Annotated in this window: 51 protein-coding genes, 2 pseudogenes and 1 riboswitch (2 of these 54 running past the window's edge); of the genes and pseudogenes, 22 read left to right on the plus strand and 31 right to left on the minus strand. The window is 58.3% G+C overall.

Annotated elements, in window-relative coordinates:
* The 5 genes from N8E88_RS15460 to N8E88_RS15480 form a co-directional block, all read right to left on the minus strand.
* A protein-coding gene (locus N8E88_RS15460; RefSeq protein WP_262294440.1) for an L-idonate 5-dehydrogenase crosses the window boundary here: on the minus strand, positions 1-576 show its 5' portion. Its footprint begins 471 nt before the window's first position; the window shows 576 of its 1,047 coding nt (coding positions 1-576); it begins with the start codon at positions 574-576; the stop codon falls past the left edge of the window.
* Positions 573-1,979 (minus strand): TRAP transporter large permease, encoded by a 1,407-nt coding sequence (locus N8E88_RS15465; RefSeq protein WP_262294441.1) that lies wholly within the window; start codon positions 1,977-1,979, stop codon positions 573-575. The genes N8E88_RS15460 and N8E88_RS15465 overlap by 4 nt, the downstream gene beginning before the upstream one ends.
* Before the next feature lie 3 nt (positions 1,980-1,982).
* Positions 1,983-2,555, minus strand: a complete 573-nt coding sequence (locus N8E88_RS15470; RefSeq protein WP_262294442.1) for a TRAP transporter small permease — start codon at positions 2,553-2,555, stop codon at positions 1,983-1,985.
* A gap of 186 nt (positions 2,556-2,741) precedes the next feature.
* Positions 2,742-3,716, minus strand: a complete 975-nt coding sequence (locus N8E88_RS15475; protein ID WP_262294443.1) for a sialic acid TRAP transporter substrate-binding protein SiaP — start codon at positions 3,714-3,716, stop codon at positions 2,742-2,744.
* 23 nt (positions 3,717-3,739) lie between these two features.
* Positions 3,740-4,492, minus strand: coding sequence for a FadR/GntR family transcriptional regulator (locus N8E88_RS15480; protein WP_262294444.1), 753 nt, complete (start codon positions 4,490-4,492; stop codon positions 3,740-3,742).
* A gap of 242 nt (positions 4,493-4,734) precedes the next feature.
* Between N8E88_RS15480 and N8E88_RS31850 the strand changes: the two genes are divergently transcribed.
* Complete coding sequence (locus N8E88_RS31850) at positions 4,735-5,508, plus strand: transglycosylase SLT domain-containing protein (protein WP_410010651.1); 774 nt, start codon at positions 4,735-4,737, stop codon at positions 5,506-5,508.
* On the opposite strand, the gene thiD is transcribed toward N8E88_RS31850, so the two are convergent.
* From thiD to N8E88_RS15540, 11 genes are all read right to left on the minus strand, one after another.
* Positions 5,450-6,265, minus strand: coding sequence for a bifunctional hydroxymethylpyrimidine kinase/phosphomethylpyrimidine kinase (thiD, locus tag N8E88_RS15490; protein ID WP_262294445.1), 816 nt, complete (start codon positions 6,263-6,265; stop codon positions 5,450-5,452). The genes N8E88_RS31850 and thiD overlap by 59 nt on opposite strands.
* Positions 6,262-6,921 carry a thiamine phosphate synthase gene (gene thiE / locus N8E88_RS15495; RefSeq protein WP_262294446.1) on the minus strand — a complete coding sequence of 220 codons (660 nt, stop codon included), beginning with the start codon at positions 6,919-6,921 and terminating at the stop codon, positions 6,262-6,264. Before thiE ends, thiD begins: the two co-directional genes overlap by 4 nt.
* Before the next feature lie 23 nt (positions 6,922-6,944).
* Positions 6,945-7,871, minus strand: a complete 927-nt coding sequence (locus tag N8E88_RS15500; RefSeq protein WP_262295491.1) for an ABC transporter substrate-binding protein — start codon at positions 7,869-7,871, stop codon at positions 6,945-6,947.
* Between the two features lie 65 nt (positions 7,872-7,936).
* On the minus strand, positions 7,937-8,680 hold the full coding sequence (locus N8E88_RS15505) for an ABC transporter permease (protein WP_262294447.1): 744 nt from the start codon (positions 8,678-8,680) through the stop codon (positions 7,937-7,939).
* Positions 8,681-8,798: 118 nt separating this feature from the next.
* Positions 8,799-8,901: riboswitch (TPP riboswitch) on the minus strand.
* A 53-nt stretch (positions 8,902-8,954) separates the two neighbouring features.
* Positions 8,955-9,926 (minus strand): TadE/TadG family type IV pilus assembly protein, encoded by a 972-nt coding sequence (locus N8E88_RS15510; protein WP_262294448.1) that lies wholly within the window; start codon positions 9,924-9,926, stop codon positions 8,955-8,957.
* Positions 9,927-10,076: 150 nt separating this feature from the next.
* Positions 10,077-10,847 carry an ABC transporter ATP-binding protein gene (locus tag N8E88_RS15515; protein ID WP_262294449.1) on the minus strand — a complete coding sequence of 257 codons (771 nt, stop codon included), beginning with the start codon at positions 10,845-10,847 and terminating at the stop codon, positions 10,077-10,079.
* Entirely contained in the window at positions 10,844-11,677 is an 834-nt protein-coding gene (locus tag N8E88_RS15520) for an ABC transporter ATP-binding protein (RefSeq protein ID WP_262294450.1), read from the minus strand. Before N8E88_RS15520 ends, N8E88_RS15515 begins: the two co-directional genes overlap by 4 nt.
* Positions 11,674-12,603, minus strand: a complete 930-nt coding sequence (gene nikC, locus N8E88_RS15525) for a nickel transporter permease (protein ID WP_262294451.1) — start codon at positions 12,601-12,603, stop codon at positions 11,674-11,676. The genes N8E88_RS15520 and nikC overlap by 4 nt, the downstream gene beginning before the upstream one ends.
* 120 nt (positions 12,604-12,723) lie before the next feature.
* Complete coding sequence (locus N8E88_RS15530; RefSeq protein WP_262295492.1) at positions 12,724-13,776, minus strand: ABC transporter permease; 1,053 nt, start codon at positions 13,774-13,776, stop codon at positions 12,724-12,726.
* Positions 13,777-13,807: 31 nt separating this feature from the next.
* Entirely contained in the window at positions 13,808-15,418 is a 1,611-nt protein-coding gene (locus tag N8E88_RS15535; protein ID WP_262294452.1) for an ABC transporter substrate-binding protein, read from the minus strand.
* Between the two features lie 36 nt (positions 15,419-15,454).
* Positions 15,455-16,510 carry a dipeptidase gene (locus tag N8E88_RS15540; protein ID WP_262294453.1) on the minus strand — a complete coding sequence of 352 codons (1,056 nt, stop codon included), beginning with the start codon at positions 16,508-16,510 and terminating at the stop codon, positions 15,455-15,457.
* Between the two features lie 334 nt (positions 16,511-16,844).
* Between N8E88_RS15540 and N8E88_RS15545 the strand changes: the two genes are divergently transcribed.
* Complete coding sequence (locus tag N8E88_RS15545; protein WP_262294454.1) at positions 16,845-17,093, plus strand: plasmid stabilization protein; 249 nt, start codon at positions 16,845-16,847, stop codon at positions 17,091-17,093.
* Positions 17,090-17,503, plus strand: a complete 414-nt coding sequence (locus N8E88_RS15550) for a type II toxin-antitoxin system VapC family toxin (protein WP_262294455.1) — start codon at positions 17,090-17,092, stop codon at positions 17,501-17,503. The genes N8E88_RS15545 and N8E88_RS15550 overlap by 4 nt, the downstream gene beginning before the upstream one ends.
* Before the next feature lie 41 nt (positions 17,504-17,544).
* Here N8E88_RS15550 and gyrB read toward each other — a convergent pair whose 3' ends face one another.
* From gyrB to N8E88_RS15565, 3 genes are all read right to left on the minus strand, one after another.
* Entirely contained in the window at positions 17,545-19,986 is a 2,442-nt protein-coding gene (gyrB, locus tag N8E88_RS15555) for a DNA topoisomerase (ATP-hydrolyzing) subunit B (RefSeq protein WP_262294456.1), read from the minus strand.
* A gap of 266 nt (positions 19,987-20,252) precedes the next feature.
* Positions 20,253-20,699 (minus strand): hypothetical protein, encoded by a 447-nt coding sequence (locus tag N8E88_RS15560; protein ID WP_262294457.1) that lies wholly within the window; start codon positions 20,697-20,699, stop codon positions 20,253-20,255.
* Positions 20,696-21,649 carry a hypothetical protein gene (locus tag N8E88_RS15565; protein WP_262294458.1) on the minus strand — a complete coding sequence of 318 codons (954 nt, stop codon included), beginning with the start codon at positions 21,647-21,649 and terminating at the stop codon, positions 20,696-20,698. The genes N8E88_RS15560 and N8E88_RS15565 overlap by 4 nt, the downstream gene beginning before the upstream one ends.
* A gap of 224 nt (positions 21,650-21,873) precedes the next feature.
* On the opposite strand from N8E88_RS15565, the gene N8E88_RS15570 reads away from it, so the two are divergent.
* On the plus strand, positions 21,874-22,827 hold the full coding sequence (locus tag N8E88_RS15570) for an IS481 family transposase (protein WP_262291788.1): 954 nt from the start codon (positions 21,874-21,876) through the stop codon (positions 22,825-22,827).
* Here N8E88_RS15570 and N8E88_RS15575 read toward each other — a convergent pair.
* Positions 22,778-23,512, minus strand: coding sequence for a S10 family serine carboxypeptidase-like protein (locus N8E88_RS15575; protein ID WP_262294459.1), 735 nt, complete (start codon positions 23,510-23,512; stop codon positions 22,778-22,780). The two genes, N8E88_RS15570 and N8E88_RS15575, sit on opposite strands and share 50 nt — an antisense overlap.
* Before the next feature lie 223 nt (positions 23,513-23,735).
* On the opposite strand from N8E88_RS15575, the gene N8E88_RS15580 reads away from it, so the two are divergent.
* The 5 genes from N8E88_RS15580 (at position 23,736) to N8E88_RS15600 (ending at position 27,333) form a co-directional block, all read left to right on the plus strand.
* Entirely contained in the window at positions 23,736-25,115 is a 1,380-nt protein-coding gene (locus tag N8E88_RS15580) for a cytochrome P450 (protein ID WP_262294460.1), read from the plus strand.
* A 269-nt stretch (positions 25,116-25,384) separates the two neighbouring features.
* The gene (locus N8E88_RS15585) at positions 25,385-25,771 is read left to right on the plus strand and encodes an MbcA/ParS/Xre antitoxin family protein (protein WP_262294461.1); all 387 of its coding nucleotides are present in this window, start codon (positions 25,385-25,387) and stop codon (positions 25,769-25,771) included.
* Entirely contained in the window at positions 25,731-26,492 is a 762-nt protein-coding gene (locus N8E88_RS15590; RefSeq protein ID WP_262294462.1) for an RES family NAD+ phosphorylase, read from the plus strand. Before N8E88_RS15585 ends, N8E88_RS15590 begins: the two co-directional genes overlap by 41 nt.
* 71 nt (positions 26,493-26,563) lie before the next feature.
* Positions 26,564-26,887: an ArsR/SmtB family transcription factor gene (locus tag N8E88_RS15595; RefSeq protein WP_262294463.1), complete on the plus strand. Its 324-nt coding sequence runs from the start codon at positions 26,564-26,566 to the stop codon at positions 26,885-26,887.
* Positions 26,884-27,333, plus strand: a complete 450-nt coding sequence (locus N8E88_RS15600; RefSeq protein WP_262294464.1) for an SRPBCC family protein — start codon at positions 26,884-26,886, stop codon at positions 27,331-27,333. Before N8E88_RS15595 ends, N8E88_RS15600 begins: the two co-directional genes overlap by 4 nt.
* A 57-nt stretch (positions 27,334-27,390) precedes the next feature.
* Here N8E88_RS15600 and fghA read toward each other — a convergent pair whose 3' ends face one another.
* The 6 genes from fghA to N8E88_RS15630 form a co-directional block, all read right to left on the minus strand.
* The gene (fghA, locus tag N8E88_RS15605; RefSeq protein WP_262294465.1) at positions 27,391-28,224 is read right to left on the minus strand and encodes an S-formylglutathione hydrolase; all 834 of its coding nucleotides are present in this window, start codon (positions 28,222-28,224) and stop codon (positions 27,391-27,393) included.
* Positions 28,225-28,245: 21 nt separating this feature from the next.
* Positions 28,246-28,896 carry a DUF1345 domain-containing protein gene (locus N8E88_RS15610; RefSeq protein ID WP_262294466.1) on the minus strand — a complete coding sequence of 217 codons (651 nt, stop codon included), beginning with the start codon at positions 28,894-28,896 and terminating at the stop codon, positions 28,246-28,248.
* A 6-nt stretch (positions 28,897-28,902) separates the two neighbouring features.
* A complete protein-coding gene (locus tag N8E88_RS15615) occupies positions 28,903-29,373 on the minus strand; it encodes a GNAT family N-acetyltransferase (protein WP_262294467.1) in 471 nt (156 codons plus the stop codon).
* Positions 29,373-30,485, minus strand: coding sequence for an S-(hydroxymethyl)glutathione dehydrogenase/class III alcohol dehydrogenase (locus N8E88_RS15620; protein WP_262294468.1), 1,113 nt, complete (start codon positions 30,483-30,485; stop codon positions 29,373-29,375). Before N8E88_RS15620 ends, N8E88_RS15615 begins: the two co-directional genes overlap by 1 nt.
* Positions 30,486-30,640: 155 nt before the next feature.
* Positions 30,641-31,012 (minus strand): hypothetical protein, encoded by a 372-nt coding sequence (locus N8E88_RS15625; RefSeq protein WP_262294469.1) that lies wholly within the window; start codon positions 31,010-31,012, stop codon positions 30,641-30,643.
* Positions 31,013-31,023: 11 nt separating this feature from the next.
* Positions 31,024-32,940, minus strand: coding sequence for a S10 family serine carboxypeptidase-like protein (locus tag N8E88_RS15630; protein ID WP_262294470.1), 1,917 nt, complete (start codon positions 32,938-32,940; stop codon positions 31,024-31,026).
* 213 nt (positions 32,941-33,153) lie between these two features.
* Between N8E88_RS15630 and hrpB the strand changes: the two genes are divergently transcribed.
* From hrpB to N8E88_RS15645, 3 genes are all read left to right on the plus strand, one after another.
* Positions 33,154-35,598, plus strand: coding sequence for an ATP-dependent helicase HrpB (gene hrpB, locus N8E88_RS15635; RefSeq protein ID WP_262294471.1), 2,445 nt, complete (start codon positions 33,154-33,156; stop codon positions 35,596-35,598).
* Between the two features lie 234 nt (positions 35,599-35,832).
* Positions 35,833-37,131 (plus strand): ActS/PrrB/RegB family redox-sensitive histidine kinase, encoded by a 1,299-nt coding sequence (locus N8E88_RS15640; RefSeq protein ID WP_262294472.1) that lies wholly within the window; start codon positions 35,833-35,835, stop codon positions 37,129-37,131.
* A gap of 71 nt (positions 37,132-37,202) precedes the next feature.
* The gene (locus tag N8E88_RS15645; RefSeq protein ID WP_112525471.1) at positions 37,203-37,766 is read left to right on the plus strand and encodes an ActR/PrrA/RegA family redox response regulator transcription factor; all 564 of its coding nucleotides are present in this window, start codon (positions 37,203-37,205) and stop codon (positions 37,764-37,766) included.
* Between the two features lie 224 nt (positions 37,767-37,990).
* Here N8E88_RS15645 and N8E88_RS15650 read toward each other — a convergent pair whose 3' ends face one another.
* The gene (locus N8E88_RS15650; protein ID WP_262294473.1) at positions 37,991-38,485 is read right to left on the minus strand and encodes an MmcB family DNA repair protein; all 495 of its coding nucleotides are present in this window, start codon (positions 38,483-38,485) and stop codon (positions 37,991-37,993) included.
* Between the two features lie 176 nt (positions 38,486-38,661).
* Between N8E88_RS15650 and N8E88_RS15655 the strand changes: the two genes are divergently transcribed.
* The gene (locus N8E88_RS15655) at positions 38,662-39,279 is read left to right on the plus strand and encodes a L,D-transpeptidase (protein ID WP_112525747.1); all 618 of its coding nucleotides are present in this window, start codon (positions 38,662-38,664) and stop codon (positions 39,277-39,279) included.
* Between the two features lie 181 nt (positions 39,280-39,460).
* Positions 39,461-41,089 (plus strand): alpha-D-glucose phosphate-specific phosphoglucomutase, encoded by a 1,629-nt coding sequence (locus N8E88_RS15660; protein WP_262294474.1) that lies wholly within the window; start codon positions 39,461-39,463, stop codon positions 41,087-41,089.
* A 98-nt stretch (positions 41,090-41,187) separates the two neighbouring features.
* Here the strand turns inward: N8E88_RS15660 and N8E88_RS15665 are convergent, their stop codons facing one another.
* Together N8E88_RS15665 and N8E88_RS15670 are read right to left on the minus strand one after the other, a co-directional pair.
* On the minus strand, positions 41,188-44,136 hold the full coding sequence (locus N8E88_RS15665; RefSeq protein WP_262294475.1) for a GH92 family glycosyl hydrolase: 2,949 nt from the start codon (positions 44,134-44,136) through the stop codon (positions 41,188-41,190).
* Positions 44,019-44,516, minus strand: coding sequence for a hypothetical protein (locus N8E88_RS15670; protein ID WP_262294476.1), 498 nt, complete (start codon positions 44,514-44,516; stop codon positions 44,019-44,021). Before N8E88_RS15670 ends, N8E88_RS15665 begins: the two co-directional genes overlap by 118 nt.
* A gap of 359 nt (positions 44,517-44,875) precedes the next feature.
* Here N8E88_RS15670 and N8E88_RS15675 point away from each other — a divergent pair.
* From N8E88_RS15675 to N8E88_RS15685, 3 genes and pseudogenes are all read left to right on the plus strand, one after another.
* Positions 44,876-45,234, plus strand: a pseudogene (locus N8E88_RS15675) (alpha-D-glucose phosphate-specific phosphoglucomutase); the annotation flags it as partial.
* A gap of 398 nt (positions 45,235-45,632) precedes the next feature.
* Positions 45,633-46,712 carry a phosphate ABC transporter substrate-binding protein PstS gene (pstS, locus tag N8E88_RS15680; protein ID WP_262294477.1) on the plus strand — a complete coding sequence of 360 codons (1,080 nt, stop codon included), beginning with the start codon at positions 45,633-45,635 and terminating at the stop codon, positions 46,710-46,712.
* A 90-nt stretch (positions 46,713-46,802) separates the two neighbouring features.
* A complete protein-coding gene (locus N8E88_RS15685) occupies positions 46,803-48,530 on the plus strand; it encodes a Na/Pi cotransporter family protein (protein ID WP_262294478.1) in 1,728 nt (575 codons plus the stop codon).
* Positions 48,531-48,586: 56 nt separating this feature from the next.
* Here N8E88_RS15685 and N8E88_RS15690 read toward each other — a convergent pair whose 3' ends face one another.
* Positions 48,587-49,819 (minus strand): Mrp/NBP35 family ATP-binding protein, encoded by a 1,233-nt coding sequence (locus N8E88_RS15690; protein WP_262294479.1) that lies wholly within the window; start codon positions 49,817-49,819, stop codon positions 48,587-48,589.
* An 87-nt stretch (positions 49,820-49,906) separates the two neighbouring features.
* Positions 49,907-51,289, minus strand: coding sequence for a formimidoylglutamate deiminase (locus N8E88_RS15695; protein ID WP_262294480.1), 1,383 nt, complete (start codon positions 51,287-51,289; stop codon positions 49,907-49,909).
* A gap of 83 nt (positions 51,290-51,372) precedes the next feature.
* Between N8E88_RS15695 and hutI the strand changes: the two genes are divergently transcribed.
* The 5 genes and pseudogenes from hutI to N8E88_RS15720 all read left to right on the plus strand — a co-directional run.
* On the plus strand, positions 51,373-52,566 hold the full coding sequence (gene hutI / locus N8E88_RS15700; protein ID WP_262294481.1) for an imidazolonepropionase: 1,194 nt from the start codon (positions 51,373-51,375) through the stop codon (positions 52,564-52,566).
* Positions 52,567-54,114: a histidine ammonia-lyase gene (hutH, locus tag N8E88_RS15705; RefSeq protein ID WP_262294482.1), complete on the plus strand. Its 1,548-nt coding sequence runs from the start codon at positions 52,567-52,569 to the stop codon at positions 54,112-54,114. It abuts the gene before it with no gap.
* Positions 54,115-54,484: 370 nt separating this feature from the next.
* On the plus strand, positions 54,485-55,288 hold the full coding sequence (hutG, locus tag N8E88_RS15710) for an N-formylglutamate deformylase (protein ID WP_262294483.1): 804 nt from the start codon (positions 54,485-54,487) through the stop codon (positions 55,286-55,288).
* Positions 55,288-56,959, plus strand: a pseudogene (hutU, locus tag N8E88_RS15715) (urocanate hydratase). The gene hutG and the pseudogene hutU overlap by 1 nt, the downstream one beginning before the upstream one ends.
* Positions 56,960-56,991: 32 nt before the next feature.
* Positions 56,992-57,260, plus strand: the 5' end (the start) of a protein-coding gene (locus N8E88_RS15720) for a HutD/Ves family protein (RefSeq protein WP_262295493.1). It continues 361 nt past the right edge of the window; the window shows 269 of its 630 coding nt (coding positions 1-269); it begins with the start codon at positions 56,992-56,994; its stop codon lies beyond the right edge, outside the window.

A 57,260-nucleotide genomic window follows, 5' to 3' on the forward strand; every position in this document is an offset into this window, starting at 1 on the left:
CAGCGCCAGCATGGTCAAGAGACCGATGGGACCCGAACCGAATATGATGGTCGAAGTTCCTTTCACATGGCCGGCGCGACGTACCGCGTGCAGGCAGACCGCCAGTGGTTCGGCGAGCGCCGCTGCCTGATAGGGCAAGTCCGCTGGCACCTTGACGCATTGCGATGCGGTTGCATCGAACAGACTGGCGAAACCTCCCTGCATATGCGGCGTTTTCGAAGCCGAACCCATGAAGTAAATGTTCTCGCAAAGATTTGCCCGGCCTTCGTGACAATAGGCGCAGTGTTCGCACCAGCGCGACGGATTGACCGCAACCCGCTCACCAACCGCCAGTCCGGTCACGTTGCTCCCGATCTCGACGACTTCACCCGCTACCTCGTGACCAAGTATCAACGGCGAGGTAACGACGAAATCGCCGGTTCTCGCATGACGGAAATAATGCATGTCGGAGCCGCATATGCCGGCAGCCCCGAAGCGAACCCGCACCATGTTCGGCGCGAGGTCACCAAGTTCGATATCGACGACACGAAGGTCTTCGGCGCCGAAGAGAGTTGCAGCAATGCCCGTGGTACTCATTTGATCAGACCCAGTTGTGTTGGCAGCCAAAGGGTGATGGCCGGAATGAATGTGATCGCGATCAGTGCGATGAACAGTGGAACAAGCCATGGCAAGATCGCCATTGTGGTGCGCTCGACCGAGAGCTTCGCAACACGCGACAAGACGAACAGTACCATGCCAAGCGGCGGGTGCAGCAGGCCAATCATCAGGTTCAACGTCATGATCAAGCCGAAATGCACCGGATCGATGCCGAATTTCAGTACGAGTGGCAACAGGATGGGCACAAGGATGGTGATGGCGGCAATCGTATCAAGGAAGCAGCCAACAAACAGCATCAACAGGTTAACAAGGATGAGGAAAACCCACTTGTTCTCGGTAATCGACAGGATTGCCGTCGACAGGAGCTGAGCCGCCTGGCTGACGGTCAAAAGCCATGCGAAGACGGAGGCCGCTGTCACAATGAACAATACCGAAGCGGTTGTTTCGATCGTGTCGAAACTCGCCTTGGCAAGGCTCTTCAACGTCATTGTTCGATAGCGCACCAAGCCGAGGAACAGCGACCACAAGACGGCGGCGACCGCCGCTTCTGTCGGCGTGAACCAGCCCATGGTCATGCCGCCGATGAGGATCACCGGCGTCATCAGCGCCATAACCGCGGAGAAATCGAAATACCAGTCTGCGGCAAGGAGCAGCACCAGCGCGATACCGACTGACGCGTTGATGGAAAGGCCCGTGAGCATCAGCAGATAGATAACCACAGGAACACACGCCACGACCACGATCTCGAGCGAGGCCTCCAGAAGCTGCTTTATCTCGAATGGCGCATCGGAACCCCAGCGCTTCACATAGGCGAAGATGGCAACGGTAACCATCATCAGCGCGGTCATGACGATGCCGGGCAGGATGCCCGCCATGAACAATGCGCCGATAGAGACATTGGCCATCATCCCGTAGATGACGAAGGGCAAAGACGGCGGAAAAATCGGTCCGAGCGTCGCGGAAGCCGCGGTAACGCCGACAGCCGCCTCGACGGGATAGCCGTGATCCTTCATCGCCTTGATCTCGATTGTACCGATACCGGCAGCGTCGGCCAAAGCAGTTCCCGACATGCCGGAGAAGATCACCGACCCGATGATATTGACCTGCGCCAGACCACCCTTCATCCAGCCGACGAGCGAGACGGCGAAGGAATAGATGCGCCCGGTGACACCTGCGGAATTCATCAGGTTACCGGCAAGGATGAAAAACGGCACGGCGAGAAGCGGGAAGCTTTCAACACCGGCGATCATTCGCTGCGCCACGATGATGTCCGGGGCGACTCCGAAAAAGACGAGATAGAGCACTGAGGCAACGGCCATGGAAATGGCGACCGGCACGCCGACAAGCATAAGGACAAGGAAAGTTCCAACGAGCAATAACATTAATCAGTCCTCGATCTTCTGGAATTCTTCGGGACGCTCCAGGACGGAATAGCCCCGGCGAACATTGCGGATGAAAACCTGAACGGCGCGGAGTAGCATCAATATGAATGCGACGAACACGCTGTAAAAAACGATGTTGCGCGGCAGATCGACCGTCACCATGCGCTCTTCCGCAACGATCTCGACGTATCGCCACATCAGCCAGACCGCGTAGGCGAAGAAGCCGATGCGCACGATATCGACGAAGTTTGACAGCGCGCGAGCGACACCCGCCGGCAAGTAGTGGTAGAGAACGTCCACCTGAATATGCCGCGAGACGCGGACGCACATCACAGAGCCGAGAAACACGACGCCGATCAGACAGTTGATGGCGATTTCTTCGGTCCAGGCATAGCTGTCGTTCATGACGTATCGCGTAAAGAACTGAAGGAATACGCATCCCGTCATGAGCCAGAAGACGATCAGTGTCAGCCAATCTTCAATGGCATAATCCGATAGATCAGCCACCGGCGCAGCATCTTCGAAGGAATGAGCAAGCTCTTCGGCAGTTACCGGGGTATGAATTTCATTTGACATGTTCCGTCTCCGGTTGGCGTCAGCATGAAGGGCAAAGGCGTATCTCCCCCCTTGTGGGGGAGAAAGGATTTTCCTGGGTTTAGCCTCTTTGCTAAATCCTTGGAAAATCCAAGAGAGGGGACTTCAAAACTACCCAATCCCCTCTCTTGCGATTTCTCTCCCACAAGGGGAGAGATATCCCCGCCTCTAATTGATCGCGCGAATGGCTTCCCAATCGGATTTCTCGTAGCCGAAATCCTCGAATTTCACCTTCTCCACCACGTTCTTTTCGAAGTCTGCCTTGTCGATCTCCGTCACGTTGAGGCCCTTTTCCTTGAACGTCGCGACGAGCTGTTTTTCCTTCTCCGATATGATCTTCGTTGTGCGTTCGGCAGCTTCCTGCATCACGTCACCGAAGATCTTCTTGTCTTCGTCGGACAGGCTGGCCCAGAGTTGCTTCGAGATCACCGTGTTCAGATGATCGACAATGTGACCGGTCAGGATGATGTTCTTCTGAACCTCGAAAAACTTCTTTGCTTCGATCGTCGTCAACGGATTTTCCTGCGCTTCGACTGTGCCGTTCTGGAGTGCGAGATAGACTTCCGCGAAAGCAATTGGCGTGGTGTTGGCGCCGCAGGCACGCGGCATGGCAAGATAGGCGGGCACGTCCGGCACACGGATCTTCAGACCTTGCATATCCGAGCACTTGGCGATCGGCTTGTTGGATGTGGTTTGCCTTGTGCCGTAATAGCTGACGGCTGCAATGTGATTGCCGCTCTTTGTCTCGTAACCGGCAGCAAGACGCTTGAACACATCGCTCTTCGTATAGGCAATCAGATGTTCCGGCCCGCGGAAAATATAGGGGAAATAGGTGACGCCGATCGGCTTGTAGTCCCGGGCGGCAAAGCTCGACCCGGAAATGATGATATCGACCGTACCGAGCTTAAGCCCCTGATTGATATCGGCTTCCTTGCCCAGCTGTGAAGCCGGGAATACATCGATCTTGTAACGGCCGTTGGTCCGCTTGGCGATCTCTTCGGCCGCCCAGACGGACTCCGTGTGGAACGGCTCCGATGTTTCGTACACATGCGCCCATTTGAGCGCCGTTTGCGCTTGCGCCACCACGGCCGATAGCGCGAGAGCGGCAACCGCTCCCAGAATTGTCGTCAGTTTGATCTTCATATCGTAGTCCTCCCAGATTGAATTCAGATCTTGGTACTTCTGCTCCGGCCTCCCGCAGGATGGCCTTTTTCACTTTCCAATTCCTCATCGAAGCTCTTGGAAAATCTCAATTGCGATTGCAGCAGATGATGCCGCATCGCTGATTTGGCATGCGCCGGATCGCCCGATGCGATAGCGTCGCGGATGGCTCGATGTTCCTCGAATGCCTCGCGCCAGGAAGCGGGACTTTCGAAATAGCTCGCCAGTTTCTCGAAATAGGGTGTCATGCGCTGGTCGAAGAGTTCTCCGACAAATCGATTGAGCGCAGCGTTTTCAATAATGCCGGCGATCGTCGTGTGAAAAGTCCGGTCGAGCGCAATGGATGTGCGCGGATCATTGAACGTGCTCGCCATCTTCGTCAACACATCATCCAGAGCGTCGACATGGGCGGGCGTGATGGCCTTGGCAGCCTCTTCCGCGATCGCACATTCGATCAACGCACGGGCGCGCAGCAGTTCGAATGGCCCTTCAAGATCTTCGGTTTGTACAGGCGCAGGCTTCTCGCGCTGCTGGCGCGTGACATAAATGCCGGAACCCATGCGGATATGAACAAGCCCTTCAACCTCTAGCGCAATCAATGCTTCGCGGATGGTCGGGCGGGATACGCCAAGTTTTTCCGCAAGTTCGCGCTCACCCGGCAACCGCTCGCCAACGGCAAACTCGCCGTTCTCGATCAGCGTGCGGATCTGGTCTGCCACCTGCCGGTACAAGCGGCGCGGCTGGATCGCTGCAAACATTGGTCCTCCCCGCACGGCTCTCCCTTCCGCACTCGACTGGTAAACTGGCCTTACCAATATATAACTGATACATTGATATATATGACAGAGTCAAGGGAGACTTTGGTCAAGATATCTCGGAAAGGCATGAGTAAAATCGGAGCGGTGTCCTATTGTTACAGCTTGTATTGGAAAGTGATTGCCCCACTCCCCTGCGAACAAGCTATGACAATTCAACATCTGCCTCGTCCAACCGGTGACAAATGCTGCCTGATATCCGATTGCCGCGCGCCTTCGCCTGCCTGAGCCTTGCTCTGCTCCTCGGCGCTTGCACGACAGCCGATCCGAAATTGCCCAATGCGGCGTCGATTCCGCTTCCCGAGCCATCGCCGCGGCTTGCAAATGCTACAGACACCAAGCCCCAACCCAAATCTTCAGTCGACGGGCTGATCTCGAAATATTCAGTTGCCTATGCTGTTCCGGAATCGCTGGTGCGCCGCGTCGTACAGCGCGAGAGCCGGTTCAATCCGGCGGCCCGCAACGGTCCGTATTGGGGCCTGATGCAGATGCTGCCCGCGACGGCGCGCGGTATGGGGCATGACGGCAGTGCCAAGGATCTGCTCGATGCAGAGACCAATCTAAAATATGGCGTGAAATATCTGGCCGGGGCTTACAAGGTCGCAGATTACAATCCGGACCAGGCCGTGCGGCTTTATTCACGCGGCTATTATTTTCAGGCCAAACGCAAGGGCATGCTGGACGTGTTGAAGCCGGCGTCGCCAGTCGAAACCGCTGCCGCTGCCGAACCTGCTCCGGTTACCGGCAATGGCGCAGTGACCGCGACAGCCCAGACAGCGACACCACCCTTCGCACCGGCAGTTGCTCCGGCCGCGACGCAACTCGCCTATGCGGGCGATCAAGTCGTTCTTCCCGCAATGGTTCCCTTGCCGTTCGAACGGCCCGAAATGATCGACACCGTCATGCCCGCCACCAGCGGTGGAAGTGGTGCACAGGCCCGCGCCCCTGCCCCACTTTGAGGCTATCGGCTGCGGTAATCGCCGCCGTCAGATAGTCTTTCGCTGCAGTCACAGCCTCACCTAAATCGAGGCCTTTGGCCAATCCAGCAGTTATCGCAGCGGCCAGAGTACAGCCGGTACCATGGTCATTTTCCGTGATGATGCGCGGTCTTGCAAAGCGATGCATCGTGACACCATCGAACAACAGGTCCGTGCTCATCTCGGATTTCGCATGACCACCCTTGACCAACACCGTCGCAGCGCCCAGCGCCAGCAGTTTTTCCGCCTGCCGGGCTATCGCGGCTTCGTCCTCAGCCATGGGCTCCCCTGTCAGCAATGCCGCTTCCGGCAGATTGGGTGTCAGTATCAAGGCGCGCGGCAGAAGAAGCTGGCGCAATGCTTCAATAGCCTCTGGCTGCAACAGGCGGTCGCCCGATGTGGCGACCATAACCGGATCCAGTACCACCTTGCGGTTCCAGTGCTGCAGCGCGGCTGCAATTGCCTCGATCGTTTCGACCACGCCGACCATTCCGATCTTTATGGCCTTGACGTCGATATCCGACAGGACCGCGTCGATCTGCGCGCGGACAATGCCAGGCGAAAGGTTCTCGATGGCGGTCACTCCGCGCGTATTCTGTGCGGTGATCGCCGTCAGAACGCTTGTGCCGTAAACGCCAAGCGCCGAGAACGTCTTCAAATCCGCCTGGATACCTGCGCCCCCGCCGCTGTCGGAACCGGCAATCGTCAATGCAATGGCCGTTTGGGCAATTGCGGTCATGCCCGTTCCTTCAACGCTGCATCGACCGCCGCCAGCAGTGCGGCGGTCGCACCTTGCGGATCGTCCTGCCGGAAGATTGCTGAAATCACCGCCACACCATCGGCTCCGGCGGCAATGGCCGGTGGCGTGCGCGCAAGATCGATGCCGGCGATCGCCCCGATCGGCAGGTCGGGCTTCACCTTGCGAATGATCGGCGCCAGAAGGCTGAATCCTTCGAAGCCGATAGGCTGCAGATTTTGCTTTGCCGGTGTTTCGAACAGGCCGCCAATACAGGCGTAGTCGATATCAGCCTCGATGGCCGCCCGGGCGTCTGCTTCGTTCTTGACCGTCAGACCGATGATTGCGTCCGGTCCGAGCAGATGGCGCACATCTGCCACGAGCATGTCCTCGCGGCCAACGTGCACCCCTTCGACGCCGGCGGCGAGCGCCACGTCGATACGGTCATTGACCACCAGCGGCACCCGCGTTCCCTTCAGTGCGGCGTGGATCGTTCGCGCCCGTTCGACCATAAGGCGCGTCGGCGAGTTCTTGTCCCGGTATTGGATGATCGTCGCGCCACCAAATGCGGCGCTGAGCGCAAGCTGGCCGAGGTCTCTATCGCCGCCGATAGCATCGACATCGACAATGGCATTCAGCCGGTAATCTACTTTTGGCATGTGTTCTCTCTTGGGTTGAATGTTCAGTGCAATTCCACGGCGACGTCTTCGACCTTGGGGACGCTCTTGATCAGCCCCGCATCGTGCATGAAGACACCGAACCTTTCGTAGCGGCCGCGATCGAGCGCCGCAGGCCGCTTGGCAAAGCGCGGCAGCGTGTCGATCCAGGCCTGCTTGTTCAACGGATTGTCCAGATCCGGATAAGCCTTGATGAAAAGCTGCCAGGATTCATCCGGGTGATTGGTCAGATAGATCGCTCCCTTCTCCACCGCCCCGAGAAAGCGCTTGAGCCGGTCGTCCGTGAGCAAATCCGGATGGGTGACGAAGATAAGCTCGTCATAGGGAGGCACGCCATGCTCTTCTGGAAAGAAGGCGAGACCCTTGTGTCCTTCCTGCGCCATCTGCGTCAGCTCGAAATTGCGATAGGCACCAACGGTCGCGTCCACCTGCCCGGAAATCAGCGAGGTGGAGAGGGCAAAGTTGACATTGATCAACTCGACATCCTTGGTTGACAGGCCTTCCGCTTTCAACATGGCACCCAACATCGCGTCTTCGAAGCCTGCGACGGAAAAGCCAACCTTCTTGCCCTTCAAATCCTTCAAGATTTTGATTGGCCCGTCCGCCAGCGTCATCACCGTATTGAGCGGCGTTTCGACCAGCGTGCTGAAGCGCACCAGCGGCAGGCCTTCATCATGGTCGAGAAAAAGCGTGGGCTGATAATGGATAGCGATGTCCGCCTGCTTCGCCGCAACAAGGCGTGGCGGTGCCGCCGGATCAGCGGGCGGGATGAGCTCGACATCGAGACCGGCGTTCGCGAAGTAGCCCTTCTCTTTGGCGATGACCAGTGGCGCATGGTCGGGATTGACGAACCATTCCAGAAGAACAGTCAGCTTATCGGCTGCCATGGCCGGGCCGGAAATGCCGAAGGCAGAAACGGCGAGACCGATCATGAAAATCAGAGGACGAATGCGAAACATCGAAGATCCTTTTACATGCGATGAAATGAGGGAAATTGTCATGCCTCCCGCGCCCATGGCGTCAGCCGTCTTGTCAGTGCATCCACAAGAAAGCGCAGGACAATGGTCAGCGTGGCAAGGATGATGAGGGCGGCAAAGAGCGTATCCGTCTGCATCCGCGCATTGGCCTGCAGCATGACAAAACCGAGACCGCGCGAAGAACCGACCCATTCACCGATGACGGCGCCGATCGGCGCAAAAACTGCCGCGACGCGCAAGCCGGATCCGAGTGCGGGCAAGGCGCTTGGCACGCGCACGAGGAACAGTGTCGCGAGGGGCGATGCCTGTGTCAGCGCCGCTGCGTCGAGCAGATCCTGATTGGTACGTTGCAGACCGTCGGCGAAGGCGGAGGCCACCGGAAAGAAGATGATCAGGCTTGCCATGACGACCTTGGAGGCAAGGCCAAACCCAAACCACAGCACCAGCAGCGGTGCGATCGCGAAAACCGGCAACGCCTGCAGCACGAGCATCAGCGGCCAGACGATCTGCCGGAAACCGGGCACGGCGCAGACGAGAAGCGCAGTCAGGATGCCTGCCAGCGTCCCGAACATCAGTCCCAGGATGATCTCAACCATCGTGATAGCCGCGTTGGTCAGCAGATAGTGCTGCTCGTCAACCAGCGTAGCGATGACCGTCAAGGGTGCCGGCAGGATGAAACGCGGCGGCGCCATCACCCAGACGATTGCTTGCCAGCACAGGACCACCGCCAGCAAAGCTGCCGCTATCTGCAAAACCAGGCGCATGGCGCTGTTCACGCCACTACCGTTGTTGCCGGAGAAATTTTAGAGGAACAAGCACGGTCTGGACTCCATCATGATCGGAGATCCGGATATGTGCGAAGACAAGATTTGAGGTGCGTGAAGAAGGCTCAATTCCCGTTCCTACGCCGGCATAACCCGGATCAGGTTCAAGGGTCCAGCTCGACGCTATCTCAGCACTGTACAGTGCCCCCCTCGGAATGAAGTCATGATGGAGCGGCGCAACGACAAAGTCAATTGCACCGCGGTTGTTGTCCAGTTAGTGAGTCAGACGAACAAGTTCACCGTCGACCGATTTGCATTCGGATTTTACCCTATACAGAAAGTCCGGCTCAACGACGTTGGACGGACTGCCACCATCTTCCCACCAATGTTGGTGCTCCTTCTGATCGCAATCCAACAGGTTGTCGAGCGGATTTGCAGAGGTAGTCTTCAATCGTATTCCATCGACAAACAGGTTATTATAGGTGCTGGGATCATTGGTGCGTAGCGTTGAAGAATACGTCGCATCTGCTGTACTCTTGCTTGTCTTGCACACGACCTTGTTCGTTGTCGATGTATTCCTATAGCCTATATCACAACCGTCCTGTTTAATTTCCATCTTCAAGTACAACGAATTCTTGTCATATTCGCCAAGGTCGTATTTTGTCGCAACTGATATCGGCGGATTGGTAACGCCAGAACCAAGACCACCAGCGCCGTTGTGATCCGCTGCCGTATAGGTGATCGTACCAACCACAACCTCCTTGCCGTTCCTTTTGACAACAATCGAGACCCGTTTAAACCAGTAGCCTGTAACCTTATCTATAGTGATGGTGGCGCTGGACGGTTTCAGCGGCGCCAATGCTATAGAAGTGACGTCGATTGGAACCGAGTCCTTGTTCAACACACGCATGAACGTTGTATTGGTTTGGCCACCGAGTGTGACGGTCACTTGCTGCTTTTCCGCCTTGAAATTGATCGTAGCAGCATTCGCAGCGTCTACGCCCAGATTAGCTTTGAGATAGGCGCGCGCAAGCGCTTCCGCCGCTGCCGAGTTTGGGCCGGTAAAGATCGAAGCGCCGGCGAGCGCAGCGGCATCCGCCGCATTCTGTAATTTCGACCGCTCATTGCTTGCGAGGCTGTAATCCACAGCGAGGCCGGCCATGCCGAGAAGCGGCACAAGCAGCAGTCCGAATGTTACCGCTGTTGCCCCGCTACGGTCTTTGAGGAATTTTGTAAATTTTTTCATTGGCCCACTCCGTCGTTACATGGACCATTGAATCTCCGGCGTAAATTCGTGCTTAGTAAATTCATTCATATTTTCACGATCATGCTCCGGCAGCACGATTGGTGTAAAATCATTGTTGGAATGGTAAAAAACCAATGAAGATCGTTAACTCTAAGGCTGGATACCCGGCCTGACGAATCCCTGGCTCGCGACGAGAAGATTGCGCGTATAATCCTGCGTGACCTTGCGTTTGACAAGTTCCGATGCCGTCAGACGCTCCACCTCGGCACCATTCTGCATGACCATCAGCCGGTCGCACATGTGAGTCACAACGGCGAGATCGTGGCTCACCATGAGGAAAGTCAGGTTCCGGTCGCGCCTGATCTGCTCGAGCAGGTTCAGCACCTCCGCCTGCACCGAGGCATCGAGCGCCGATGTCGGCTCATCAAGGAGCAGGATCGACGGTTCGAGGATCAGCGCCCGGGCGATGGCAACGCGCTGACGTTGACCGCCCGAGAGCTGATGAGAATAGCGGAAACGGAAGCTCGATCCCAATCCCACTTCGTCGAGTGCGCGCAGGATACGCTTTTCGATATCACCGAACCCATGGATCACCAGCGGTTCCAGTAATAATCGATCCACGGTCTGGCGTGGATGCAGCGAGCCGTAAGGATCCTGGAAAACCATCTGCACTTCGCGGTAAAATGCCTTGGTACGGGATGAACCGAGCGTCTTGCCGTTGACCGTAATCATCCCGCCGCTGACCGGCGCGAGACCTGCGACAGCACGCAGCAAAGTGGATTTTCCCGAACCGGATTCACCGACGAGACCGAAGGATTCGCCCGGTGCCACACCGAGGCTGACGCCGCGCAGGGCGAGAAAGCGGTCGAACTTCACTTCCAGCTTTTCAATGACCAATGCCTTGGAGCGAGATGGTGTCATGCCGCCCACTCCGGCTTGCGATCAAGCACCGGCAGCGGATGCCGGTCGGCGCCGATCTGTGGCATGCAATTGAGCAGGCCTTGCGTGTAGGGATGCTTGGCATTGTGCAAATCGGTTGCGGCAATCTCTTCGACGATCCGCCCCGCATACATGACGATGACGCGGTCGCAGAACGATGAAACCAGCCGCAGATCATGCGAAATGAAGATCAGCCCCATGCCGCGATCCCGCACCAGATTGTCGAGAATACGCAGCACGTCGAGTTGTACGGTCACATCCAGCGCCGAGGTCGGCTCGTCGGCGATCAGCAGTTCCGGCCCGGTAATCAGCATCATGGCAATCATGGCCCGCTGACCCATGCCACCCGAAACCTCATGCGGATGCAAATCGTAGACCCGCTCTGCATCACGGATCTGTACGGCGGCAAGCATGTCGAGCGCCCGCTTGCGTGCCTCGGCCTTGCTGACCTTCTCATGCGTCCTGAGCGTTTCGACGATCTGCCGACCAATACTCATGACAGGATTGAGCGAATATTTCGGATCCTGCAGGATCATGGCAATGCGGTTGCCGCGAAGACTCCGCCGCTGCTTCACCGAAGCCTGCAGCAGGTCGATGCCGTCGAAGTTGAGCTTCTGTGCAGTGATCTTCGCATGTGGCGGTGTCAGCCCCATGACGGCGCGGCCGGTCTGCGACTTGCCTGAACCGGACTCGCCGACGATGCCAAGCCGCTCGCGTCCAAGCGTGAAGGAAACGCCGCGCACCGCATCGACAGTGCCGGTACGGGTCGGAAACTGCACGCGCAGGTCCTCTACGGTCAGCATGGTGCTCATTGGCTGCTACCCCGCGGGTCGAGCGCATCGCGCAAGCCATCGCCTAGAAGATTAAAGCCGAGGCTGACGATCAAGATGGCAAAGCCCGGCGCTGCCGCAACCCACCATTGGTCCATAATGAAGCGTCGTCCTGAGGCGATCATCGCGCCCCATTCGGGCAGCGGCGGCTGAGCGCCGAGGCCAAGAAAGCCAAGCCCGGCGGCAGTCAGGATGATCCCCGCCATGTCAAGCGTTACGCGCACGATCAGCGATGAGAGGCAGAGCGGCATGATATGGCGCAGCACGATGCGAAACGGCGAAGCACCCATCAACCGCACCGCGGCGATGTAGTCCGAGTTGCGTACAGTCAGCGTTTCGGCGCGCGCGATACGCGCATAGGGCGGCCATGAAGTGATCGCGATGGCAATGACCGCATTCTCGATGCCGGGCCCGAGGGCAGCGACGAAGGCAAGGGCAAGAATAAGCTTGGGAAACGCCAGGAAGATATCGGTGATGCGCATCAGAATTGAATCGATCCAGCCCCCCGCATAGCCGGCAATCGTGCCGACGAGTAGTCCGATGGGCGCTGCGATGATGGCGACGAGGATGACCACATAAAGCGTCAGCCGCGAGCCATAAATCAATCGCGAAAGAATATCGCGGCCCTGGTCATCGGTGCCGAGCAGGTATTCGCCGCCCGGCGGCAACAGGCGTGCATTGCGCAAATCGCCGACCACCGGAGAATGCGGCGCGAGCACATTCGCAAAGGCGGCGACGACCAGAAGTGCAATGATGATGCCGAGACCAACAACAGCCAGCTTGTTGCTGGCGAACCGGCTCCAGACCAGATAGGCCCGGCCGAGCCGGGCCTGCATGCGCGATTGCGGCCGGTCGCTCATCAGCCATTCGCGGCGGGAAAGGGGGCGTGTCATCATCTCAAGACTCATAAAATTGGTCGGAGGGTGGCGAAAACGTCGATTTTCGAGCACCGGAGCGCAGTGTACTTTTGGGTACATGAGCACCGGAGCACAGGAAATTGACGTTTGCAGCCCGCTCTGGCAAATTTTTCATCGGGCGCGCGTCCGTGGGTCAAGCGCCCGGTATAGGAGATCGGACAAAAGGTTGATGGCGACGAACACTGTTCCAATGATGATCGTCCCTCCCAGCACAGCATTCATGTCGGCATTCTGCAGCGAATTGGTGATGTAGAGCCCCAGGCCCGGCCAGGAGAAGACTGTCTCGGTCAGCACCGAACCTTCAAGCAGCCCGGCATAGGACAGCGCGATCACGGTGACCAGCGGCACCGCGGCATTGCGCAGGGCATGGCCCCAGATGATGCGCGTTTCGGAAAGGCCCTTGGCCCGTGCGGCCACGATATATTCCTGTTCCAGCTCATTGAGCATGAAGCTGCGGGTCATGCGGCTGATATAGGCCAGCGAAAAATAACCGAGCAGCGAGGCGGGCAGAATGATGAAGCTGAAAATGTTGCGGAACGCCTCCCAGTTCTGCTGCAGAACGGCATCGAGCAGGTAGAAGCCGGTGATAGGCGTGAATGTGTATTCATAGACAACGTCGATGCGGCCCGGACCCGAAGTCCAGCCGAGCTTGGCGTAAAACACGACAAGACCGATCATTCCGAGCCAGAATATCGGGACGGAATAGCCGATGAGGCCGATAACGCGAACGATCTGGTCGATAATGCTGCCGCGTTTGACCGCCGCCAGAACCCCCAGCGGCACCCCAAAAACCGCGCCGATGAGCGTCCCGAATGTCGCGAGCTCCATCGTGGCGGGGAAGACGCGCCTTATATCCTGCATGACCGGGTTTGTAGTCAAAACCGAATTGCCGAAATTGCCTTCCAACACGCCCTTCAGATAAATGAAAAATTGCTTGTACAGTGGCAAGTTCAGTCCGAGCTCTTCACGCACCCGCTCAACCACGTGGGCGGGCGCCCGGTCGCCAACGATGGCAAGAGCCGGATCGATTGGAATGACACGTCCGATGAAGAACGTGACGGCGATCAAGCCCAAAAACGTGATGATACCGATCAGCACGAACCTGCCGGCGGCCCAAGCGAAGTTCGAAGCCCAGGCGCCCGAGCGCCTGGACTCCAATTGCATGTCGGGATTGGTCAACGGTGCGAACCCCGGATCACTTCGAGATATTGAAAACGTAGTTCGTGTCGAATGACGGTCCGAGCTTGAAGCCCTTGAGGTTCGAACGATAGCCCGCGACTTCGATCTGCTGGAAAATCATGATGAAGGGGCTCGTCGCGAGAACCTTCTTCTGCAGTTCCTGATACATCTGTGCTCGCTTGGCGCCATCGCGTTCGAGCAGAGCCGCCTTGGTTTCCTTGGTCAGTTCCGGCACATCCCAGGCGTTGCGCCATGCGAGTGTCTTGTTGGTGCCCTCATCGGAGTTGTTGGGGTTGTTGGTGAAGGTGTCCGCATTGGAGTGCGGGTCCCAATAATCTACGCCCCACTGGCCGATATACATATCATGGGTACGAGCCCGGTACTTGGTTAGCGTCTGCTTACCATCGCCCGGAATGATCTCCATCTTGACGCCGCCCTGAGCGAACGTCTGCTGAACGGATTCGGCGATGCCCGTCACCGGCTGGTTGTTGCGCACGTCCATGGTAACGGAGAAGCCATCCTTCAGGCCTGCCTTTTCGAGCAGCTCCTTGGCTTTGGCGACATCGAGCTTGTAGGGATTCTCGTCGAGCTCGCCGAGGACGCCCTTCGGCAGGAATGTCTGGTGGATTTCGCCAATGCCCTTGATCAGCTTCTCGCCAATAGCGTCGTAATCGACGAGATATTTCAGCGCCTCGCTCACGCCTGGCTTGGCAAGATCTGCGTTTTTCTGATTGAGGCTGATGTAGTAGACGGTGCCTTTTGGTGCGTTGGTGGTGGCGATGTCGCTGTTCTTGACTACCTGCTCCAGATCGTTGGGCTCGAGATTGCGGGCAATGTCGATATCGCCCTTCTCAAGCAGCAGGCGCTGCGCCGCGCTTTCCTTGACGTGCCGATAGATCACACGCATGAGAGGCGCCTTGGTGCCCCAGTAGTTGTCATTGCGTTCAAGCACGATGATTTCGTTGGCACGCCAGTCGCGAATCTTCATCGGACCGGAACCTGCATAGGCGGTCTTCAGCCAAGCCCAACCAAAATCATCATTGACGACATGTTCGGAAGTGAGCTTCTTGTCGACAACCGAAGCGACAGTCGCAGTGAGGCAATTCAGGACGAAGCTCGGTGCGTAGGGCTGATCGACCGTGAATACGAAGGTCGAAGGATCGGTTGCCTTGGCTTTTTCGGTGACATTGTCCGGCTTCAGGCCAAACTGGGTCAGGATGAACGCCGGGCTCTTGTCGAGCTTGACGGCGCGCTCGAACGACCAGGCGACATCATCGGCCGTGACCGGATTGCCCGATGCGAATTTCAGACCCTGCTTTAGTTTGAACGTATAGGTCAGGCCATCATCGGAAACCGTCCAGCTTTCGGCGACATCGGCAACGACCTTCGAAGGATCGTTGATATCGAGCCGAACCAGCTTGTCGTAAGTATTGCCGTTGATTTCACCGGTGGTGAGCTCGAAAGCTTCAGCGGGATCGAGCGTTATCACGTCATCGATGGCGAAAGCTTCGACCAGGGTATCGGCTGGGGTCTCGGCCCATGCCGATACGCCGGAAAGCAACATCGCGGACAGCGCCGCGCTGCCGAGCAGAAGTCGGAATTTCGGGTTTATCTGGTTCATCAACATTGTTCTGGTTCCCTGTTTATGAGCAATTTGATTTTTTTAGTTTTCTTCGTGCCAGGCCGAGCGTAGTACCCGCAGCCAGTTTTCGCGGCAGATCTTTGCCAGGTCGTCTCCGGAATATCCGGCGTCGCGCAGCGCCGCGACGAGATTTTGATTGCCGCTCGCATCGGCGATCTCGCCGGGGATTTTAGCACCGTCGAAATCAGAACCAAGTGCCACGCAATCGATACCCATGCGGTTGACCATGTAGTCGATGTGACGGACCATGTCGGTCAGGGGCGTATCGGCATTCTCACGCGCGTCGGGGCGCAGCATTGCCACCGCATAATTGAGCCCGACGAGCCCCCGGCTTTCTCGTATGGCATCAAGCTGCTTGTCGGTCAGATTGCGCGCGACAGGCGTTAGCGCGTGCACATTGGAATGACTGGCGACAAGCGGCTGATCGCTGATCCGCGCCACGTCCCAGAAACCCTTTTCGGTGATGTGCGCGAGATCGATGAGGATGCCGAGACGATTGCTGGCCTTGACCAGTTCTTCGCCGATCGCGGTGAGTCCGGGTCCCGTATCCGGGCTCATCGGATAGGCGAAGGGCACACCGTGCGCGAAGATATTGTTGCGGCTCCAAACTGGACCGAGCGAACGCAAGCCGGCGGCGTAGAATACATCGAGCGCGGCAAGATCGGCACCAATCGCCTCGCAGCCCTCCATATGGAGCACCGCGGCGAACATATCGTGTTGCATGCACTCGGTAATCTCGGCCGTGCTGCGGCACAATTTCCAGCCGCCGAACCGCTGGAGCTTCAGCGCGATCGAGGCCATTTCGAGCGCAATGTCGAGGGAGGGAGAACGCTCCAGCGGCGCTGCGAGCGGCGTCGAATAATGGCCATTGGCGTCTGGCGCTTTGAAGGCAAGATCACCGGATGGAACGTAAATCGCGCAGAGCCCGCCGATCAGTCCGCCCTTTAGCGCCCTGATCTTGTCGATGTGCCCGGAGGTGGTGCCTTCGATGAACTCCTGAACCGGATCGGCGCCGTCTCTCCAATGTTTCCACAACCGGTAAAGCACATCGTTGTGACCATCGAAGACAGGCTGCATTTCAATTCCCGATCAGATTGACTTGAAAAAAGGCCATATGTTCGCCGGGTAATCTTTTGTAGACCCCTCGGCGCCCATCGCCCTTTTTCGACAAAAGATCATGATGCCCGCGAACAGGCAAGAGAGTTGTTGTACAAAAGTATAAAAAGCCGCTCACGGGTCCAACGCCAAACAGGCGGTGACCTGCAGGTCGTAGTGCGCCTGCGTCGACGACGAAAGGATGTTGCAGGGAGAGGAGCCAATGCGACATGGCAAATTTGGGCTGCCAAGGTGGGTAGCCATCTTGATGGCAGCGCCCATATGACCTATATTCTTCCCAACATGGAGTATCCGGATGGCCGAACCTCAATTGTCTGTGCGCAGCGCTAGAGCACGCGATTTGGCACATCGCCTGGCGAGCCGTGAAAACAGATCAATCGCCGAAATTGTTGAGCGGGCTCTTGAGTCCTATGAAATTCGCGAAACCGGCCGGGAGCCAGCGTCGACATTCTACAGCCGCCTGTCAAAAGATGCCGGTACAGATATCGATCTGGAGGCGGTCATCAGACAAGGACGTCGTGGCCATCCGGGTCCTGAGCTTTGATATTTCTAGACACCAATGTTCTTTCCGAAACCTTACGCAAGACGCCAAGCGAGGCTGTCATCTCTTGGCTCGTCCGGCATGATTCAGAACTGGCTTTACCGACTGTAACCATCGCAGAAATTGCGTTTGGCATTCAGAAAATATTGCCTGACCAGCGCGCCCTTCGCCTGGAGCGGGGTCTCTCGGACTGGCGTCGACGTTTCGCTGACCGCATATTTGGTTTAACCGAAGGGGCGGCGATGGCTTACGGAGAGATTATGGGAACTGCCGCACGGCAAGGATCAATAATGTCGGCTCCTGATGGCATGATCGCAGCCATTGTTCGGGTAAATGGCGGCCGTTTGGCCACCCGGAATGTCGCCGATTTCAGCACAACTGGCCTCGACCTCATCTCTCCTTGGGAAAGATGAGGCGATTACCTCTTGAGGCTATCTCGAACTTATGATGCCGCTTAAACGTCGAGATTGGCCACGCTCAGTGCATTATCCTGAATGAATTCACGCCGAGGCTCGACATCGTCGCCCATCAACCTTGAGAACAGGCTGTCGGCGTCCGTGGCGTCGTTGACCTTCACCTGCAGCAATGAGCGCGCATTGGGATCCAGCGTCGTTTCCCAGAGCTGATCGGCATTCATCTCGCCGAGACCCTTGTAGCGCTGCAACGAGAGGCCCTTGCGCCCGGCGGCAAATACAGCCTCCAGCAGGGCAATCGGTCCTGCGACGGAATCGGATTTGTCCTTGCGGCGCAGGACAGGCGGCTTGGAATAGATGTCATGCAGACGCGCCGAATAGCGGTCAAGCTGGCGTGCATCGGCGGAACCGATCAGCGCCATGTCGAGCGTGACCGTTTCCTTGACGCCGCGGAGCGAACGCTCGAAGACATAGCCGTCGACACCGTCATCCGGCGTCGCCAGACGGCCGCTCCAGCCCTTTTCGGTCTCCTCCGCGATGAGATCGAGGCGCCCGGCGACCTCGGTCACCAGCGCCTGGGCTCTCGCCGTGTCGGAAATGGCCTCCGGATTGAGCGCCCCGGCGATCGTCGCCTGTTCAACGACCGCGCGGTCATAACGGGTGTTCAAACCCTGCAGCAGATGACGAACGGCGAGCGCGTCGGTGATGACGGAGCGCAGGTCGGGACCGGTGCGAACCTCACCGGAGTCGAGCTCCAGCGCGGCTTCTTCCAGCCCGGAATCTATCAGAAACTCCTCATAGGCGACTTCGTTCTTGATGTACTGCGAGGATTTTCCGCGCGAAACCTTATAGAGTGGCGGCTGCGCAATATAGATATGGCCGCGCTCGATCAGCTCAGGCATCTGGCGGAAGAAGAACGTCAAGAGCAATGTACGAATATGCGCGCCGTCCACGTCAGCGTCGGTCATGATGATGATCTTGTGATAGCGCAGCTTGTCCGGATTGAACTCATCCTTGCCGATGCTGGTACCAAGCGCCAAAATCAACGTGCCAATCTGGTCGGATGACAACATGCGGTCGAGCTTGACGCGTTCGACATTGAGAATCTTGCCGCGCAGCGGCAGGATCGCCTGGTTCTGGCGCGAACGCCCACCCTTGGCGGAGCCACCGGCGCTGTCACCCTCGACGATGAAGATTTCCGATTTGGCCGGATCTTTTTCCTGGCAATCGGCAAGCTTGCCTGGCAGCGAGCTGATGCTCAGCGAATTCTTGCGGGTGATGTCGCGCGCCTTGCGGGCAGCCTCGCGAGCGGAGGCAGCCTGGATGACCTTGTCGACGAGCACCTTGCCTTCGGTCGGATGTTCTTCGAGCCAAGTCGAAAGCGCCTCGTTGACGAGGCTTTCCACGACCGCGCGCACTTCGGACGAAACGAGCTTGTCCTTGGTCTGCGAGGAAAATTTCGGATCCGGAACCTTGACAGAGAGAACTGCGGTCAACCCCTCGCGGCAGTCATCGCCGGTGAGTGTGACCTTGGCCTTCTTGGCCTGACCGGTGTTTTCCGCATAGCCGGTCATCTGGCGTGTCAAGGCACCCCGGAACCCGGCGAGGTGTGTGCCGCCATCGCGCTGCGGAATGTTATTGGTGAAGCAAAGAACATTCTCGTGGTAGCTGTCATTCCACCACATGGCGACTTCCACCACCGTATCGTCGCGCTCGCCGCGAATATAGATCGGCTCGGTGACCAGCTCTTTCTTGCTGCGGTCGAGATACTTGACGTATGCAGTCAGCCCGCCCTCGTAGAACAGCTCGAGATCGACCGGATCGGCATGCCTGCGATCGGAGAGCAGGATGCGTACACCCGAATTCAGGAAAGCGAGTTCGCGCAGCCGGTGTTCGAGTGTCTTGAAATCGAACTCCACCATCGTGAATGTGTCGGTCGATGGCAGGAACGAAACTTCTGTTCCGGTCAGCCCATCGGAATCACCAGTCTCCGTCAATGGCGCATCGGCGACGCCATGGGTGAAGCTCATCTCGTAGATTTTGCCTTGGCGGCGAATCTTCAATCTCAGCCAGACAGACAGCGCATTGACGACGGAAACGCCAACGCCATGCAGACCACCGGAAACCTTGTAGGAGTTCTGGTCGAACTTACCGCCGGCATGCAGCTGCGTCATGATGACTTCCGCCGCGGAAACGCCTTCCGAGTGCATATCGGTCGGGATACCGCGGCCGTTGTCGGTCACCGTGCAGGATCCGTCGGGATTGAGTGTCACGGTGACGCGCGTCGCGTGGCCCGCCAGCGCTTCATCGATGGCATTGTCGACGACTTCGTAGACCATGTGGTGAAGGCCGGATCCGTCATCCGTATCACCGATATACATTCCAGGGCGTTTGCGTACAGCATCCAACCCCTTGAGGACTTTAATGGACTCCGCACCGTATTCCGGCGAGGCTTCGACTGTCATCTCGGGTGTATCACTCATATAAAATTCAATCTTTTCTAGGCGACCTGAAACGGTGCGTCCGTCCTTATATCATAGCCCGGGCGAATCATGCCCGGTTCCAGTGTTAGATATAGTGTTTTATGTGATTTTTTCCAATTCGCGCCACCCGTTCATCCACGGATGATAGCCATTTGCGCCAGCACTATGGATAATCTGTGTCCTTCGCCGACGTTCAGCCAGCGTGGATGCAAGAACGCTCGCATTTGAGCGCTCTTGCATTTGCTTTGATCCGACCATGCGGAACCCTATTCAATGATCTGGATATCCGTGGTCACAGGGCTTCCAGTACCAGATGACCGTTCAATAGGAGACTGCGCGTCGAGGAAGCCCTTCACCTCGCTGTAGGTGAGGCTGCCGTCACGGTTATTGTCGATTTCGGCAAAACTATCGATGAAATAGCCAATACCCGCCTTATCTGCGGACGTAAGGGTTACAAGATGCGTCGCAGGATCGGCTGCCCGGTTGAAAAGCCCGCGAATACGGTCGTCGACACGGTTGAGCATTGTTTCCGGGGTGATGGGTACCGAAGTCTTCTTTGCTGACCGTTCGGACGGAGTAAAAATTTGCCCCATAGATGCCGGCCCATCTCTTTGCGGTCTCGTCAGCGTAATGGCATCATTTGCGCTTGAAGATCCCGCATGCGAAACAACAGCAAGTAAGGTCGTCACTATCAAAAAACGAAATTTGCTCATGGCTTTACCTCCTCTGGAACAGGAGAATTGAACGCTGCAATTATGTTTGCTGGCGGCTGATCATATAGCGCTTTGAGTTCGCCAAGAACCTTATCGTAATCATCGGTGCTATACGGACCAACTCCGTGCCCGCCCCCATAGGTTTTAACCGGAATACTTGCCGACAATCCAGCATTCTTGATATTGATCTCTGATTGATGGAACGGGGTATTGAGGTCATAATACCCGTGTTGAATAAGAACCTTAAGCTCCTTGTTGAGTGTCATGCTATACGCCAGATCGGGAATGGTGGTCCGCCACCGATCCTCGCTTAGAGACAGTCCCGATTTGGGTTCATAATCCCACACGTCGATGATTTTTCCATTGTAGCCAACATATGTCGATTGAGCTTTATAACCAATGAAATCCGCTTGGTAGCGTTTAACATATTCATAATTGATATCGGTGCGGTCAAGGGCGGGATCGACTGTTTGCCTGGGAAGGAATTTCCGTCCATCGCCGATCTCAAGCTTGCCTTGAGCAGGAGCAAACTTCTCAGCGAACTCACTGCTGTCCATATTCGGGTTGGCGATCCAGGGATTGTCTGCAGCACTATCGCCCGGTTGAAGGGTTTTGCCTATTCCCGTCAGTTGATAGAGTTTGTTGAGAAAATCTGCTGCTTCGGGTTTTTGGAGATAGGCAGTCCATTTGGACCGGTCAGGAGTCTTTTGCACGACACCGCTGAATACGCTGGTGTAAAGATCATTAAAAGTGGCTGCAAATGCACGGACATTTGTCAAAAATGCCGTTACGCCAAATCCCGGACTCTCAAGCGATTTATCATGAAAAGCCTTAACCATAGTATAGGTAGGCAAAGCGCCGCCGCAAGAGACATAGAAGCCATAGCAGTCGGTTTTCTCATCTAATATGGGTGAGTTAAGGATGATACCGTTCAGAGCATTTGCGGGCATATCGCCCGGATGTGAACCGTGCCGACGGGTTCCACTTTCGATCAGAAATCGTGCGATGATGGGAGCGCGAAAACCGCCATAGGATACGCCATAAATATATTTCGGTGAGCTTTGGCGGTTATAAATATCGAGATAGCTAGTTGTGAGCTTTCAATAGGTTGTCCATCCGGTCCAAACCGGGGAGACTGAGGTTGTCGAAGCTTCAGTGACTCTTGGAGGACCGGATGAACATCCACAAGAATGCCCGTCTTACGCGGTATGGTCGAGAGCGAATTGTGAGCCAGGTCGAGGGCGGGCAGACGCCGCAGGCCGTTGCCGAAGCCGCAGGCGTGTGCCCGCGGACGGTGCGCAAATGGGTCGATCGGTATCGCCGCGAGGGCTTGAGCGGACTGGAGGATCGTTCGTCGCGACCACATCGCTTGCGCCGGCCGACCCCTGAAGCCATTGTCGGGACGATTGAGCGGTTACGCCGCCAGCGTTGGACAGGCAAGCAGATCGCTGCCGAGGTCGGCGTCTCGCCGGCAACTGTCAGCCGTGTTCTGCGCCGGTTGGGCCTCAACAAACTGAGCGCCCTGGATCCCGAACCCGTGCGCCGCTATGAACGGGAACATCCGGGCGAACTCATTCATCTCGACATTAAGAAGCTTGGCCGTATTGGCTCGGTGGGACACCGCATCACCGGACGGCAAACGGGCGTTGTCAACCGCCATCTGGGCATCGGCTGGGAGTTCGTCCACGTCTGCATTGATGACGCTTCGCGGGTCGCTTTTGTGCAGGTCATGCCAGATGAGCGCAAAGAGAGCGCCGTTGCCTTCCTGGAGGCTGCCGTCGCCTACTATGCGAAGCTGGGTATCTGTATCGAGCGCGTGATGACCGACAACGGGTCATGCTACCGGTCAAAGGCTTTCCGCACAGCCTGCAAACGTCTGGGCTTGCGTCAAGTCTTCACAAGACCATACACGCCTAAGACCAATGGTAAGGCCGAACGCTTCATTCAGACGAGCCTACGCGAATGGGCTTACGCTCGTGCTTACAACAACTCTCAAGAACGCACGGAGGAGCTGCCGCACTGGCTTCATCGCTACAATTGGCACAGGCCGCACGGCAGTTTAGGATCAAAACCACCTATCAGCCGTCTCGGCCTGGATCGGGACAACCTGTTGAGGTTCCACAGCTAGTTATAAAATTGTACAGAACCTTGGCATCATTATCTACGCCCCAAAAGTCCTTATTTTTACTGGGCGAGATCGCCACAGAGTATCCGGTTCCAATCGGGTCAACAAAAACGAGATCCGTTTTATCGAGCAGGGTATTGGGGTTATCCTTAAGCTGTAAGCTTTTTGTTGCTGATGACGCATCTTCGTCAAAGTCCTTTGGTCCAAGAAAACCGAGATCAAGACCCGCAGAGGCCCCGCCAGGCCCACCGTTAAAAATGAATGTAACAGGCCGCGTCTCACGCGGCAGATCGTTTCGCGTATATGCAGTATAGAAGATGGCTGATCCCACAACATGGCCAGTGGCAGAAATACTACTATCGCTTCCGACAATCAGATGCCCGGCGGTTGCAGTGAATGGGAGGGTAGCCCCCTTCAAGGTGATGGTCTGCTCCTTGAAGGATCGCTGGGCGGCGTTTTCCAATGCATCTGTCAGATAGCTGAATGAATTATTGGGCCCATAGCTGAGGGAATCATTGGCCCCATAGCTGAGAATGGTGTTTCTGAGATCAGGGGCCGTATGGTGATCCGGCGAGACCGACGCTGAGTCAGGCGTCTCGAACGTAGAGGTCGTTTCTTGCGAATCGCCCCCGCCGCTGCATGACGCGAGAAAAACCACTGGCAGCAGCCAGTAAAGGCGAAAAAACATGGTGAATTGGTCTCCCGGTATAAATTCGTTATGAAATCAAAAACTGGAAACAATTTTCTATAATCAGTGTCGGCGGAAATTATTGGGGCGTAGAACGCAGCACGAACAAATCCCATCCAATTGATCGCGTCAAGGGGATACGACCGCCATTTGGCTAAAGTATTAGAGCCAATTTGGTAGACATCGGATAGTATCAACCCCACATTGGAGCAACGGAGCTCCAATGGATACGATACCGACCGCTTTTGTCCCGCCTGCGCCAGTACCCCGTACCGGTCCGGTCGGCACATTGCAGCTTATCCGCACCATTTATCGCAATCCGCTGGAGCTGTGGGGCGAGCCTTCGTATAATGAACCCTGGGTTTCCATCGACTGGTCCTTCGCCCATACGATCATCGCCAATGATCCCGGGCTGATCCGCCATGTACTCGTCGACAATGCGAAGAACTACAAGATGGCGGCGGTACGCCAGCGCATCCTTCGCCCTATTCTGCGCGATGGATTGCTGACGGCGGAAGGCGATGTGTGGAAGCGTTCGCGCAAGGCGATGGCGCCGGTTTTCACACCGCGACACATCGATGGCTTCGCGGAAAGCATGAAGCGGACTACCGACGTTTTCGCTGATCGCTACGACGGTCTGACCGGCACGACCGATGTATCGCGCGACATGACCATGCTCACCTATGACATTCTTGCGGACACCTTGTTTTCCGGAGAAATCGCCGGTGATCCGGACCAGTTTTCCCATGAGGTCGACCGCCTGTTCGAAACCATGGGCCGTGTCGATCCCCTCGACCTTCTCGGAGCACCTGCATGGCTGCCGCGCTTCACCCAGATCCGTGGACGCCGCGCTCTCGCCTTCTTCCGCCAGATCGTCGCCAACACGATGGAGATGCGCAAAGCCCGAATGGCAAAGGAAGGTGACAAGGTCCCGAATGATTTCCTCACCCTTCTGCTAAAGGCCGAGGGCCCGCAGGGGCTTTCGCGCGCCGAGATCGAGGACAATATCATCACCTTCATCGGCGCGGGCCACGAAACCACGGCGCGTGCACTCGGGTGGACACTGTATTTGTTGGCAAAGGCGCCATGGGAACGCGATCTGGTCGAGCATGAGATCGATACCTTCATGGGTCAGCGCGAGGTCCCGCCGCCGCATCAATGGCTGGACGCCCTGCCCTTCACCCGCTCGGCATTCGAGGAGGCCATGCGGCTTTATCCACCCGCGCCGTCGATCAATCGCGAACCGATCGAGGACGATCAGTACAAGGATTTGAAGCTTCCAAAGGGCGCGGCGGTTCTGGTCATGCCGTGGACTGTGCATCGCCACCGGCTTTATTGGGAAAATCCCGAAGCTTTCATGCCGTCGCGCTTTCATCCGGAAAATCGCGACAAGATTGATCGGTTCCAATATCTGCCATTCGGAGCCGGGCCGCGTGTCTGCATCGGCGCAAGCTTTGCCCTGCAGGAGGCCATCATCGCTTTGGCGACCCTGCTCCATCGTTATCGCTTCGATATGGCTGCGGATGTAAAGCCATGGCCCGTGCAGAAACTGACGACACAACCGGACGGCGGATTGCCGATGAGCGTTACGTCGCGGAGGTAGTGCCCGCGAGGTTGATGCCGATTATCTCTCCCCTTGTGGGAGAGAAAGTGATTTCAGCATCTTAGCCCTTGCTAAGTGCTAGAGATCACCAGAGAGGGGATTTGCAATCGTCGTACTACCCCCTCTCTTGGATTTTCCAAGGATTTAGCAAAGAGGCTAAACCCAGGAAAATCCGTTCTCTCCCACAAGGGGAGAGATAACCGGCGGCGCACTACCCTTGATTTCACCAGAAATTTAATATATATTTATTTCCAGTGAAAGGAACTCGCATGCGAACCAGCGCGCAACATATTGAAGACACCCCAAGCAAGACCGCCGTTGTGTCCAAGGCGCTGCTGCGTTCCGCTGAATTGCTCGGGTTGACCGCCAGGGAGCTGTCAACCGTCGTCGGTCTGTCCGAACCCAGCATTTCCCGGCTCAAGCGCAACGAAGGAACTGCCGGCCCGCTCACCGGCAAGAGCTACGAACTCGCACTCCTGTTCATCCGCCTCTACCGCTCGCTCGATGCCATTGTCGGCGGCGACGATACCGTAGCGCGGCAGTGGATGCGCACTGACAACACCATGCTCGGCGGCAAGCCGCTCAACCGGATCAAAACCATTGACGGTCTCGCCCATGTCCTCGCCTATCTGGACGCCCGACGCGCTCCGATCTGAATCGCGATCACTGCATGGCGCATGCTGGCGTCTGGTTGAAGCGCAGCACCGCGTTTCCACCATGAAGCTGGTCGATACGCTCGATGAGCAGGCTCTGCTTGAAGACGAGCTGGAAGCCACCAAGCCGCCGCTTCCGCCGGCCTGCGTGCATCTCGATTACCTGCTGGCAACGCCATTTCGCTATGGCCGCTATCCCGGCAGTTCGCGCTTTCGACGTGAAGGTTATTCGCCCGGCGTCTTCTACGCCAGCGAGAAAATCGAGACAGCCGTCGCGGAAACCGCCTTCTACCGGCTGCTGTTCTTTGCCGAAAGTCCGGCTACACCCTGGCCGCGCAACGCGCTGGAGTTCACCGCATTCGAAGCGCGCTATGCCACCACCAGCGCAATCGATCTGACTGCCGTGCCCTTCATCGAGCAGGCGCTGCGTTGGACGCATCTGACTGATTATTCCGCCTGCCTCGATCTTGCCGACAAGGCGCATGAGGCGGGTATAGACCTCATCCGCTACCAATCCGTGCGCGATCCACTCGGAGGGATCAACCTTGCGCTGCTTTCATGCGGCTGCTTTGCCCTGCCGAACCCCGTTCGCATGACGACCTGGCGGCTGCATTTCTCCAGCCACGGCGTCAACGCCATCTGCGACTATCCCGAACGCAGGCTTGGGTTGAGCCGGGAGATTTTTGCCAAGGACCCGCGACTGGCAGAAAAGGGCAGATCATAATTTCATTTTTGGCTTGACAGATTCATAACTGTAGAGCTATGGATTAATTCATAACTCACGGGTTATCAATTATGCACGCAACAGCCGATACTATTTTCCGCACTCTCGCCGATCCGACACGCCGCGCGATTTTTGAACAGCTGATGCGGCATGGCGAGCAGAACGTGCGGGGATTGACGGAATATTCCGGCATCTCGCAGCCTGCCGTTTCCAAGCATCTAGGCGTGCTCAAGCTTGCCGGCCTGGTGCGGGATAGGCCGGACGGGCGCCAAACCCACTATAGCGCGGAACCACAAGGTCTCGCGCCGCTGATCGACTGGATGGGCCTCTACGGCGCGTTCTGGCGTGAGCGGTTCGATCGTCTCGAAGATTTGTTAAACAGGATGGACCAATGACACAACATGCTACAGCTACAGCCACGCGTTCCCTCATCGTCGAACGGGAAATGCCGCACGCGCCGGAAAAGGTCTGGCGTGCACTCACCCAGGGCCCGCTCATCGCTGACTGGCTCATGAGCAACGACTTCCAGCCTGTCGTCGGTCACCGGTTCAACTTCCGCGCCCCGCCCATGCCGAACTGGAACGGCGTCACCGACTGCGAGGTCCTGGTGGTAGAACCGCAAGAGCGCCTTGCCTATAGCTGGAGTTCCTCGGGCGATGAAGCGGCAAATGGCGTCAAGACCATCGTTACATTCACGCTAACCCCGGTGAAAGACGGCACCTTTCTGCGCATGGAGCAATCCGGCTTCGGTCAAAACGACGATGCCAATTATCGCGGCGCGCAATATGGCTGGCAGAAATTCATCGGACAGCTTGAGCACGTGGTTGATAAACTCGCCTGATATCCAACAGCGCAAAAGCTGCGACCATCTCAAACCGATGAGATGGTCGCTGGACGTTTAAGACAGTCTATCAGCGTGCCAGGCGATATGATCGGCCATGAAGGTCGAGATAAAGAAATATGAGTGATCATAGCCGTCGCGCACGTTGAGCGTCAGCGGGATGCCGGCTTTGGCACAGGCCTCTTGCAACAGCCAGGGCCGAAGCCCGTCATCAAGAAAGCCGTCGGCCTTGCCTTGGTCGACCAGCAGTTCGGGCACACGGTGGCCGTCCTCGATCAGCGCCACGCTGTCATAGGCGCGCCATGCCGCTTCATCGTTGCCGAGATATTTCTCGAAGGCCGGGCGTGACCAGCCCGCGACCATCGGCCGGGCGATCGGCGCCAAGGCGGACACCGACCTGAAGCGTTCCGGATTTTTCAAGGCCAGGGTGATGGCGCCGTGCCCGCCCATGGAGTGGCCAAAAATGCTCTGGCGCGTCACGTCGATCGGAAACTGCGCGGCAACCAGTTCAGGAAGTTCATAGGCGATATAGCTCGCCATACGATAGTTCGTCGACCAAGGTTCCTGAGTGGCATCCAGATAGAAACCGGCACCGCTGCCGAACTGCCAATTGTCCTTTTCGTCGGGGACATTTTCGCCGCGCGGGCTGGTATCCGGGCAGATGATGGCAATGCCAAGCTCGGCCGCCACACGGCGGTATTCACCCTTGTCCATGACATTTTGATGGGTACAGGTCAGGCCTGACAGGTACCAGAGCAGCGGTACCGGATGCTCCTTTGCCTGCGGCGGCAGGAAAACCGCAAAGGTCATGTCGCATTGGCAGACGTCGCTGCGATGGCGATAAACGCCTTGCATTCCTTCGAAACTCTTGGCGATCGATAGCGTTTCCATGGATATTCCCGTTTGGTGTTCTTACTGGCCGAGCGAAACGATGACATTGACGGCGGCGGCAACGAGCACGGTGTTGAAGACATATGAGACAATGGCGTGTAGCAGATTAATCTTGCGCATATCTGTACTGGTGATCGCAGTATCCGATGTCTGGGCCGTCATGCCGATGACATATGAGAAATAGAGAAAATCGTAACCGCCGGGCTCCTTGTCGCCCGGGAAGTCGAGCCCGCCGACATGTTTGCGGGACGCCTGCTTCGCACCCCCCGCCGTCTCGTCCGGCTGCCAGTAAAGGTGGGCATAGTGAATGGCCGCCATCATGTGCACGGTGAACCAGCCGAGCGGCACTGCAGCCAGCGCCAGCGAGAGATCAAGCGGATGCGGATCCTCGCCGGAATTGATCAGCACGAACAGCGAGCTGACGGCGACGACGACCGTGCCGAAGGTCACCGCAAAAATGATCCACACGGGTTCATCGGATTTGGCCGCGTTGCGGTGCAGGTATTCCGGCGTCAATTTCTGGATCTTGATCATGGAGAGAACCAGATAAAGCACGAAGAAGACATTGGCCGCGACGACGTAGGCGTTGCGTGGCGCGAAGAACAGCGCGAGAGCGAGAGCGACGATCCCGGCAAAGGCGGCAAGATAGAAGGGATTATGCCGCTTCCACATCGCGCCTCACTCCGTGGTTATCGCGGCGGGGCGTTGCATGTCGACATGGGGAATCCCGTCTTCGAGATATTCTTCCGAGACCGGTACAAAACCGAAGGATCCATAAAACCGCAGCAACTGGCTTTGCGCCGATAGTTTGATCGGGCTTCCGGCATAAAGCCGCTCGCATTGCGCGATGGCCTCGACCATGAGCCTGTCACCGAGCTTCTTGCCGCGATGCTTGGGCGCAACGACAACGCGCCCTATCCGGGCAGCCGGATCGGTTTTCGCCGGTTTGCGGATTCGCGCGCTCCCGACGAGATCGTTCCCGGAAAGCAGACGCAGATGCAGCGCGTCAAGATCCTTGCCGTCGAGCTCGGGATACGGGCATTTCTGCTCGACCACGAACACATCCACCCGCAACTTCAGCATGTCATAAAGGTCGCGCGGGCTAAGCTCATCCAACCCGCTCAAGACAACCTTGACGTTCTCTCCCATTAAAATGTCACAACGCTGCGGATCGACTTGCCCTCATGCATGAGGTCGAAGGCGGTGTTGATCTCGCCAAGCGGCATGGTGTGGGTGATGAGCGAGTCGATGTCGATCTTGCCTTCCATGTACCAGTCGACGATTTTCGGCACGTCCGTGCGGCCGCGCGCACCGCCGAAGGCCGTGCCGCGCCAGTTGCGGCCGGTGACGAGCTGGAATGGCCGCGTCGAGATTTCCTTGCCGGCCTCCGCGACGCCGATGACGATACTGGTACCCCAGCCGCGATGGCAGCATTCCAGCGCCTGGCGCATGACGTTTGTATTACCGGTCGCGTCGAAGGAGAAATCCGCGCCGCCGTCCGTCAGATCCTGGATCGCCTGCACCACCTTGTCGTTGCCGACCTCATTCGGATTGACGAAATCTGTCATGCCGAACTTCTTCGCCATCGCCACCTTGCCCGGATTGAGATCGACACCGATGATCTTGTCGGCGCCGACCATGCGGGCACCCTGAATAACGTTGAGGCCAATCCCGCCAAGGCCGAAGACCACGACATTGGCACCCGGCCAGACCTTGCCCGTATAGATGACAGCGCCGATGCCTGTAGTCACGCCGCAGCCGATATAGCAGATCTTGTCGAAGGGTGCGTCCTCCCGCACTTTCGCCAGCGCGATCTCCGGCAGCACCGTGAAGTTCGAAAAAGTGGAGCAGCCCATATAATGGAACACCTCGCCGCCGTCGCAGGAGAAGCGGCTGGTACCGTCCGGCATGACGCCCTGGCCCTGCGTGGCGCGGATCGAAGTGCAGAGGTTGGAGCGCTGCGACAGGCACGTCTTGCACTGGCGACATTCCGGTGTGTAAAGCGGAATGACGTGATCGCCAACCTTCAGCGAGGTGACGCCGGCGCCGATCTCGCGCACGATGCCCGCGCCTTCATGGCCGAGAATAGCGGGGAACTTGCCTTCGGAATCAAGGCCGGAAAGCGTGTAGGCGTCGGTATGGCAGACACCGGTCGCCATGACCTCGACCAGCACCTCGCCGGGCTTGGGGCCGCCGATCTCGATGGTTTCGATGGTCAGTGGTTTCTTGGCTTCCCAGGCAACGGCGGCGCGCGATTTCATAAAGTCTCTCCCAATGCGTCTCGATCAATGCAACGTAGTGATTTGCTGGTTGCACTATCGGGATACCACCGGGGATCGTCAATCGAATGAACGACATTTCTTATCGGGAATGGCGCGCCTCCCATGGCACGCCTTCTGTGAAGGCGCGCCCGGTCCTACTCTACCACCTGCACCTTCGCCGCCAACCTTGCTCTGGCGGCAGGCGAGGGCGAGCGCGCATCGAAGAAGGCCTGTACTTCATCGAAATTGGCGTAGCCGTCGTGGTCGCGATCAATCTGCGCAAAATGGTCGGCGACGAAGCCCCAACCGGCATCAATGGCCGCTTGCGCGGTCAAGAGATGTCTGGACTTCGCCGCTGCGTCGAATTTGGCACGCAGCTCCTGATCAAGCTGCTTCTGGATCGAAGCCGCATCCTGCTTTTCCGTTTTGCCCCTAGGTTCCGGGTTCCAAATGCGATCGCCGGCATGGGTTGATCCGGCCATTGCGGTGAAGAGAAGTGCGAAGATGATGGTATGCGACATGGTCATGGATCACACTCCTAGTGCAGGGCTTTGGCGGGGACAGGTGCGCGCTGCACTGGTGATGCGGCGACAAGATCGCGGGCTTTGACAATTGTCGGCCCCGTGCCGTAGGGCGGCGCATCGTAGAATTCATCGAGCGTCTTTATCAACGGCCCTCGAGATTCCTGCGCGTAATAGATCATGTGGCCGCCAACAAAATTCTTCACCGGCACGCGCTTGTCGAGAGCGGCAATCTTGAGGTCGAGTTCGGAACGGTGGAAAGGTGTCACGGTGTCGTGATAACCATGCACGGTGAGGAGCTTGAGGGAAGGGTCCCGGGCAATGGCCGCCACGATGTTTCCCAAGCCGCTTGCGCCATCGCGGCCTTTCCAAAGCTCGAATGCCAACTTTGGTCCCTTGTCCCGAACCGGATCAGGCGTTTGCCAGGACGCGTTGATGTAACGCGCCTTCGGCTTGTAGTTCACATAGTCTGGAAGGTAGCTGGTGATCCGATTGCGCAGGGCGTCTTCTTCAAAGAAATTGAAATCATATGGCATTTGCGTGCCAATAACAAAATCCGGCGCAAGTTTGACGTGCATTCTCCCATCATAGACGTTGAAGTTATAGCCAGGCATCAAGTTCAGCATATAGAACATGAAGTTCAATTGGTTGTAATTTATGCCCTCAGTGCCAAATTGTGGGGGTATTCGGGTTTCTAGATCGGTGTAGGGTTGCGCGATAAATTTATGGTCAGCGGAATATTGGGTGGCGATGCCTCGCAGGGTTTCGGCGTAGTCCTCGTTGGAAGTCTCTTTGGTTCGCGCGGTGGATTTTCCCAGAGCGTCGGCGACCATGGCGAAGCTGGGAAAGTCGCCGTCGATCTGATTCATGCTTGAGTAGTCAAAAGCAGGCGAATGGAACACCGCCCCGGTGAGCACCTTGAATCTGGATGTATCGACTGTCCCGATCTTCTCGTAGCCAGTGGTGCCGGCATCTACCAGCGCTTGGGTGAGCTTTGGCACGCGTATGCCACCACCATAGGATTCGCCATAGAGATATTTGGGCGATTCCTGCCGGCGATTGAAGTTGCTATAGCGGGTGATGAATTGCCTGGAAAGATCAACGTCCTTGTCAGTCGTCCAGAACGTCCGGTTGGAATTCGGCGCAATGCCTTGCGAAAAGCCTGTGCCTGGGACAATATCGACAAAGACAAGATCGGTCCTGTCGATCAGCGATTCCTGGCTATCGATGAATGGAAGTGCCTGTGGACGGCCCTTGGCCCATTCATCTGGCACGTTCAGCGCATCGATGACGACATGTTTGGGTGCAAAGGACGCTAGATGCAGATAAATCGACGAAGCGCCCGGCCCGCCATTGAAGAAGAAGGTAACAGGACGACCCTCCTTCGGCAGATCGTCGCGCGTATAGGCGGTGTAGAAGATCGAGGCCTGCGGGTCTTCCTTCTGCGGGTTTTTCGCATAGGCGGTCAGATGCCCCGCCGACGCGGTGTACCAGAAAGTCTCGCCGTTCAGCGTCATCTTGTGGCGCTTGACCGAGGGCTTCTCATCGACGGCAGCAGCGAGCTTCGCATCCGGCAAGCCATCATAACTGGTCGTATCTTCAAGCACATAATCCGCCGGCGCATAGAGCCGATAGGCTTCTTCGTCCAGCCCCGCCGTTCTGAGTATCTCGCTCGCATCGTCGATTTTGCCCTGCGCTTTGAGGATGTCTGCCTTCAACCGCGCCGTTTGTTGCGGGTCAGGTTCCGGCTCAATAATTTTTGTGCCGCCGCCTGTGTCGCCAGTCCCGCCAGCGTTACCAGTGTTGCCGGTGTCGACGACAGCGACAGGTGGTACGAAGGTGCCCTCGTCTGTAAGCGGAGGAGAGGACGAATCGGAGCCGTTGCAGGCGCCAAGGCCGAGCGCTGTGAAAAGCAGCAAATATCGAAAATTCATAAGTGAAAATCCTGATTACAATTGCATACAACGTTTCAAATTTTGCAACGCCCCACAATTCGCCTAAAGTTTAATCAGGCAAGGAAAATGCTTCTATTCGTTGCATTCAATGGGACGCCGGGAGGGTTGGGATCATTGATTGTTGAATGCGGCTGGACTTGCCGGCACGAACCCTGTCAAAACGCCACATATTGCAATGCCGGATTCGACGCCTTGACCAATCTGCCCAATCTCCCTGTCACCAAGATACTGCCGTCGCTCGATGATGCGTTGGCGAGCGGCAATGCGGCCGTTCTCGTCGCGCCACCGGGCGCTGGCAAGACCACCCTCGTTCCGCTGCACCTGCTCGATGCATCGTGGCGCAAGGACCGCACTATCATCCTGCTCGAACCACGCCGCCTTGCCGCGCGCGCTGCCGCCAGCCGCATGGCAAGCCTGCTCGGCGAGGAGGTCGGCTCAACTGTCGGTTACCGTATGCGCCTTGAGAATAAAGTCTCGGCGAAAACCCGCGTTCTCGTTGTCACCGAAGGCGTTTTCGCACGGATGATCCTTGACGATCCTGATCTCAAAGACGTCGCAGCTGTCCTATTCGACGAGTTCCACGAGCGCAGCCTCGACGCGGATTTCGGCCTTGCGCTGGCGCTCGATGTGCAGGTAGCCTTGCGGCCAGACGTGAAGCTCCTCGTCATGTCGGCGACGCTCGATGGCGCGCGCGTCGCACGTCTGCTCAACGACGCGCCGGTGCTGGAAAGCAAAGGGCGCTCGTTCCCCATCGATATCCGCTATCGGGAACGCAAGCCGGACGAGCGGATCGAGGACGCCATGGCCAAGGCCATCCGCGATACGCTTGCCGGCGAGACCGGCAGTATCCTCGCCTTCCTGCCGGGCCAGCGCGAGATCGAACGTACCGCCGAGGCGCTGCAAGGCCGCGTTGCAGCCGATGTGATGATCGTGCCGCTTTACGGTGCACTCGAAGGCCGCGATCAGGACGCGGCGATCAAGCCCGCGCCTAATGGCCAGCGCAAGGTCGTGCTCGCCACCTCGATCGCCGAAACCTCGATCACCATCGATGGCGTGCGCGTCGTGATCGACAGTGGCCTCGCCCGTCTGCCGAAATTCGAACCCGCCACCGGGTTAACCCGGCTGGAGACAGTGCGCGCGTCACGCGCGGCGGTGGACCAGCGGGCAGGTCGCGCCGGGCGAACCGAGCCCGGCATCGCACTGCGCCTGTGGCGAGCCGAACAGACCGCCGCGCTGGAAGCCTTCGCCCCGCCGGAAATTCTCGAGGCAGATCTTGCCGGTCTCGTGCTCGATTGCGCGGCCTGGGGCGTTGCCGACCCAACCAGCCTCGCCTTTCTCGATGCGCCGCCGGCCCCTGCGATCAAGGAAGCCAGGGCGCTTCTGGAAAATCTCGGAGCGCTGGAGAGCAATCGTGTCACTCCCATGGGCGACGCGATGCGGAAGTTGGCCCTGCCTGCCCGCCTTGCCCATATGGTACTGACCGCACGCGAACGCGGGCAGGCATACCGGGCGGCGGAGCTTGCCGTCCTCCTCACCGAACGCGGCCTCGGCGGCAATGATATCGATCTCGATGTGCGTCTTTCGCGCTTCCAGCGCGAACGCGGCGATCGTGCAACCCGGGCGCGCGGGTTGGCAAAACAGCTGGCCGGAAATGGCGGCGCTGCGGCGGATCCGGACAGTGTCGGGCGCCTGCTCATCGGCGCCTACCCCGACCGGATCGCCAAGGCGCGCGGCAATGGCCAATTCACGCTCGCAAATGGTCGTGGCGGCGAGGTCGACCCCGCCACATCGCTGGCGAAATCGCCATGGCTGGTTGTCGCTGATCTCGCCGGGCGTGCGGGGCGCGCGCGCATTCTTGCCGCTGCGGAGGTAACCGAAGCCGAAATCCGCGATGCCTTGGCAACCCGCATCGTCAGCGGCCGGCAGGTGACCTACGATCCCACGCGAAATGCCCTGCAAGCACGCGATGCCACCCGTATCGGCGCGATTGCATTGTCCGAAAAGACGCTACCAGCGCCCACAGGCGAGGAGGCTGATCTTGGCGTCATCGCCGCCGTCCGCGCGCATGGTCTCGACATTCTGCCGTGGTCGAAGGAAGCGACGATCCTGCGCCGCCGTCTTGCCTGGTTGCATCAGGGGCTCGGTTCGCCTTGGCCGGCCATGGATGACGATGCTCTCATCGCGTCGCTGGATGACTGGCTGTTGCCCTTCCTCAAGGGCACTGCACACTTGAGCCAGATCCCCGCCCATGCGCTGATCGAGGGGCTGCGCTCAGCTGTTCCTTACGATCTGCAACGCAAGATCGACACTCTCGCACCGACGCATTTCCAAGTGCCGACCGGCTCGAATATCCCGATCCGTTACGAGACAAGCGAACCAGTGCTGAGCGTGCGTGTGCAGGAGCTCTTCGGTCTTGGCATGCATCCCGCCATCGCCGGTGGCACCATCCCGCTCCTGCTTGAACTCCTGTCGCCCGCACATCGCCCGATACAGATTACACGTGATCTGCCCGGCTTCTGGAAAGGCTCATGGGCGGATGTGCGCAGCGACATGCGCGGCCGCTATCCGAGGCATGTCTGGCCGGAGGATCCGGCAAATGCATCGCCGACCGCCAGGGCAAAGCCTCGGGGGACTTGAGCCTCGTGTTGCCGTCTTCAGCATTGGCGCTGTGCGTGGTTCGACAAGCTCACCATGAGGGAAATCTATGGGCCGCAAGACAATTGTCACCGTTGCCGACTCTGGCTCCCTACAACCAGCCACCTCCCTCATGGTGAGCTTGTCGAACCACGCACAATCTGGAATGCCGATCGTTGACTAAGGCAGCGTAACTCCACAATTCCCTTTGCACCCGGTTTGTTCTAAAGCTCGCGCATGGTTCAGGATTTCGGCATACGCTCATCTTATCTGTCGCGACGGCTGCGACTGACGACGCTCATTCGCCTGCGCTGGCTTGCGGTTGCCGGGCAGAGCATCGCGGTGCTTTTCGTGGCGCTCTATCTCAAATTCCCTTTCCCGGTCAGCATCTGTTTCGCGATGATCGCCTGTTCGGCGTGGCTGAACCTCCTGATGTCATTCCGCTATCCGATCAACCACCGGCTCGAGCCGCGCGCGGCGGTCACGGTCCTCGCCTTCGATATCCTGCAGGTGGCGGGTCTTCTTTATATGACCGGCGGGCTGCAGAACCCCTTCGCGGTGCTGATGATCGTCCCGGTAATCATTTCGGCCACCTCGCTGCCGGCTTACGCTACGATCGCGCTCGGCCTTCTCGTCACCATCTGCGCCACGGTCCTTGCCAATGTCTACCTGCCGCTGCCCTGGTATGCCGGCGAGAGCATGCAACTTCCCTTCGTGCTCATTGCCGGCGTCTGGTGTTCGGTGGTCTCCGCCCTCGCCTTCACCGCCGTCTATGCCTATCGCGTCGCGGAAGAGGCGCGCCTCCTCGCCGATGCGCTGACTGCGACGGAATTGATCCTGCAGCGCGAGCAACATCTCTCTGCGCTGGATGGACTTGCCGCCGCCGCCGCGCATGAACTCGGCACCCCGCTTGCGACGATCGCCCTCGTCGCCAAGGAAATGGAGCGAAGCCTGAAACAGGATGACCGCTTTGCCGAAGATATCGAGCTTCTGCGTTCGCAGACCGACCGTTGCCGCGAGATTCTGAAGCGGCTAACCAGCCTGTCCTCGACCAGCGAAGAACACATGTCGCGGTTGAAGATCTCCTCGCTCATCGAGGAAGTCATCGAGCCCAACCGCAATTTTGGTATCAATATCGTGGTCAAGAAGCTGAGGGGCGAAGGTGTCGAGCCGATCATCCGGCGCAATCCCGGCATCATCTACGGGCTAGGCAATCTGGTCGAGAACGCGGTCGATTTTGCCAGGGCGACAATCGAGGTCAGCTGGGGCTGGACGGACAAGACCGTGGAGATCATCGTCAGCGACGATGGCCAAGGTTTTGCCGCCGAAATTCTTGACCGGATCGGCGAGCCCTACACCACCGGCCGCGACCGCGAAATCAATGAACATGGCGGCGGGCTCGGGCTTGGGCTGTTCATCGCCAAGACGCTTTTGGAGCGTTCGGGCGCGACGATTACCTTCCGCAATCGCAATGATCCGGGCCAGGGTGCGGAGGTCATCGTGAGCTGGCCGCGCAATCAACTCGCTGCCGATTGATAATCTTTGACTTTTTGTTCATTGCGAACCATTAACAACGAATAATATTAAAAAAAGAGCAGGAAACCCTGATGGAAAACACGGATCAGGACGATATTGCAGCCATAGGCGGCGATCCGACACTTCTTCTTGTCGATGACGACAAGCCGTTCTTGCAGCGTCTTGCACGCGCCATGGAAACGCGAGGCTTCACCGTCGCCATTGCCGATTCGGTCGAAGCCGGGCTTGCCAGCGTCAAAACCCACGCCCCGGCCTATGCGGTGGTCGACATGCGGCTCGGCGACGGCAACGGTCTCGACATTATCGAGGCTATCCGCGCCCGGCGCGAAGACACGCGTGCCGTTATCCTTACCGGCTACGGCAACATCGCGACCGCGGTCAATGCGGTCAAACTCGGCGCCATCGACTACCTGTCGAAGCCAGCCGATGCCGATGAAGTCTTTGCGGCATTGACGCGACGTTCCGGCGAAAAGGTCGCTCCGCCGGAGAATCCGATGTCGGCCGACAGGGTTCGTTGGGAACATATCCAGCGCGTCTACGAGATGTGCGACCGCAATGTTTCCGAAACGGCCCGCCGCCTCAACATGCACCGCCGCACCTTGCAGCGTATTTTGGCCAAGCGCGCTCCCCGTTAAAGGCGTTGCATATTCATAGTGCGTGGTTCGACAAGCTCACCATGAGGGAGGTTGGTGGACTGCAACACCAGTCAGAGAAGTTGCAATTCTTGGCTCCCTGCAATTTGCCTGCCTCCCTCATGGTGAGCCTGTCGAACCACGCACATCGCCTGTGCGCGCCAAAACTATACTTGTCTATCCTGGTCAAGCGTGCAGGCCCGCCATGATGTTAATATCGATAGACCCTACTCTACGTCTGTTTCAGGCAGGTCTATCCCCGACAGTTCCGCCAGCGTCATGCGCGCGGCGCTGACCCGGGCAAACCGCAGCGTCATCGCCTTGCGGGTTGCGCTGGCAAGCTTGTGTTCCGGCGCATCGCGGATGATCTCGGCACCGTAGCCGTCCGAAAGAATGAACCCGCAATCCAACGGGAAAATGTCCGCCGGAACACCGGGATGCGTGGCGAAAAACAACCGGTCGCAATGCTCGCGATAGATCGGCCATTTCCGATCCACCCTCCAGTCCTCGATCGAGGACTTGATCTCGACGATCCAGATCTCACCGCTGCGCGTCAATGCCACAAGGTCGGCGCGCCGACCGGACGCCAAAGGCAATTCCGGCATCACCGCAAGCCCGAGTTCAAGAAAAAGCCGCTGTACGCCGCGGCGCACCAGCATGGCGTTTTCCGATTGCCGCCCATCGATGAGCGGGCTTGTCTGACCCAGGCTGACTAGAGGCATGATTCGCAGAATATCGGCAAATTTGCAACCATGGCAAAAAAACTACAGCGCCCGATTGAGGATTGACAGGTTAACGAAAAACTTCGCTTTACGGTTAATCAGCCATTAACAATAATGGCGCTAGAGAGGCAACACAAGAAAACGCACATAGATCTCGCTTTAACATTGGGGTGACCATGCAACTCAAGACTATCGTCCTCGCAGTTGGGCTGATGGCTACAACTGCCTTGACCGGCTGTTCTACGATCGGTTTCAGCTATTCCACAGCCTCCTACAATTCCGTCGTCGATGCCGGCTACGTGATTCCCGCTGTTCCCCGCTCCAAGATCCCGCCGCAGTATTTGCGCCAGCAAGTCAACTATGATGGCAGCGAGGCTCCGGGGACGATCATCGTCGATACGGGTACGAAATATCTCTATTATGTGCTCGGCGGCGGCAAGGCGATGCGCTATGGCATCGGCGTCGGCAAACAGGGTTTCGAATGGCACGGTACCGCACGCGTCGCCATGAAGCGCGAATGGCCGACATGGACACCGCCGCGCGAGATGATCCAGCGCCAGCCCAAGCTTGCGGAATTCCGCGACGGCATGGACCCGGGCATCACCAACCCGCTCGGTGCCCGCGCGCTTTACCTGTTCAACAAGGGTGGTGACACCGGCTACCGCCTGCATGGAACACCGGAATGGTGGTCGATCGGCAAGGCCATGTCTTCCGGCTGCATCCGCCTGATGAACCAGGACATCATGGACCTTTATAACCGCGCGGAAGTCGGCGCCAAGGTCATCGTCAGGTAATTTGCTGACTCAGCAACCCATCGCAAAGGCCGCTCACGAGCGGCCTTTTTTGTTTCAGCGTTGAGCGGCGGAAAGCCGGGCTTATCGAATTGTTCTGAAGCTTCGAAATTCTGTCGTGTTGACCTGATACACGACCGGCCCATAGATTATCGCAGAACCGTAGCAGAGACTGGAATGACATATGTTCAAAACCGTTGCCACCAAGCCATTCGACGACCAGAAGCCCGGAACATCGGGCCTGCGCAAGAAGGTCCCGGAGTTCCAGCAGGAAAACTACGTCGAGAACTTTATCCAGTCGGTGTTCGATTCGCTTGAGGGCTTCAAGGGCAAGATATTGGTGATCGGCGGCGACGGTCGCTACTACAATCGCGAAGTGGTGCAGATCGCCGTCAAGATGGCTGCGGCGAATGGCTTCGGGCGCGTCCTCGTCGGCAAGGGCGGCATCCTGTCGACGCCGGCAGCCTCCAATGTCATCCGCAAATACAAGGCATTCGGCGGGCTCGTCCTTTCGGCCAGCCATAATCCAGGCGGTCCCACCGAGGATTTCGGTATCAAGTACAATATCGGCAATGGCGGTCCTGCTCCCGAAAAGATCACCGAAGCGATCTTCGCCCGCTCCAGGACCATCACGCAATATGTGATCGCCGATGCGCCGGATATCGACATCGATACGATCGGCGCGCAGAAGATCGGCGACATGGATGTCGAGATCATCGACCCCGTCGCAGACTATGCCGAGCTGATGGAACAGCTGTTCGACTTCGATGCGATCCGCGCGTTGATAAAGTCGGGCTTTACCCTGCGCTTCGATTCCATGCACGCGGTGACGGGCCCATATGGCAAGGAAATCCTCGAGCATCGCCTCGGCGCACCGGATGGCACCTGCATCAATTTCGTACCGCTCGAAGATTTCGGCGGGCACCATCCCGATCCCAATCTCGTCTATGCCAAGGATCTATACGACCTGCTGATGTCTCCCGACGGGCCGGATTTCGGCGCGGCCTCCGATGGCGATGGCGACCGCAACCTCATCATCGGCAAGGGCATCTTCATCACCCCCTCCGACTCGCTCGCCATGCTTGCGGCCAATGCGCATCTCGCCCCGGGCTACAAGGCCGGCCTCAAGGGCATCGCCCGCTCCATGCCGACCAGCGGTGCAGCCGATCGTGTGGCGGAAAAGCTGAAGATCGGCATGTATGAGACACCGACCGGCTGGAAATTCTTCGGCAATCTGCTCGATGCGGACATGGCGACGATCTGCGGCGAGGAAAGCTCCGGCACCGGCTCCAATCATGTACGCGAGAAAGACGGCCTCTGGGCGGTGCTGCTCTGGCTCAACATCCTTGCCGTGCGCAAGGTGAGTGTCAAGGAAATCGCGCACGAGCATTGGGCGACCTACGGCCGCAACTATTATTCGCGCCACGATTATGAAGGCGTCGATACAGCCGGCGCCAACAAGCTGATGGACGATCTGCGCGCCAGGCTGCCAACGCTCCCCGGCGGCTCGGTCCAGGGCCTCAAGATCACGCATGCCGATGACTTCGCCTATCATGATCCCGTCGACAAATCGGTCAGCAAGAACCAGGGCATCCGCGTCCTGTTCGAAGGCGGCTCGCGCGTCGTCTTCCGCCTGTCGGGCACCGGCACGTCCGGCGCAACCATCCGCGTCTATATCGAGCGCTACGAACCAGACCCGAAGCGCCACGATCTCGAAACGCAAGGCGCGTTGGCCGATCTCATCCGCGCCGCGCACGACCTTGCCGATATCGAGGGTCATACGGGGCGTAATGAGCCGAGTGTTATTACGTGAGGGGAAGAAACGCCGGGGCGTGATGACAAGTTAACACGTGCATCTGATATTTCCGTGACGCAAGGGGCCGCTGTTGGCGGCCCCCTGCGTTTCCATGTTCAGCAGACGGTCCCCTTGCCTGGCTTGCAAGGCTTGACCGGCACAGCGACTGCTGGTGCAGGGGGCACGACCGTTCCGGTTGGTGTGTTCCCGAGCAATTCGAACTCCGCGATGGTCACCGCGTCCGTCCCAAGCTCCAGCCGGTACTTTGCATAGGCCGCCGGCGTCTTGAGGGCGAAGGGCCGGGTTTGCCGTGGCCAGAGGAACGTCTCATCCTTGCGCTCGTCCAGCGTTACCCACGTCGTGCCGTCATTGGAGCCCTTCAGTGTCCAGCTCTTCGGGCCCTTGGTGATGTCATTACCATCGGTCAAGGTATAGAGGCTGACCGGGATCGCCGTCCTGTCTGCCTTCAGCGCCACGTCGATCTGCGCCGCGCCGGAGACACTCGTCCACTCGGTCCCGGATGTGCGGTCGAAGAGGTTGGCTGACCCTGTCGTGGTGTTCGCCGTCACATCATAATTGCCGAGGGGCAGGATCGATTGCAACGGTGTCGGCTTGGCGGGCCCTTGCGTGATCGAAGTCGGGACATCGTTCTCCCCGGTTCCCCACTGCGAAGGGTTGGGACCCATGTCGAATTCAAGGGTTCCGCCCTTGGCGATTTCCGCATGCTTGAGATAGTTACGGGTGATCGCCTCTCCGTTGAGACGCACTGCCTGCACATAGCGGTTGCCTGCACTGACATTGGGCGCCTCGATGAGCAGCGTATTGATCTTGCCGTTGGCATCGCGCAGGCGCACGCTCATCTTCTGGAAATAGGGCGCGCCGATGGCATATTCGGGCCGGCCCATGCTGACCGGATAAAAGCCCATGGCGCTCTGGACGTACCAGGCCGACATTTCGCCATTATCCTCATCGCCAATATAGCCGGTACCGTCGGAAACGCCGTTCTTGTCAAAACCGGTGAAATAGAGCTTGTCCATCACATCGCGCAGATATTTCTGCCCGCTCGAGGGGGAACCGGCATAATTATACATGTAGATCGAGTGATGCACGGTCTGGTTAGAGTGCTGGTACTCGCCGACATTGGCGAGTTCGTGGACTTTAGCCGCTTCACGGACCTCATGGATCACCGAGCCATAACAGCCTCCCGCCACAACTGGTTTTGTTGTGAAGAATGCGTCAAGTTTGGCTTTTAGCTTGTCGCGCCCCCAATAAAGATTGGCAAGGCCCTGACCGTCCTGTGGCGCGAGGAAGGCATAGGACCAAGCATTGCCCTCAGTGTAGCCGCAAAGCCAGGTTTGCGGCGTTTGGGAGGGGTATGTCCAACTTCCATCCGCATCTTTCTCGCGGAACCAGCCGCCGGCCCAGGTGCCGGTCGAAGTGGAATCGAAAATATTGGGATAGCTGATCGCCCGATTGTCGAGATACGCCGCATCATCAGCCTTTCCCAATGCTTTGGCCAGTTGGGCGCCGCCGAAATCATTGACGTACGCCTCCAGCGACCAGGCAACACCTTCGCTGTCACCGACGGTGCGGCCATAGAACAGCAATTCATTCATGTGTTGGCGCCCCCTGTCGTTGTTATGACTATAGGCGGTGGCATTGCGCAGTATGGAGTGGTAAGCGGCATCAACGTCGAAATTGCGCACCCCCTTCATATAGGAATCGGCCAAAATCACATCGAGGCTGGTTGCGACCATGGAATTCGTGTAGCCGGGGTTGGACCAGCGTGTCGTCCAGCCACCATCCTTGTAGCCATTGACGAAACCATCGAGCATCTCGCCGGCTTCATTGGGGTTCAGCAACGTATAGAGCGGCCAGGTGGTGCGGTAGGTATCCCAAAAGCCGTTATTGACCCAGATCTTGCCTTTTTTGATCTTGTCGGTGTCCGTATAGGGACTGGAATACTTTGCTTCATATTTGCCTTCTGCACCTTTGACCTTTTCCCAGGCGGAATTGGGATAGAGGAAAGCGCGATACATGTTGGAATAGAGGATGATCTTCTGGTCTTCGGTCGCGCCTTCCACCTGCATCGTGTTCAACCGTTCATTCCAGGCGGCTTCCGCCAGGGTCAGAACGTCCTCGAAGCTCTTGCCGGCAATCTCCTGATCGAGATTGTCTTTTGCCTGTTCCTCGCTGATGAAGGATGTAGCAATGCGCATGCCGATGGTCTTTGCGCCCGCCGGCGTATCGAACTCGACCCAGGAACCATCCCGGAAGTTCGTTATGCTGTTGTCAAACCGGATGAAGACATACATCGACGGGCCGCCGCGCTCACCAACCTTTCCCGAAGCCGTTCCCTTGTCCCGTTCGACTTTTAGCGTCCCGCCAAAAGTATTGAACTTGATTCCGGATTTTGCTGCCGTTTCAGGGGCAGTAATTTGGAAATACGCGGCATGATCGGTGGGCGTGATCTCTGTCTTCATGCCGTTGTCATAGGTCACGCTGTAATAATGCGCCGTGCCAATCTGGTTCTTGCGTTGGAATGCCTGATCCTTGGCATTGGCGGCATCTATGTCGGGACTAATCAGCATGGCCTGACGATTTCCGAGGTGCCGGCTTGCCTCATGCGTCAGCATGAAACCCTGCATCCCATGATTCCTGTCTCCGTGGTAGAAAATGCTACTATTAGCTCCGGTATTCACCGGCGACCACATGTTGAAGCCAAAAGGCATGGCCGTGGCGGGGAAAGTGGAACCCTTCGCAAGATTGCCGGGATCGGCCGAGCCGCGGGTCGTATTGACATATTGCGCGAGCTTCTGCGGCTTGAATTTCAGACCCGCAATCTCGGCTTCAAGCGCCGTGATGCGAGTAGAGGACGCTGCGCTGGTCCGCTCTCTTTCCGTGGCGTCCGCATTGGATTTCTCCTGCAGCTGATTGATAAGCGCCGTCAGGGTCTCAAGCGCGGTTTTGTCCGCCAGCCCGGCAATTTTCGTCCGCAGCTCTTCGATTGTATTATCATGCTCGGTCTTGGCAATGCCGTCCAGCTTGACCTTGCCATCCAACACTGTTTTGGCTCCCTGATACCGGTCTCGAGTGCCGTCAGTCTGGTGGCGTGGTCGCTCTCAGCTGCAGCGGTTTCGAGTGCCGTGATTTTGCTATTTAGCGTGTCACTGCGTGTTGCGCTTGCCTTGGCGTCAGTCTCGACCTTGCCAAGCCCGGCTTTAATTTCTGCAAGAAGAGCCGATATCTGCGTATCGCCATTGGCGCGATCGCGAATCTCGGTGTCGAGGGCTTGCCGCAAATCGTTGACCTGCCCCTTCAATTGTTCAATCGCAGCTGGATCGAAGGTGCTTTGGCCCGAATTGTTGTTCTTGTCATCCCCGTCGCAGCCGGCAAGCATCGTGCAGCCGAGAAGCCCGGCAATGAATATGCGTCGCAATATCATGGTTTCCTCCTAATTTATTTTTGAAATGTTCTGGAACTGAAAAATCACCGCGTCAGGGCGCGAGAGTGGCTGCAACCAACCACGCCTTCAAACCGCGCTCCTCCCAGGGCGGTTTAAGCCGATTAAATAAGAGTCTGTGATTAATTCGCCTCAGCGGAAGGAGTCAATTCGCCTTAAGTCTAAGAGTGTGAACCAATCGGAAGTCCATAAACAACAAAACCCGCCATGAAAAATGACGGGTTTTAGAGCAATTCCAGGAAAAGTGTGAAGCGGTTTTCCGTCCGGAACTGCGCAAAACGGAAGGGCACCAACGCGAAGGGCAGCTACTCGAACACGATCGCCGGGGCGGCGCGCCCGGCGCCAACAAGCTGATGGACGATCTGCGCGCCAGGCTGCCAACGCTCCCCGGCGGCTCGGTCCAGGGCCTCAAGATCACGCATGCCGATGACTTCGCCTATCATGATCCCGTCGACAAATCGGTCAGCAAGAACCAGGGCATCCGCGTCCTGTTCGAAGGCGGCTCGCGCCTCGTCTTCCGCCTGTCGAGCACCGGCACGTCCGGCGCAACCATCCGCGTCTATATCGAGCGCTACGAACCAGACCCGAAGCGCCACGATCTCGAAACGCAAGGCGCGCTGGCCGATCTCATCCGCGCCGCGCACGACTTGCCGATATCGAGGGCCATACGGGGCGCGGTGAGCCGAGCGTGATTACGTGATTGATCGCAAGCCCAAATAGAATATTTTCGGAGAGGTTCGATGTTCTGAGGGCCGCCGGCAACGGTAGGTCTATATTCGCTATCAGCGGTTGCGGCCCTGTCAACCTACTGCCCAACAGGTGCATCTGTTAGGCAGTTCCTTCCGATGTTATCCGTGCTAGCGTAGCCTTGCGTCGAACACTTAGAAGGCCTTCTTTGTCACGCAACCCTGCCGCAACTAGACTTTGAGCTCTTCGACAAATTCTTTGCTACGCCTGTCATTCAAATGTTAACAAAACGAAATACCTAAATTGTAGGGAAATTCATAATATTCGAGACGCCCGGACAGGCTGTCTTGGACGAGATTTTTTGTGCGCCTAATGCATGCGACCTTAGATTTATGATGGCGGGGCTCAGCGATGGACAGGCACTTTCTTTGTATCCGATCGATTGGAGCAGCAATTGCAGGCGCCACGGTCGCGGCTATCGTTTTGTGTTTCGGCATGTCCTCCCAGGCGGAACCCATTCGCGGTGCTGGCTCGACGTTTGCAGCACCGGTGATCGCCGCATGGTCGCAAGCCTATCGAGATGCTCGGGTGGACGGCGGTGACTTCATATCGCCCGACTGGACAGTCGACTACGAACTCGTTGGTTCGCTTGCCGGCGTAATGCGGCTCGACCAACCTGAACTCGACTTTGCAGCGACTGATGTTCCTGTCAATCCAGCCGATCTGAAAAGACACGGGCGCGAGCAGTTTCCGATCGTATTCGGCAGCGTTGCCGTGGTTGCAAACATCAACGGCTTCGAAAATGGGCGTTTGCGGCTTTCTGGCCCGGTGCTGGCCGACATCTATCTCGACAGGATAAGGTCCTGGTCCGACCCGGCCATCAAGGCTTTGAACCCGGATGCCGTCCTACCCGATCTGAAGATCAGCGTGCTTTATCGCACAGATGGTTCCGGAACGACTTTTGCCCTTACCGAGTATCTGTCTGCCGTCAGTGCCGATTGGAAAAAGCTCCATGGTGCCGACACGCTGATGAAATGGCCGGTTGGGACAGGCGCTGAAGGCACGCAGGCTCTTATCCGTGCCGTCCACGCAACCAAAGGCGCGATCGCTTATGCCGAATATGGCCAAGTCGAGCGCGCCGGCCTTCCTTATGCATCGCTGCAGAACAAGGCGAACCATTTCGTGAAACCCGGTGCTGACGGCGTGCGGGATGCCGTGCACGCCATTGCCTGGGAAAAGACGCAGGACTTTCACGCCATATTGACTGACCTGCCTGGTGCCAACGCCTATCCCATAACCGCCGCGACCTTCGCCGTGGTCCCGGTCGTTGGACGTGCGGTAGATCGCTACGGCCGTGTTCATGATCTTTTCCGCCTCGCCTTCCAGATGGGCGCTGCTAAGGCGACCGAACTGGGCTATGTGCCGGTCCCGCCAGAACTGGTCAGGCAGATCGAGGACTACTGGGCGAAAGTGCCAAGCATAGGGAACTGACAACCCTTCGGTTGCAGCGGCAAGGGGACCGCACAACTGAACAGACGGATGTAATTGCGCCACCATGGCGCCCTTTTGGGGACAGAGCGGATGAATATAGACCTCTTCAAGGACGTTTTAGTTCCGGTCATTGGCGGGTTGGGCATCTTCATGCTCGGGCTCGAGTTCATGTCGAATGGCATTCAGGCGCTATCTGTGACGAAGATGCGAGCGTTTCTGGCGAAGGCGGCCGGAACCCCCGTAAAAGGCGTCATTGCCGGAACACTGATTACCGGCGTCATCCAATCGTCAACGGCCATGACCGTGATGGTGGTCGGCCTTGTCAACGCCGGTGTCGTGGCGCTCAGGCCGGCGATCAGCGTTATCATGGGCGCCAATATCGGCACGACACTCGGCAACGGCCTTATCGCGCTTCCACTCGGTCCGCTGGGTCTCATCCTCGCCGGTGTCTTTTCACTGGTCTACTGTTTCGCGAAGAATGAGAAAGTCCGCAACATAGCCTTGGCCTGCATGGGTTTCGCGCTCATTTTCTACGGGCTCAATTTGATGACCGGCGGCCTTCGTCCGCTGCGCAACATGCCGGAAGTGATGGACGTCCTGTCCACGCTGCAGGCTGATTCCTACATCAACCTGATCAAATGCGTTCTGATCGCCGCGCTCGTCACAGCGATGATCCACTCCTCCTCCGCAACGATCGGCATCGTCATGGGTCTCGGGGCTGCCGGTATCCTCGACTGGACAACTGCAGTCGCTTTCTCGCTCGGCGCCGATCTTGGCACGACCATTACCTCCTGGATAGCGTCGCTAAACCTGTCCAAGAACGCCAAACGTGCGGCTTATGCCCATATGTCCTTCAATATCATCGGCGTCTGCATCACGGTTCCGCTCTTCTTCGTCTCGATCGAGGTGCTGAAATGGGCGATGCAATGGTTTGGCGGCGATCCAGGCATTCCGGTGATCGTCGACGGGAAAGAAACTTTCCCGCTGGTCCCTGTCGCCGTTGGTCTCTTCTCGACCGTCTTCAACGTCTTCAACACTGTGGTGCTCTTTCCTTTCATCGGCGTCTTCGAACGTGTCCTGTCGCGTGTGGGCCGAACCGATGCGGAGGATATAGAGGATTACTCCACCCCGAAATTCCTCGATCGCAAGCTCGCCGGTGACTTTGCGAAAGCGATCCCGGCCGTGCAGCAGGAAACCGCCCGTCATTTGCAGGCCGGGGCATTATTCCTGGATATCGCCCGTTCATCCAAGGCGGCGCCATCCGATCCAGGTGAACACTATCTCGCGACTGATATCCTTAGCCGGGACATTCGCAGTTACACCGCGTCGCTCATGAAGGAAGATCTTCCGTATGAGCAACTCGACCTCATCGCAAGCCTGATCGAGGAGGCTGACTTTACTGCCGCATTGACAGAATCGATGCATCAGGTCGCCAGGCGGGTCAAACGCGAAAAATTTACCCCGCAGGCCCAGGTAATCGTCGATACCGCCCTCGATAAACTTGACGCATCGCTACAAGACATCCTGCCGGACTATGGCGTCAAAAAACCGGATATGCCGGCAGGTCACGTCAGCTTGCCCGATGTAGAGGAGCTTCGCGCACGAACTCTGGCGTTGGGACCGAATGCCGGCGCTGCCGAACGGGGCACCATACTCGCCCTCCTCGGTTCCATTGAACGCGCTGAGCTCCTGATCCGCCGTATTGATCATGAGCGCAAATCGGTCAACCGGCAGGCCGTTCTCGCCCGCTCGGCAGCTCACAAGGAGAGACAACGCCTCGTTCTTGATGGAGGCATGAGTCCAGTGCCGGCAGAATAAGGGGCAATTCAGCCGCTGCAACCGAACCGCCGCCGCGGCAAGAGGATTCAACCTTCCTATTCAAACACGATCGCCGGGGCGGCGCGTCCGCCCTTCGTCGCCGCGAGCTGATCCCAAACGCTTGCGGCGATCTCGCGATAGGCTTGTGCCTGCGGACCGTCGGGATTGCTGACAACTATAGGCGTTCCGGCATCGGACGTCTCGCGGATTTCCATCACCAGAGGCACCTCGCCGAGGAAGGGCACGCCGAGGCGTTCCGCTTCCTTGCGTGCGCCGCCATGGCCGAAGATGTCGTAGCGTGTGCCGGTGTCCGGGGCGATGAAATAACTCATGTTCTCGACGATACCGAGCAGCGGCACATCGACCTTCTTGAACATGTTCAAACCCTTGCGCGCGTCGATCAGCGCCAGGTCCTGCGGTGTCGAGACGATAACCGCGCCGGCCAGCGGCACCTGCTGCGCCATTGTCAATTGCGCATCGCCGGTGCCGGGCGGCATATCGACGACCAGCACGTCGAGATCGCCCCACTGCACTTCGCGCAGCATCTGCGTCAGCGCCGACATGACCATCGGCCCGCGCCAGATCATCGGTGTTTCCTCGTCGACGAGGAAGCCGATCGACATCACTTTGAGGCCGTAGCCTTCCATCGGCTTCAACACGCGGCCTGATACAACCTCCGGCCTGCCATGCAGACCAAGCAGCCGCGGCATGGAGGGTCCGTAAATATCCGCATCGAGGATGCCGACGCTGTGGCCATTGGCCTTGAGCCCCAACGCGAGATTGACGGCTGTCGTCGACTTGCCGACACCGCCCTTGCCCGAGGCGACGGCGATGATCGCGCCGACACCGGGCACGCCGGATTTGACCGGCGCGCCGTGGCTGTGTCCATGCGCCGCTTGTGCCGGCGCACCCTGGGCTGCCGCGCCACTCTGGGCCACGACCCGCGGTGGTGGAACCGCGCCTGCCGGAGCCGGACGTTGCACCGGGCGCGCTGGAGGTGTTGGCCGCGGCGGGGCATCATCGCTTGTCGGGCCGCCTTTTTTCTCGGCGGTCAGCGCGACGATAGCGCCGTTCACTCCCGGCATCGCCTTGACGACACGCTCGGCGGCGGCGCGCAAAGGTTCCAGTTCCTGCGCTCGCGCGGCCGGCACGGTGATCGAGAAGAACACCTTGTTGTCGGCGATGAAAATATCCGAAACCAGCCCGAGCTCGACAATGTTGCTGTTGAAGTCCGGGCCCGTCACCGTCTTCAATTGCTCGAGTACCTGCTCCTGGGTCACGCTTGCCATTACAATTCCATCCCTGTCATTCCCTCCAACTCAAATAGTGCAGTTGGAGCGAATCGCCAATGGTCATTATCCGCGCAAGTGCCGTCATTAAAGTTTCGCGAGGATCGGTGCCAGGCGCGCTTTATAGGCCGCGAATATCGCATCGCGGTCGCGGTGGCGGCCCTCATGCACCACATGCCGTCCGGCTGACCAGACATCGCTGACCGCGTGGCGGTCGCCCGCGAAGATCCAGCCGTCGAGCAGACGGTCGCCGTTCAGCCCGAGCAGCGCGGGGTTTTGAGCATCGAGTGCGATCATGTCGGCCCATTTGCCGGGCGCAAGACTGCCCGCGTCTCGACCGAGAGCCTGCGCACCGCCGGGGAGCGCCGTATCGTAGAGTGTGCGGCCACAGGATTTGCCGTCGACCGACAGCGTAACCCGGGAGACGTCGCGCAAACGCTGGCTGTATTCGAGCTGGCGCAATTCCTCCGATGGCGAAATACGGATGTTGGAGTCGGATCCCGTGCCGAAGCGCCCGCCTTCGCCGAGATAATTCACCCCGTCGAAGATGCCATCGCCGAGATTGGCTTCGGTGATCGGACACAGCCCGACAACCGCGCCGCTTTGCGCGACTCGGCGCGTTTCTTGCGGTGTCATGTGCGTCGAGTGGATCAGGCACCAGCGCTCATTGACCGGCAGACGGTCGAGCAGCCATGTCATCGAGCGCTGGCCGTAAGCCGCCTGCACTTCTTCGATCTCCGGGATCTGCTCGGCGATATGAATGTGGAACGGCATGTCGCGAAAATGCTGTTCCAGCGCCTTCAGATCGCGTTCGTTGACGGCGCGGATCGAATGCGGCGCGACGCCGAAGCCCGCATCGGCGCTGACAGCTTTGGCGGCTTCCCGCGCCTGCTCGGCCAGTTGCACATAACGCTCAAAATCATTGCCGAAGCGCAATTGCCCGCCCGCCAGCGCCCGACCGTCTACGCCGCCTTGCATATAGGCGACCGGCAACAGCGTCAGGCCGATGCCCGTGGCGCTCGCCGCTGCCGCGATGCGTTCGGACAGCTCGGCCAGGTTCGCATAGGGCTGTCCGCCCGGCTGGTGATGCACGTAATGAAATTCCGCGACGCTGGAGTAGCCGGACTCCAGCATCTCGACGAAGGCGAAAGCCGCAATCGCCTCGATATCCTCAGGGTCCAGAATGCCTAGGAAACGGTACATGATCTCGCGCCACGTCCAGAAGCTGTCGCGCCCCGCAGGGCTGCGTGCTTCGGAGAGCCCGGCCATCGCCCGCTGGAAAGTGTGACTGTGGAGGTTTGCCTGCGCCGGCAGCAGGACATCGACGCCGTAAGCATTCGGCGCGCTTTCGTTCCCGGCCACAACCGAGCCAATGCGTCCCGCACCGTCGATCTCGATCAGAACATTGTTCTCCCAGCCATTCGGCGTGAGAGCTGTCCGGGCGAACACCGATTTTCTAGCCCCACTCATTTCTTTCCTCCCGCCGATTGACAGGTTATGTATATACATATTAACGTTACGGGCAAGACCAAAAAGGGAGCGGACTGCGGCCGATGAGGAAAATTCTGTCCGGATTGAGGATCGCCACGCTGGAAGATACCGGCGCGCCGTATGGTCTCATTGAAAACGGGGCGATCGGCATCGACGGCGAGCGGATCGCCTGGGTCGGACAGACCATCCCTTCCGGCTGGAATGATGTCGAGCTTCAGGATTTCGGCGGCAGGCTGGCGACCCCTGCTCTCATCGATTGCCACACCCATCTCGTTTTTGGCGGTAATCGCGCCCGCGAGTTCGAGATGCGGCTTGAAGGCGCGACCTATGAAGATATCGCGCGGGCCGGCGGCGGCATTATCTCCTCGGTCAAATCGACCAATGCACTGAACGAAGAGGTGCTGCTTGCGCAAAGCCTGCCGCGGCTCGATACCCTGCTTGCCGAGGGCGTCTCCACCGTCGAGATCAAATCCGGCTACGGGCTGAACATCGATGCCGAGCTGAAAATGCTGCGGGTCGCGCGCCGCCTCGCCACAATGCGCCCGGTACGCATCCGCACAAGCTACCTTGCTGCCCATGCGACGCCGCCGGAGTACAAGGGCCGGCCTGATGATTATATCTCCGAAGTCGTGCTGCCCGGTCTCGATGCCGCCCATGCGGAAGGCCTCGTCGATGCGGTGGATGGGTTCTGCGAGGGTATCGCCTTCTCTCCTGCCCAGATTGCCCGCGTTTTCGACAAGGCGGAGCTACTCGGCCTGCCGGTCAAGCTCCACGCCGAACAGCTCTGCAACCTTGGCGGGGCCAAGCTTGCAGCGTCGTATGGCGCCTTGTCCGCCGACCATCTCGAATATCTCGATGAGGAAGGCGCCAGGGCCATGGCGGCTGCCGGAACAGTCGCGGTTCTCCTTCCTGGCGCGTTCTATGCCTTGCGCGAAGAACGCGCGCCGCCTGTAAAGATCTTGCGCGATGCCGGTGTCCGCATCGCCGTCGCCACCGATTACAATCCCGGCACATCGCCGCTCACTTCGCTGCTGCTGACCATGAATATGGCGTGCACCTTTTTCCGGCTGACCGTCGAAGAAGCGCTTGCCGGAGCCACGCGTGAAGCCGCACGCGCCCTTGGTTTGCATGAGGAAATCGGCACCATTGCGCCGGGCAAACGCGCCGAGATCGCCATCTGGAACGCAGAGCAACCAGCGGAACTTTGCTATCGCATCGGCTTCAACCCGCTCCACCAGCTCGTATTGAAAGCATAATTGACGATGACAATAACACTCCATCCCGGCGCAGTGCCGCTTGCCACTCTCGAAACGATCTACTGGCATGGCACGCCTGCAAAGCTCGATGTGTCTTTTCATGCCGGGATCGAATCGGCAGCGAAACGAATTACCGAGATCGCCGCCGGGAATGCGCCGGTCTATGGCATCAATACCGGCTTCGGCAAGCTTGCATCGATCCGGATCGATGCCGCCGATGTCGGAACGCTGCAGCGCAATCTCATCCTGTCCCATTGCTGCGGGGTCGGGAACGCGCTGCCGGAAAATATCGTACGCCTCATCATGTCGCTGAAGCTGATCTCGCTCGGTCGCGGTGCTTCCGGTGTGCGCCCGGAACTCATCGGCCTGATCGAAGCCATGCTGGAAAAAGGCGTGATCCCGGTCATTCCGGAGAAGGGCTCCGTCGGCGCTTCCGGCGATCTTGCACCCCTCGCCCACATGGCGGCAGCGATGATCGGTGAAGGCGACGTCACGTTCGAGGCGAGGCAAATGCCGGCCGCCGAGGGCCTTGCCAAAGCGGGCCTCAAGCCGGTCGTGCTCGCGGCCAAGGAAGGTCTGGCGCTTATCAACGGCACGCAAGTCTCGACAGCTCTTGCACTAGCGGGGCTGTTTCGCGCCCACCGCGCCGGTCAATCAGCACTGATCACCGGTGCGCTTTCCACGGACGCGGCGATGGGTTCGTCGGCACCGTTCCATCCGGATATCCATGCTCTGCGCGGTCATCGCGGCCAGATCGATACGGGTACGGCTTTGCGGCGGCTGCTCGAAAACTCGCCCATTCGCGAGAGCCACATCGAGGGCGACGAGCGCGTGCAGGATCCCTATTGCATCCGCTGCCAGCCACAGGTGGATGGCGCCTGCCTCGACCTTTTGCGCATGGCGGCGCGTACGCTCGAAATCGAGGCCAACGCCGTTACCGACAATCCGCTGGTGCTCAGCGATGGCTCCGTCGTCTCGGGCGGCAACTTCCATGCGGAGCCGGTGGCCTTCGCCGCCGATCAGATCGCGCTCGCCATTTGTGAAATCGGCGCGATCGCCCAGCGCCGCATCGCCCTTCTGGTCGATCCGGCCTTGAGCTACGGCTTGCCCGCGTTCCTTGCAAGAAAGCCCGGCCTCAACTCCGGCCTGATGATCGCGGAAGTCACATCCGCCGCGCTCATGTCGGAAAACAAGCAAATGTCACATCCAGCGTCGGTGGATTCAACGCCGACCTCGGCCAATCAGGAAGATCACGTCTCGATGGCCTGCCACGGGGCGCGCCGCCTGTTGCAGATGACGGACAATCTGTTCTCGATCATCGGCATCGAGGCCTTGACCGCCGCACAGGGAATCGACCTTCGCGAACCCCTGCAGACCAGCCCGGAACTCACCCGCGCGCATGGCGTTATTCGGGACGTAGTGCCAACACTCGACGAGGACCGCTACATGGCGCCAGACTTGAAGACCGTTTCCGACCTCGTTGCTTCGGGTGCGCTCAACGCCGCGATTTCTCCCGATATTCTGCCGGTTCTGAGTGTTGAAGGATGAACGTTGACCTCTCACTCGCCATCGCCGCGTCTTATGCAAGGACATATGATCCACTTTGCACTCGTAGGTCGTGCAGCGCTCCCCACCTCCCCCTGGATGGGGGAGGTCGCAGCGAAGCTGCGGGTGGGGGTGAGAGCCCTTTTACTATATCGCAGCAACCAAACCAGCCAGGCCAACGAATAGTACTCACGCACCCCCACCCGGACCTTCGGTCCGACCTCCCCCATCCAGGGGGAGGTGGGGAGCGCTGCAGAGAGACCTATGCGATAGCCCTGCCACAAGGGGGAGGGCGAAGGCGGCACCGTTTGCTCCGTTCTGGCAGATTTCCGCATGACATAAGTTTAGCCAACAACAATCTGGATACAGCCCGATGAATGCCGTTGACGTCAAACAGGGGTCATCCCCAATCATTCTGGGCTTTCCGCACACGGGAACCGATGTTCCGGCCGACATCCATGCCCGGCTCAACGATAATGGCCGGATGCTCGCCGATACGGACTGGCACATTGACAAGCTCTACGACGGCTTGCTGCCTGAGGTCACGACTGTCCACGCCACCTTTCATCGCTACGTCATCGATGCCAATCGCGATCCCACGGGGGTCAGTCTTTACCCCGGCCAGAATACCACCGGTCTCATTCCCGACACTGATTTCGACGGCAAGCCGATCTGGCGCGATGGCGAGAAGCCGACGGCCGCGGACATCGAATACCGCCTGAAACAGTTCCACAGCCCTTACCATGTGGCACTGGCCAAGGAGATCGAGCGCGTGCACGAAGCCCACGGCCTTGTCGTTCTGTACGATTGCCACTCCATACGTTCGCATATTCCGTTTCTCTTTCAGGGCAAGCTTCCGGATTTCAACATCGGCACCAATGAGGGCAATAGCTGTTCCCCGGAAATCGCCTCGGCAGTTGGCCGGATCGCCTTTGCGGCGCGCGGCTATGACGCTGTGATCAACGGCCGGTTCAAAGGTGGCTGGACGACGCGGCACTACGGACAACCGCAGCTCGGCATCCACGCCATTCAGATGGAACTGACGCAGTCCTCCTATCTGACGAAGGAAGCGCCGCCTTTCGCCTATGACGAGGCCAAAGCCGAACGGCTCCGCAAGCACCTCAAAGACATTCTCGAAATCATCCGACAGACCGCGATCAAGCTGGGGAGCAAATAATGAACAATCCGCGCCACAATATCCGTGAAGTGCGCGCTCCGCGCGGCGACAAGCTGAACACCAAATCCTGGATGACCGAAGCGCCGCTGCGCATGCTGATGAACAATCTCGATCCCGATGTCGCAGAGAACCCCAACGAGCTCGTGGTCTATGGCGGCATCGGTCGTGCCGCCCGCACGTGGGACGATTTCGACAAGATTGTTTCCACCCTCAAGACACTGAACGAGGATGAAACGCTGCTCGTCCAGTCCGGCAAGCCGGTCGGTGTGTTCAAAACCCACGCCAATGCACCGCGCGTGCTGATCGCGAACTCCAATCTCGTGCCGCATTGGGCAACCTGGGATCATTTCAACGAGCTCGACAAGAAGGGTCTCGCCATGTACGGCCAGATGACCGCCGGCTCGTGGATCTATATTGGCACGCAAGGCATCGTTCAGGGCACCTACGAAACTTTCGTCGAAGCCGGACGCCAGCATTATAACGGCAATCTCAGGGGCAAGTGGATTCTGACTGGCGGACTTGGCGGCATGGGCGGGGCACAGCCGCTGGCTGCCGTCATGGCCGGTGCCTGCTGTCTTGCTGTCGAGTGCAACCCGGACTCGATCGATTTCCGCCTGCGCACCCGATACGTGGACGCCAAGGCCGAAACACTGGATGAAGCGCTCGAAATGATCGACCGCTGGACCAAGGCGGGCGAAGCCAAATCGGTCGGTCTGCTCGGCAATGCCGCCGATATCCTGCCCGAACTCGTCCGGCGCAATGTGCGCCCGGATATCGTCACCGACCAGACCTCGGCACATGATCCGATCAACGGCTATCTGCCGAAAGGCTGGACTTTGGCCGAATGGCGCCAGAAGCGCGAAACCGACCCGAAGGCCGTCGAGAAAGCCGCCCGCGCTTCGATGCGCGAACATGTCGAAGCCATGATTGCTTTTTGGGAACGAGGCATCCCGACACTCGATTATGGCAATAACATCCGCCAGGTCGCCAAGGATGAAGGGCTGGAAAACGCCTTCGCTTTCCCCGGCTTCGTTCCGGCCTATATCCGTCCTCTCTTCTGCCGTGGCATTGGGCCATTCCGCTGGGCGGCGCTTTCGGGCGATCCGGAAGACATTTACAAGACCGACGCCAAGGTGAAGGAACTCACGCCCGGCAACACCCATCTGCACAACTGGCTCGACATGGCACGGGAACGCATCGCGTTTCAGGGTCTGCCGGCGCGCATATGCTGGGTCGGTCTCGGCGATCGCGACCGGCTTGGACTCGCCTTCAACGAGATGGTGCGCAACGGTGAGTTGAAGGCACCGATCGTCATCGGCCGCGATCATCTCGATCTCGGGCTCGGTCGCTTCGCCGAACCGCGAAACAGAAGCCATGAAGGATGGTTCCGATGCGGTTTCCGACTGGCCGCTGTTGAATGCGCTGCTCAACACCGCCTCGGGTGCAACGTGGGTCTCGCTGCATCATGGCGGCGGCGTCGGCATGGGCTTTTCCCAGCACTCCGGCATGGTGATTTGCTGCGACGGAACCGACGACGCGGCGGAACGCATCAAACGCGTTCTCTGGAACGATCCGGCAACCGGCGTCATGCGCCACGCCGATGCGGGCTACGAGATCGCCATAGACTGCGCACGGGAAAAGGGCCTCAACCTGCCGGGCATTCTCGGCTAATGAAAATACTCCGTGCCAGCGATCATCGGCGAATGCCGTGGAAGAATGGCGGCGGCGTCACCACCGAGATTGCCGTCGATCCTCCACTCGCATCTGTCGCCGATTTCGACTGGCGCATCAGCATGGCGACTGTTGCTTCCGATGGACCATTTTCGCGGTTTGACGGTATTGACCGCACGCTGACCGTTCTCAACGGCGAGGGACTGGAACTCGAGGTCGAGGGCGAAACACCGGTGCGATTGACGCCAGCAGGCAGGCCTTATCCATTCCCGGGAGACGCAACGGCATCGGCAAAATTGAT

The organism is Phyllobacterium zundukense, from assembly GCF_025452195.1.
Taxonomy (GTDB): Bacteria; Pseudomonadota; Alphaproteobacteria; order Rhizobiales; family Rhizobiaceae; genus Phyllobacterium; species Phyllobacterium zundukense_A.

Excerpts from the sequence above, each read along its gene's own strand:
- fghA (WP_262294465.1), bottom strand. The coding sequence starts at position 28,224 with ATGGAAACGCTATCGATCGCCAAGAGTTTCGAAGGAATGCAAGGCGTT.
- hutG (WP_262294483.1), top strand. The coding sequence starts at position 54,485 with ATGAATGCCGTTGACGTCAAACAGGGGTCATCCCCAATCATTCTGGGC.
- N8E88_RS15515 (WP_262294449.1), bottom strand. The coding sequence starts at position 10,847 with ATGACACCATCTCGCTCCAAGGCATTGGTCATTGAAAAGCTGGAAGTG.
- nikC (WP_262294451.1), bottom strand. The coding sequence starts at position 12,603 with ATGAGTCTTGAGATGATGACACGCCCCCTTTCCCGCCGCGAATGGCTG.
- N8E88_RS15470 (WP_262294442.1), bottom strand. The coding sequence starts at position 2,555 with ATGTCAAATGAAATTCATACCCCGGTAACTGCCGAAGAGCTTGCTCAT.
- N8E88_RS15480 (WP_262294444.1), bottom strand. The coding sequence starts at position 4,492 with ATGTTTGCAGCGATCCAGCCGCGCCGCTTGTACCGGCAGGTGGCAGAC.
- N8E88_RS15650 (WP_262294473.1), bottom strand. The coding sequence starts at position 38,485 with ATGCCTCTAGTCAGCCTGGGTCAGACAAGCCCGCTCATCGATGGGCGG.
- N8E88_RS15655 (WP_112525747.1), top strand. The coding sequence starts at position 38,662 with ATGCAACTCAAGACTATCGTCCTCGCAGTTGGGCTGATGGCTACAACT.
- N8E88_RS15625 (WP_262294469.1), bottom strand. The coding sequence starts at position 31,012 with ATGACCATGTCGCATACCATCATCTTCGCACTTCTCTTCACCGCAATG.
- pstS (WP_262294477.1), top strand. The coding sequence starts at position 45,633 with ATGGACAGGCACTTTCTTTGTATCCGATCGATTGGAGCAGCAATTGCA.
- N8E88_RS15670 (WP_262294476.1), bottom strand. The coding sequence starts at position 44,516 with ATGATATTGCGACGCATATTCATTGCCGGGCTTCTCGGCTGCACGATG.
- N8E88_RS15465 (WP_262294441.1), bottom strand. The coding sequence starts at position 1,979 with ATGTTATTGCTCGTTGGAACTTTCCTTGTCCTTATGCTTGTCGGCGTG.
- N8E88_RS15570 (WP_262291788.1), top strand. The coding sequence starts at position 21,874 with ATGAACATCCACAAGAATGCCCGTCTTACGCGGTATGGTCGAGAGCGA.
- N8E88_RS15520 (WP_262294450.1), bottom strand. The coding sequence starts at position 11,677 with ATGAGCACCATGCTGACCGTAGAGGACCTGCGCGTGCAGTTTCCGACC.
- N8E88_RS15530 (WP_262295492.1), bottom strand. The coding sequence starts at position 13,776 with ATGCAATTGGAGTCCAGGCGCTCGGGCGCCTGGGCTTCGAACTTCGCT.
- thiE (WP_262294446.1), bottom strand. The coding sequence starts at position 6,921 with ATGCCAAAAGTAGATTACCGGCTGAATGCCATTGTCGATGTCGATGCT.
- N8E88_RS15560 (WP_262294457.1), bottom strand. The coding sequence starts at position 20,699 with ATGAGCAAATTTCGTTTTTTGATAGTGACGACCTTACTTGCTGTTGTT.
- N8E88_RS15590 (WP_262294462.1), top strand. The coding sequence starts at position 25,731 with ATGTCCTCGCCTATCTGGACGCCCGACGCGCTCCGATCTGAATCGCGA.
- N8E88_RS15595 (WP_262294463.1), top strand. The coding sequence starts at position 26,564 with ATGCACGCAACAGCCGATACTATTTTCCGCACTCTCGCCGATCCGACA.
- N8E88_RS15540 (WP_262294453.1), bottom strand. The coding sequence starts at position 16,510 with ATGCAGCCTGTCTTCGATGGTCACAACGATGTGCTTTACCGGTTGTGG.
- N8E88_RS15565 (WP_262294458.1), bottom strand. The coding sequence starts at position 21,649 with ATGCCCGCAAATGCTCTGAACGGTATCATCCTTAACTCACCCATATTA.
- N8E88_RS15510 (WP_262294448.1), bottom strand. The coding sequence starts at position 9,926 with ATGAAAAAATTTACAAAATTCCTCAAAGACCGTAGCGGGGCAACAGCG.
- N8E88_RS15580 (WP_262294460.1), top strand. The coding sequence starts at position 23,736 with ATGGATACGATACCGACCGCTTTTGTCCCGCCTGCGCCAGTACCCCGT.
- N8E88_RS15645 (WP_112525471.1), top strand. The coding sequence starts at position 37,203 with ATGGAAAACACGGATCAGGACGATATTGCAGCCATAGGCGGCGATCCG.
- N8E88_RS15695 (WP_262294480.1), bottom strand. The coding sequence starts at position 51,289 with ATGAGTGGGGCTAGAAAATCGGTGTTCGCCCGGACAGCTCTCACGCCG.
- N8E88_RS15585 (WP_262294461.1), top strand. The coding sequence starts at position 25,385 with ATGCGAACCAGCGCGCAACATATTGAAGACACCCCAAGCAAGACCGCC.
- N8E88_RS15545 (WP_262294454.1), top strand. The coding sequence starts at position 16,845 with ATGGCCGAACCTCAATTGTCTGTGCGCAGCGCTAGAGCACGCGATTTG.
- N8E88_RS31850 (WP_410010651.1), top strand. The coding sequence starts at position 4,735 with ATGCTGCCTGATATCCGATTGCCGCGCGCCTTCGCCTGCCTGAGCCTT.
- N8E88_RS15620 (WP_262294468.1), bottom strand. The coding sequence starts at position 30,485 with ATGAAATCGCGCGCCGCCGTTGCCTGGGAAGCCAAGAAACCACTGACC.
- gyrB (WP_262294456.1), bottom strand. The coding sequence starts at position 19,986 with ATGAGTGATACACCCGAGATGACAGTCGAAGCCTCGCCGGAATACGGT.
- N8E88_RS15660 (WP_262294474.1), top strand. The coding sequence starts at position 39,461 with ATGTTCAAAACCGTTGCCACCAAGCCATTCGACGACCAGAAGCCCGGA.
- N8E88_RS15685 (WP_262294478.1), top strand. The coding sequence starts at position 46,803 with ATGAATATAGACCTCTTCAAGGACGTTTTAGTTCCGGTCATTGGCGGG.
- hutI (WP_262294481.1), top strand. The coding sequence starts at position 51,373 with ATGAGGAAAATTCTGTCCGGATTGAGGATCGCCACGCTGGAAGATACC.
- N8E88_RS15610 (WP_262294466.1), bottom strand. The coding sequence starts at position 28,896 with ATGTGGAAGCGGCATAATCCCTTCTATCTTGCCGCCTTTGCCGGGATC.
- N8E88_RS15640 (WP_262294472.1), top strand. The coding sequence starts at position 35,833 with ATGGTTCAGGATTTCGGCATACGCTCATCTTATCTGTCGCGACGGCTG.
- N8E88_RS15630 (WP_262294470.1), bottom strand. The coding sequence starts at position 32,940 with ATGAATTTTCGATATTTGCTGCTTTTCACAGCGCTCGGCCTTGGCGCC.
- N8E88_RS15505 (WP_262294447.1), bottom strand. The coding sequence starts at position 8,680 with ATGCGCCTGGTTTTGCAGATAGCGGCAGCTTTGCTGGCGGTGGTCCTG.
- N8E88_RS15600 (WP_262294464.1), top strand. The coding sequence starts at position 26,884 with ATGACACAACATGCTACAGCTACAGCCACGCGTTCCCTCATCGTCGAA.
- N8E88_RS15535 (WP_262294452.1), bottom strand. The coding sequence starts at position 15,418 with ATGTTGATGAACCAGATAAACCCGAAATTCCGACTTCTGCTCGGCAGC.
- N8E88_RS15615 (WP_262294467.1), bottom strand. The coding sequence starts at position 29,373 with ATGGGAGAGAACGTCAAGGTTGTCTTGAGCGGGTTGGATGAGCTTAGC.
- N8E88_RS15500 (WP_262295491.1), bottom strand. The coding sequence starts at position 7,871 with ATGATCGGTCTCGCCGTTTCTGCCTTCGGCATTTCCGGCCCGGCCATG.
- N8E88_RS15475 (WP_262294443.1), bottom strand. The coding sequence starts at position 3,716 with ATGAAGATCAAACTGACGACAATTCTGGGAGCGGTTGCCGCTCTCGCG.
- N8E88_RS15690 (WP_262294479.1), bottom strand. The coding sequence starts at position 49,819 with ATGGCAAGCGTGACCCAGGAGCAGGTACTCGAGCAATTGAAGACGGTG.
- N8E88_RS15575 (WP_262294459.1), bottom strand. The coding sequence starts at position 23,512 with ATGTTTTTTCGCCTTTACTGGCTGCTGCCAGTGGTTTTTCTCGCGTCA.
- thiD (WP_262294445.1), bottom strand. The coding sequence starts at position 6,265 with ATGACCGCAATTGCCCAAACGGCCATTGCATTGACGATTGCCGGTTCC.